Raw genomic sequence first — 57,671 nt, 5'->3', positions numbered from 1 at the left:
TAGTTCTTTTTCTGAAATATTTAATTCTTCTTTAACTCGTTGAAATAATTGGTTTTTCTTTTTTGTAGATATAATTTTGAGAGGCAGGGGAATGTTATATTGTGGATATAAATGAGCGAATTTTGTGATTACTTCAGCGATACAAAATGAATGGACTGTCCCTAAGAAAACATTTCCTCTTTCTTTGAGACCTATTTGTTTTAAACGTTTTTTAAATTCCTTAGCAGCTTCATTACTATAGGTTAAGCATGCTAGCCCTCTAGGAGGTTTAATAATTTCAGAAAGGAGTTTCATTATTTTTAAAGTTAATACTGTCGTTTTCCCACTTCCTGGTCCCGCAAGTACTACTGTATTTTCAAGTGAACTAAACGCATCATATTGTTGTTGATCTTTTCTTATTTGAGTAAGTTTTTTCTCATACATAGTCTCCATTTGATTCCATTTCCTCAACTTTCTTGCAAATATAATCAATTGCCTGCTCAATATGCTCCGGCATATGACTCAAAGTACAGTGTTGAGCTAAACGTTGAGCAAATCTACCTTTACCAATTCTGCTGTGCGAAGATTCAATCTGTCGCAGACAAGCGTAAAAGTCTCCCTTTATAAGATTTGCTGAAAAATTCTTTTTCTGCTGGTCTCCCCCTGCAGTCAAATCATCAAAAATCTTACTTATTGCATCTCTACTCACATTATCTTTATAGCATTTTTCCATGATGTCTACTTCAGCTGTATAAAAACCGACGAAGAAACCCTTCTTCCGAAATAGTTCATCCATAGCATTAACTTCCGTCGGAATTTCAGAAGATGTCAGTATATCATTCTCAACAACTAGTTTCTTTACAATTTCTAACCCTAAATAGCCAGAATCATTATCGGATTTTTGATCTAGAATATGATATTCTCTTTCTTTATTAAGTACCTCATAGTAATCCCCATCAGTTATAACTGCATATGGAATTCCCAGCTGTCCAAGTAGTTTAATATACGGTGAAAAATTAGTGGAGTTAATATTACAAACAAAAATACCTTTATAATCAAGTGTCTTTCCCAATAGATCGGAAAATACTGGAACTAAATATTCCTCTGTAATCCCTTCAACAAGCAGGACACCTTTTCCAAAATAAATCTCGCCTCGGTTAGCATCTATATATCTTGCTAAATCAGCATATTCTTCTTCACTTAACGATAGTTCAGCACTTGAAAGTGCTTTAGTGGCTCCTTTGCTTCCTCTATAAAGGTGCATAAGCGATTCCAGTGGTGTGATAGAGGCTATATGAGTTGAATGAGTTGTCATTATTACAGAATTAGTTGATCGACTAAAGACATCCTTGTAAATAGAACGTTGAATTGCTGGATGCAAATGAGCTTCGGGTTCTTCAATTGCTAGGATAGTCGCCCCTTCATCTATTGGATTGTGCATATCCATAAACTCATATAGTTTAGATTCAAGCGTGGAACTTATTTTATTCACTAATATGTAATTTCCATTTCCATCTGATTTATATGCTTTTTGTAAGATTCCCTCTTTATCTTTTCCTCTTAATCCTTGATATAAAATAGAATTTATAAAAGTAGGAATCGTTTTATCTTCAATTGCCAGTAACATTAAAGTTATATACAAAATATTAGTTAATCCCAAAGATGTATCACTTACGGTTCTACCACCGAGAAGTACTTTTAATGTAGTTAAAATTCGATTAGTATTAACTTCATTTGTACCAAGTTCAACAGAATCCGGATTAAAATCGATGAATTCTTTAAATCGATTATCTATTCTTCTGTTTAAATCTTTCAGTTCACCTAAGCTTAATACTTGATCATTCTGTGATTTTATATTTTTTGCTATTACATCTAGCTTAGCCTTTTCAATGTCATAAGCTTTAAGTAGTACACTTAAAGGCGATTTTCGTGAGTTTTTTATTTCAGCCTCCACATCTCGCAGAGCTTTAATAACTTTTATGTTAAGATATTTCCGGTCAATATGAGTGAACTCATTATCTTCATTTTCACCTTTGAAAATCTTAAAGATATATCCCTCAATGCTCCCATCTTCTCTAATTCGAGGGAAATATCGATATGTAAGCCTTAACGTATCCGGGCTTGCTTTTACAGTAGCATCACTTAGTTGACACAGTAAATTTTTATTGTGACTAAAGCTTTTAATCTCTATTACAATCTCAATAATTGCTCCTAACTCCATGGGGGATTTTAAACCATTATAAAAATCAATATCCTCTAGAAAGCGTTCTTGATCACTGAGGTTAGGATCAAGGATTAGTTGAATTGCTCTGAGAAAATTCGTTTTACCAACATTGTTTTCACCAATTAAAACCTGCTTATCTTTAAGTTGAACATCAACAAATTCAAAATTACGATAATTTTCAATTTTAACCCTGGATATATAAGGTGATTCCATGAATATTCATCTCTTTTCTGGACTGATTTTTGAAAAGTAATAAACTACCAGAAGGTATATACTTTATCAACCTCCTATTCAATTTGATCTAAAATTATAGATACAAAGACTTACTGTTCATATCCCATTCTAACATTAATCCTCATATAATGTAATTTTTCTACATATAACTAGATATCCTTTCTAAACAATCTATGTATATCCTTTTTCACAAAAGATCTTTAAATTGTATTTGATTTATTAACGCTAATAGATTCTTTTATTTGAGTAGCATATTTGAACATACAACTGCTATCGTATTTCTAAAAGTAAATAACAAACTCCACATGAGAGAGGTAGAGATTAAGATGTATTTATTTTTCTGCCTCCATTTAAAAAAGCCATCCTGATTTAATAGGACAGCTTAATGTATTTTTTCCATAATAATATTTTTATAGACATTCATTGCTGTTATCGAGAAGGTTTGATCTTTCGCTGTACAAAACCTTATATTAAACAGCAGATCACGTGTCCGGAATACATACCGCTATGGTTCGGTTCTGAAAAATAAGTAGTAGACTGGAGCTCTAACTGCTTGATCCGATACTGTTTCGTGGCCAGCAAAGCCCGGAAACACCTGGCTGCTGCTGTTCAGTCCGTCATACCAGTCTACAACTTTATTTTTTCAGTCTAATATTTTGTTTTCTTTGAAAGCAATCAGAAACGCAACAGCCTACATTCCCGAGAAATAAAATATATAGGAATTCCCGATTTTCAGATATAATAAAAATTAGAAAATGTACTATAAAATACATCAGAAAGGAGATTGGTTATGACAAAAGTAGATGAGTATACAGGTGATGGAACAATTATTGTAAGTCATGGTGAGGTATGGGCTATAGATGACAGTTGCTTACCAGATGTTATTGGAAAAATAGAACGCATTGAGTTATCAATCGAACAACCAGAAGAAATGTTAGGTATATATCGAATTGAGCATGTCATGTTATTCGGGGAAGATGATGAGCAATTATACGATGATCAAGATAAAGTGAATAATGACGAATATCACTCTGAAAAGGAAGTGGCAGAGGCGCTTGCTAACGCTTATGGAGTTTCAGAAGATATAATAGAAATTGTATAATTCCCAATTTCTTATTTACGAATTCATTTATCTAAGTATTTTCGATGTACGACTGGACCTCAAAGCAAATTCGGAAAATCCAAGCGACTAGAACGTGCGCTACCACCGCTCGATGCGGCAGCTGGCGAAGCTGGGTAGCACCATGCTACCGAGTTTCGCCAGCTTACCAGTCTATAACTTTATTTTTTCAATCCAATGCTTTGTTTCCTGAGTCTAACATTTTATTTTCCAGCTTAATACTTTGTTTGCTTCTGAGAGTAGTAAAACAGCCCATATGTGCATTGCAATAGAAACGTCAATTATTCTAACAAATACTTACCTGGTATAAGTGACTCTAATAGCGGAGCTAGATTAATTTTTCCAGTTTGATTATTATTACCTATCTTTATGGCATTTAGATTCCTAAGTGTCTCGTTTTCGTTCAACCAATAATTAATGTAATAATTTTTTTTAGTAGGTCCTTTTACATATTTCGACAATGATTCTATTGCTTTTAAATCTAGTGAATTTATTAACGTGACGTCAGCAAGCTTTTGACGGAATCTTAATGAATTTGAATTTTCGTATATTTTCCAACTTTGATCTGGTACTGTTGTCGACACAACGAGAAACTTATTCATGTCCCAGTTTTTACGATATCTGTTCTGGACATCAAACTTAAGAATTCCATAAGGAATTACAAAAATCACACAAAACCCCTTTGTTATTACCATGTCTGCAAATTCATAATCATTATTATTTTTCAAACTAAGCAATAAAACCGCACTTTGAATAGGCATTTCATTAATTACTTTTGTTAATGAGTTAATTTCTTTTTCTGAAGATTTTGAATTAGCTAATATTGACAGCTTCTTCTCTTTCAATAAAGCTGTATTACCAATACAGTATAAACTATAACTTGAACGCCCTAAAATTTCTTTCGGGTATCCTTCATCTGAAGGTGAAATTGTTAATATATTGTTTTTTTCAAGTTCGTGTAACCAATTATCATTACCTCTTGCAGCAGTCGAACTTTTAGGATTGAAAACAAAAATTTTAACTTCCAAGTCCCCCAAAAAATCTATAATCATTCCCTTTACTTTAGCCCAATCAAGTCCTCCGTGGCCACACCCTAATGCCGGCAACGTTACAGCAGAACTCCCCTTATCCGAAAGATATTCTCGTAACCAGGTCAGGCCTTTTTCAATGTACTCATACTCAGAAGGATTTTTCCAATGAATCTTTGTAGGAAAGTTAATTATTGTAACACTCGATAATAAGTCAGTTTCTACCCAGATATGAGGCTTGCCGGGAGCAACCTCTTTATGTTTACATGCGTGAACATAATCATTATACATCTTAGGATAACGATCTTTAAATGCTAAAGCCACCCCTGCACCCATAACCCCTACGCAATTCACTGTATTCACTCGAATGTTTGCTTCGTAATCGAAAAAATCACCTGTTACGAATTCTAACATTTGCACAATCTCCTTATTAAAGTCTCTCGATAAAATCAGGAATTTCAATTAACAAACCCCGATACCAACTCGGTTTAATTGATTTAACATCAGCTAAAGAAATTGCTGCTAACATAGATAGTTCATTTTCATTCAAACCTAAATCAACTATTTCTTTTTCACTTCTGTCTTTTTTAAGTATATCACCAATTAAATCATGATAACCGACCAAAAGGCAAATCAACCTAATTTGATATTTCGTTAGTTCTTCAAACTCCTCAACAAGAATTCTCTTCATCATTTTCAATGAATCAGCTGGATGATCCGGATAATTTGACTGAATACCATCCTGCCACTTCGATTTTGGACCTTTTCCAATATCATGGAAATAAGCTGCTAATTTAACTAACGCTTTGTCATCATCATCAAGGTCATTATAGTAACTAATTAGATCTAAATTTTTTACCACTTCTTTTGTATGATCACAAACTTTTTGGTTGTGCATTTCATTTGAAGTCTCTAATTGGTAAATCCCATCTAATTCATCGATAATACAAAAGTTATCCTTAATTTTATTCAGAGCATCTTCTACATCCTGAAATGCTGGAGAAGAAGGTTCATTTTCAGATCTACTTTCTATTATTGAATCCACATTATTTTCAAAAAGGAATTTTAAGAAACGTGGGCCCGTAACAAGCGTTTCGTTCTCCCTTCCTTTCATAAGAAATTTTGTGAAATACAAAAATCTACTATCAAAAGGCTGTAAACTAATTGGAGGTTTTCCCAAGCCCTTTTCCTTAAAAATTTTTTTTATGTATTCTTCCCCTATTTGATTATAAACGATAAATGAATCTATCCAATCTAATGGCACTTTCTGATAGACTAACACTTCAGCCATTCTTGCATGCAGTTCATCCGGTGTGCCCTTTTTCCATGTTGTTATATTTATTTTATCCCAGCTTAACTTGTCTAAATCATTCGGCTCACTATAGAAATTAGGTGCGGTATTTCTATTCGCTGATCCATCTGTGAAGATTACATTACTATTCTGGATCTTATCAATTGATATAGCTAGATATACAACAAGTGGCTGATCGATGTTTTTTCTATTTACTACAGAGAGAAGCATCGGATTGGTCGTAGCAAAATAGAATGGGACATAATCGTGTATTGTTCCATTGGGATGGCATGGAACAATCATATTACTTCTTCTCCCTTGAATTCTTTCATTAGCTACATTCACGTGGGTAATTCCATTTTTTTTCTTTTCATTTGTTGAAATCAATCCATTTTCGATAATAGATTCTATATTATCTAAATGTGTGAAGTGATAAAAATACTTATTAGGAAACGTTACTGGTGCCATAATACTTCTCCTCTGCTATGTAAGATGATATTGATTCATTTCTCATTATCAAACCCAAATATAAAACATTATTTTCCTATCGTCTATAATTTTTTCATACTACCCTCTAGATGTAAATATTCTCACTTAATGAGTTAGTAATTTTTCTATTATTAGACACCTGATAACTTTAATCTTCACTTCACAACTATAATATCTCTTAGGCTTTGTCTTCTTGACAAATTATGTTCATTCGCTGAAATGCTCATGAATTATTCAAAATTACCGAAGTCAAAAGTAAATACGAATTAATTGGAAAAACATTGTTAGTCCGTATTTACTATCTCGGCGTGTGGACAAAAGGGGAATAGCTTGAAGGCAGGAAATTCATCGAATAAGACCGTGGATTAACAGAACGGAAACAATAGGTAAGCACAGAAAAGAGACTAGAAGAACACGTATCCAATATGTTCTCTCGTCTCTTTATAAGTGTCGGTTCCCATTTACTTTGTAAGAAGCAACTAATTAAATTATACAGCTCATTTATCAAATAATGCAATAAAATCACTTCGACATTATTGACTAGCTAACTCCCAATGAATTAAAGAGCCCGCTAAATTCCAGCTCGTCAAATTTCTTTATTGTTGCTTCGCGTTGTAATTGCCAAATACATTGCTCCAATTCGCATTCAATTGGAACATCCAATCTAATGCGGGCAAGGTCTCTGGAAAGATGGAGCATATCCAAATCAGCCTCTATTTTGCTTCTAATCCCTTTCGAAAGCTTGTCCAGATTCTCAAGGCATCCTTCAACTGATTTGTACTCACTAATTAGCTTTAAAGCACTCTTTTCCCCAATACCTTTTACACCTGGATAATTATCTGAAGAGTCACCCATAAATGCCTTTAAATCAATAACTTGCAGTGGAGTTAGCTGCTTAGTCGCAAGCAGTGTTTCCATATCGTAAACAGTGTAATTCGATCTTCCCTTATTCATGATAACAACCTTTACCTGATCAGTGATCAGTTGAAGCATATCGTGATCTCCAGTCAAAATATATACTTCGGAATTGTCCTGTAGTTTTCTTGATAAGGTTCCAATACAATCATCTGCCTCATAACCAGTTACACCGATATTAAGTACACCCATCACTTCAACAACATCTTTAACTAGTTGAAATTGGGGATGCAGTTCAAGCGGAGCTTCCGAACGATTTTGCTTATACAAACTGTAACTCTCATTTCGGAAAGTACTTGCCCCCATGTCCCAACAGCAAATTACATGAGTAGGATTAAATTTACTTAGTGCATCAAAAAAATACAGTAGGAACCCGTAAACAGCATTAGTAGGCAATCCAGCACTTGTTTTACGAATATAACCTGAATAAGATGTGGCATAGTAGGCTCGGAAAAGAAGGGCCATTCCATCTACCAAAAGAACTCTTTTTTTGTCTTCTGTTATCATAATCTTTCAACTCCAAAATAAAGCTTTATTTTTGATTTTGAGACTGAATAATCCCAAAATAGAATGGGATTATTTCAAATACACACTACCATAATGAAAATATTAATTTTCCCATTATCAAAGGGGTATATAATTTGCGTACTTCTCCGTACGGAACGTGCCTTTACCCATATCCCAGCAGCATACTACATGTGTAGGATTAAATGTGCTCACCGCGTCGAAAAAATACTGCAGGAAGCCATACACGGCGTTCGTCGGCAGTCCTGCACTAGTCTTGCGGATATATCCGCCATAAGCCGTGGCGTAATAGGCACGGAACAGCAGAGCCATTCCGTCCACGATCATCACGCGGCCCTTCGTTTCTGCTGTCATGTGTAAATCTCTCCTAATTCTTCTTATTGGTTAGACTTGCTCCAGGCCCCTGCATACTGGTCTTCCTTGAATCCGACAGTAACCTTGGTTCCATCACTGACGATTGGACGTTTAATCAACATACCGTTGCTGGACAAAAGCTCCAGCTGCTCCTGCTCGCTGAGACCTGGCAGCTTGTCCTTAAGCCCCTGCGATTTGTAGACATCACCGCTGGTATTAAAGAACTTCTTCAGCTCCAGACCACTGTTCTTGAATAATTCACGCAGTTCCTCCACTCCCGGAGGCTGCTCCTTGATATCCTGCTGGTCCAGTTCATGACCTTGGCCCTGCAGCCATTTGACCGCATTGCGGCAAGTGCCGCATTTCGGATACTGATAGACTTTCAATTTACTCATAGTTTGCTCCTTGATTATGAATAGCGGGCAAAGTGACACTGCACTTCACCTCAGTATGAATATACAGCTCTTGTAGTTCCTTTAAATGACCATTCTACTTGCCCCATGGTTTAAAATGCTACTCCGCCGCATCCTCAAGCTTTCCCTGCTTCAGCTCAATCTCCAAAGCTGCCATGTCCGGTGGCAGCGGCGCTTCAAAGACCAGGTTCTCCGGCCGCACCGGATGCCGCAGCGAGAGTCTCACTGCATGCAGCGCCTGACGCGGCATAGCAGCATCAAGCGCTGCAATCCCTGCCAGTTGCGCTTCCTGGTCAGGTGTCGGCGCGGTCTCGCTGTAAAGCGGGTGCCGGTACATACCGTCACCGATCAGCGGACAGCCGATAGAGGTCATGTGCACACGAATTTGATGCGTGCGCCCGGTCTCCAGCTTCAGCTCTACTCTTGAGCCTCCGCCATAGACTTCCATGACCTTATAACGGGTCAGGGAAGGATAGCCATCCGGCGTCACAATGCGCCGGTGAGGCTCCGCCGGATCACGATCGATCGGTCCATCGATATCGCCTTCCGGCGCTGGCGGACAGCCATGTACGAAGGCCGTGTACCGCTTGTCCACCGTTCCGGCGATCATCTGCTCAGAGATATGCTGGTGCGCAAACGGGTTCTTGGCGATAACTAGAACGCCCGAGGTCTCCTGGTCCAGCCGATGTACTGGCCGGAAGCGGTAGCGCTCCCCTTTTTCCGCCCAGTAATGAACAATACCATTGGCCAGGGTGTCCGTGTAATGACCATGGGTCGGATGCACGATGATCCCTGCCGCTTTATTGACCACAAGCAGATGCTCATCTTCATACAGCGACTCGAAGGGAATCGGCTGAGGCAAAATATCCTCAGAGATTTCTGTCTCCATGCGGATTTCAACGGTATCGCCAGCTCGAACTTTCACGCTGATATAGACACGTTCCCCGTTGACCATAATGCCCTGCTCCGTCATTTTCAGCCGGGACAGCAGCTTGCGTGATACTTCCATCCGCTTCTGCAGGATGGTCTTGAGCAGATAGCCGTCCTCCTCGGGCGGGACGATATAAATGATAGGTGAATAATAGCTGCTCATCTTATTTTCGAAACACCTTTTTACTGCGTACATATTCCACGTCAGCAATCCCTGCCCTTGTATTGGCGGTGCGGGCCAGTGCGAAGAAGTAATCCGACAATCGGTTCAGGTATATAACCGCTTCCGGGTTCACCTCGTGGCTTCGGGCAAGCGTCACAGACCGCCGCTCGGCACGGCGACAGACGGTACGGCACACATGCAGCACGGAGGACACCTGGCTTCCTCCTGGAAGGATAAACCGTTCCAGCTCTGGATTCTCAGCTTGCAGGCTGTCAATCCAGCCCTCCAGCCGCTCCGCCATTTCACTTTTCACCTTATATTTGTTCTCGCTGAGCTTCACAAATGCCAGATCCGAGCCGCAGTCGAACAACTCGTGCTGGATCTCCAGCAGTTGTTCCCGCACATCTGCAAACTTCTCATCCTCCATCAAACTGCGTGCCTGTCCCACAAAACAGTTCAGCTCATCGATGGTTCCATAAGCTTCAACCCGGACATCATCTTTGGCCACCCGACCTCCGATGACCGAGGTCTCCCCTTTATCGCCGGTGCGTGTATAAATCCCCATATCGCGCACTCCCCTCTACTTTTCACAAATGCTTGAATCGAATTTATTCCATCATGGCTTTAATCGCCGCAATACTCTGTTCCAAGCTGTCCGCAGAAACCGCGATCGTCAAAAATGCATCATCCGGTGCAAACCCCGCATCCTTGAACATCTTCAACTTCGACAATGGAATCGCGAACAAGTGCTTCTCCTGAACAATATCCTTGGTTCCTTCCTTTACAACCCCGCCTTCAAAGACGCCTTCCGGGTAATCGTCCGGATTAAAATATTCATCCAGCGGGCGGTTGGCTCCGCTTTTCCCATAGTTAAGTACATCTTCCTTAGACAGGATTACAATATCATTCATAGCAGCCGCATATTCAACCATCAGTTTCTGGATATTATAGATCGGCGCTGTGCTGAACTCCACCTTAGCTCCCTCGCCCAGCTTGTCCTTCAGTTGACTCTCAAAGCCCTTGACAAACTCGGTATCGGGATTCACTCCGTTCAACATCATGAAGATATTTACCGTATCCTTCGTGTTATTCCCACCGCAGCCTGCAATCAACGTCATCATTACCAGCAGTACAGCGGCAATGCTGCCTTTCCACTTTCCCTTCAATCCGCTTCCCCCTTAGTCCTAAAAATCACATAATAACAGTTTAAACGGTCTTGCGTAAAGAAGGCAAATATATAGAAATCGACTATATTGATTGTACCGTTATTCGCGGATAAAATCCGGGGAGCTTATACTTTCGCAAAATATAGAGAGACACGCCGTGAAAACACAAAATAAGCAATAAGCATGATCTATAGATCCGCTTATTGCTTATTTTCAAACCTTCAGTGATGAAGCTCTACCTTTACACCATTCCTCCGTTGACACGCAGTGTCTGGCCGGTCACCCAGCGTGATGCATCACTGGCAAGGAACACAACCGCCCCTGCGATATCTTCCGGCTCTCCCAGACGTCCGAAGGCATTCATTTTGGTGATACCTTCAATTTGTTCCTCGGATTTGCCGACAGTGAACAGCTCAGTGTTGACCGGTCCTGGTGCAACGGCGTTAATCGTGACTCCCATAGGTCCCAGTTCTTTAGCCAGTTGACGGGTAAACTGCTCTACAGCACCCTTGCTGCCTGCATAAACACTGTACGTTGGGAACATTACCCCAGCGACAGAAGTGGAGAAATTGATGATCCGGCCGCCCTGACCCATGTGTTTGACAGCTTGCTGGATAGCAAAGAAGGTTCCTTTTACATTGATGCCGAACTGCTTGTCAAAATCCTCCTCAGTGACTGCCGCAAGCGGTTTGGTCATCATTACACCGGCGTTGTTCACCAGAATATCCAAGGCTCCAAATATTTTCACCGTTTCTTCAAACAGCTTCTCCAACTGGGCTACACTGCTGACATCTGCCTGTATTGCTATGGCTTCGCCGCCGTTTTGCTTAATAGCCGAGACAACCTCTTCTGCTTTGGCTGGGCTACTGCTGTAATTCACTACAACCTTTGCTCCGTTTCGAGCCAGTTCCTCTGCAATTGCACGGCCGATACCTCTCGATGATCCTGTTACAACTGCCACTTTACCAGAAAGATTGTTTCCCATGTTAATAACCTCCAAGTGATTTGATTAAATAGTACAAGTAGTATTAAGCCAACTAAAACTTACCAGCCAATAGATAGATTTAATCAACAGATACAGCAGCTTCTAACAAACCGCCGAGTCCGATCCGCTCCAAAAATTCAATCCGCAGTTTCTCCGAAAGCTCCGTTACTTCAGCGGCACCGTCACCGACAAAGTCGATAACCGATCGTACAGGACGCTGGCCAGCGGGCAGACTGACAATACGGGCCACTTCATCCGCTACAGCTTGTGGATCAGCGTCATCAGGTGTAAGTGCGCTTAGTCTGTCGCCAACCTCTTCAAGCAGCCTGTTAATTCTTGCGTAAGCTGCTGAAGTCTCTCCATCAGCTGGAGGGGTAGCATTCGGAAAATGCGCAGTTCCTTTCGTAAAGGCACCGGGTACTACGAAGGAAGTCTCGATCCCGAAAGAAGCGACTTCATATGCCATCGTCTGGGCCAGTGAATCCATAGCCGCTTTGGCAGCTACATAAGGCCCAAGGAACGGCGGGAAACCGCCGCGAACGGTAGTGCTGCTGATCCAAAGCAGCAGGCCAGATTCCTGTGCTCTCATATATGGCAGAGCCGCCCGGTTCACCCGCTGTGTCCCGAGAACATTGGTGTCATATACCTTAGCCATTTCTTCCGGGGAAAAAGCTTCAGTCACACCAACTACTAGATGACCGGCGTTATGCATGACTACATCCAAAAAGCCCTGCTCTTTCACAATAACCTGCACCGCACGATCTGCCGATTCCTGAGAGAGAACATCCAGTTCCAGAGCCTTGAGGCTTAATCCATTCTCCGCTGCATAATCATGCAGTTCCTTGGCCCGGGGGGCGTTCCGTCCTTCAACATCGCGCATGCTGGCGTATACGATATGTCCTGCTGTCGCCAAAGTGCGGGCGGACAAGTTGCCTATTCCGGTAGAAGCACCTGTGACGAGAACAACTGATTTGCGAGTGTGATTCATGTTTTCTCTCCTTAAAATGGATTGATTACTAGTCCGATTTTCATAATGTCGGCACGTTTCTCACCTGCTATGCATCTTCTAAAGATTCTGTTGAAGTGGGCGCCCAATAGAATTCTGTGCTGCATCCGCCCGGTGAATTGATTATATAATAACAAATATCAATAATCAACTGACAAATTTATATTTTTGTCATTTTACTTTTTTTTATTTTCAATTGAAAAAAGGGAAGCTCTTCTGAATAGAATTTCATCAGAAGAGCTTCCCTTTAATTTTGTTACACATTACCTTTAGCCCATTGAGTTAAGAGGCTTTAATCCCTTCAACCAGCAACCCCCATACGGAGTCAAAATCCTGGCCGAGCGTGATCTCGGACCATTCGTAGGCATGGGCGGGATGATTAAAATGAGCCATCGCAAGAAACAGCGCTCTCGCCATCCCTTCAGGCTGTCCCGGCTTCAGCTCTCCCTGCTTGATCCCCTGCTCAACAATTTGAGCAATTTGGGAGATCAAGCAGTCCACATGTTCCGAGATCACATCCGCGGTCTCCAAGGTAACCGCCGTATACATCGCGAACATCTCCGGATCGTCTACAGCGTAAGCCAGCTTGCTCTGTGACAGGACCAGAAACCATTGCCGCAGACGCTGGGCCGTGCTTCCGCCCTTTTCCTCTGCTATTGCCTGCAACGGATCAGAGATTTGATGCAACCACCGCTCCGTTACCGCAGCCCGTAAAGCGGCTTTACTAGGAAAATGGCGGTAGATCGTTCCATGGCTGACCTTAAGTACGCGGGCAACATCCACTACCGAGCTTTTATCAGGACCAAACCGACGCAGCACGCTCTCCGCTGCATCCAGAATCATTTCTTTGGTTAACATCTGTTCATTTTTCATACGAATACCTTAGCACAACAATTATAGGGTATCAATATTGTTATATTGTCATTCATAACCTTACAACTTTTATTAGTGGCTAAGAGTAACACCTAAAATACTCTGCGGGCCGTCACAAAACGCTTCATCCACTTGCTGTCCAGCGTTTCATAATGAACGCCCTGTTCCTTCGAATAGGTGTGCAGAATCCGGTTGTTCCCGGCATAAATGGCGACATGCCCGATATTGAGTCCTCGCGCACTGAAGAACAACAAATCCCCTTTGCGCAGTTCTCCGATGCTTACTTCCTTGCCCTCTTTGGCTTGATTGTAGGAGACACGCGCCAGATCAATTGACAGAACCTCCTTAAACACCCGGCCGACAAAAGAAGAACAGTCGAATGTACGTGTCTGATCCGGAGATGCGCCGAATTCATAAGGTGTTCCCAAAAACTTCTCGCCATAAGCTAGCAACGCATTTCCTTGCAGATCCGCGAGGGAAGCACTGGTGTAGTCGCTAAAGCCCGGTTTTGCAGAAATGTAACCTGTCTGATTGTCCTGTGTGCGTACTTTCAGCCATAATGCATTACTCTCCTCAAGCACCTGAACCTTCGCTCCGGCCGGCAGCAATTCAATGACGCTAGAGCTTGTACCCGAATCCGGCACGGTACGCAGGTTGACGCCATTCAAAATCTTGGTATTGAACTCACTGGCTGAATTAATACGAATTTCATGACTGACCGGATCCCATTTCACTTGGTTGCCCAGCGCTTCGCTAAAATAACGCAACGGCATCATCGTATTCCCAGCAACGATCTGACCCGGCACGCTCAGCGTTACCGGCTTACCATTCGTATAAGCAGCCCCGTCCCCAATCCGGTAAGTCAACACGGTCTCTCCCTTGCTCGCTGTCACCAATTTAGCTTGATTGTCCCAGGAGAGCTTGGCTCCCTGCTCCTCAAACAGTTTGCGCATCGGCACAAGGACCGTATCATTCACAAATAGTGGCTGAACACCAAATTGAAGGGGCCGACCATCCAAATAGATGGCAGTTTCTTGATTGACAGGTGCGGAATCGGCATGTGCCGGAGCTGAGTACAGCAGCGGTGCCAGTAGCAGAAGCAGTGCCGCTTGTCTAGTTCTCTTCATGTTGTCTTCACCTCGGCTGATTGATAGATTCAAGTGTATGTACTCAGGTAGGTTCCAGAAGTTTTGTGCCAATTGTTTCCATGCATGTGCAAAATATCAGGTAATACACCCAAGATAAGCCTCTTTATCAGCATAAAAAAGAGGGCCCAAATGGGCCCTCCGAGCTGCGTCCCGGACAATTAGCTTCTACGGGGACGTACCTTCATATATTCATTTATCTTTAGATCCAGCATACTGCTGATTTCAATGACATTGTCCGAGGTGAACGATTTCTCCTGCAAAAAAAGCTGCTCCATCTTGGTGCGTAATATCCGAATTTCATCTTCCAAAGAGAGCCTGCGTACAGAAGCATCGCCCTTAGAGGAGCGTTTCCCGCTTCCAGAAAAACATTCCCCGCCATAGGAAGGTAAGTAATAATCGGCACTGAGCACAATCATACCTCCTAAAAAATCTTGTTGAGCGTCTGCTAAAAAATAGCATCGAAACAACCGGCTAGAAAGCATCCGCTTTGTTCCCAGAGCAACGTTGACCTCCAACTGTCATCAAAGGCAATAATTACTCTCTCAAAGTAAAATTATACCATGACATTGAGAGATTTACTAGACTCTTTTCATAAATTTTACTTCTTATTCCGTTCTTTCCCTTTCGAGTTTGGCAACAAATGCACCGATTCGCTCAACAGCTTCATTAATCTGAGCTACCGAGGTTGCATAGGAACAACGCAAATAACCCTCGCCGCCCAGGCCGAACACATTGCCCGGAACCGCAGCGACCTTATTCTCACGCAGTAGCCGCTGGGCGAATTCATCAGAGCTCAGACCGGTATGACGGATGCTTGGAAAAGCATAAAACGCTCCCTGCGGCTCATGACATTCTAGTCCAGCATCCCGCAGGCCCTTAACAATCAAGCGCCGCCGCTGGTTGTAGGAATCGATCATCCGATCTTTCTCCTCCAGCCCATTGGTCAAAGCCTCTAGCGCTGCAACCTGCCCCATGGAAGGCGCACACATCACCGTATACTGGTGAATCTTCAGCATGGCGGAGATAATCTCCGGGTGGCCGCAGGCATAGCCCATACGCCAGCCCGTCATCGCAAAGGCCTTGGAGAAGCCGCTAACGAGAATCGTGCGGTCTTTCATACCGGGCATTGAAGGGAAGCTTACATGGTTGCTACCGTAGGTCAGTTCCGCATAGATTTCATCAGAAATCACGATGAGATCATGCTTTTCCACGACTCTGGCAATAGGCTCCCAATCCTCGCGGGTCATAATCCCACCTGTCGGATTGCTCGGATAGCAAAGGATCAGCACTTTCGAGCGCGGCGTGATCTTCGCTTCCAGTCCTTCCGCGGTCAGCTTGAAGTTATTCTCGCCAAAGGTTTCAATGCCAACAGGGATACCCCCACCGATGGCTGTTATAGGAGAGTATGAAATATAACATGGCTCCGGGATCAGAATCTCGTCGCCTGGTGAGATTAGAGCACGCAGAGCAAGGTCAATCGCCTCGCTTCCCCCTACTGTGGCAATGATTTCGTCAGCCGGATCGTAATCTACAGCAAAACGGTCATGCAGGTAGTTGGCAATTCCTTCCCGCAATTCGGGCATACCTGCATTGGAGGTATAGCCGGTAAAGCCTTTCTCCAATGAATATACGCAAGCTTCCCGGACATGCCAAGGCGTCTTGAAATCAGGTTCACCGACCCCCAGCGAGATGATGTCCTTGCTTCCAGCGGCCAGATCAAAAAATTTGCGGATACCTGATGGCTGAATCTCCCGGACCAATGGAGCCAGATAAGAGTTCATTGACTTGCCGGTATCTCCGTTAGATTGGGTATTGTTCGTGATCATATGGCGTTCTTCCTTTACGGAGAGATCATCAGACGGTTGTCTTCTTCATGCTCTTCGAAGATGATCCCGTCCTGTTTGTATTTTTTGAGCGTAAAGTTGGTTTTGGTAGAGAGCACAGAATCAATCGGCGACAGCTTCTCGGATACGAAATTTGCGACTTCACGCAGATTGCGGCCTTCCACTTCCACCAGCAGATCATATGCGCCGGACATCAGATAGACGGACTTCACTTGCGGGTACAGGTAGATTCGCTCGGCGATGCCTTCGAAACCGCGGCCGCGCTCAGGCGTAATTTGTACCTCAATCAGTGCCGTTACCCGCTCGTCATCCACCTTATCCCAATTGACGACCGTTGAATATTTCACGATAACATTGTCTTGTTCCATCTGCTCAATCACAGTCTTTACATCGGCTTCTTCCGCCCCAAGTAGCGTCGCCATCAACGCTGTGGAGCTTCGCGCATCCTCTTTGAGCAGTTCCAGCACTTTCCTCTTCAATTCATCCATTTCCTTCATGCCTTCCCTCCGAAATACCTTCGCAGAAGATGTAGCGCGGTAAAGCGCCACTTTGCGAAATGAGTTTAATAATACTAATATGACACGAAAGTGCCTTCTCTGCAAACAAAATAGGCCCGCTTAAGCGGCCTGTTTTCACAGACTGGTCAAGGGACCATGCGGCATTATGCTTTATTGGGCACCGACCAAGACCTCGATATCCAGCTGGGCGAAGGCATCCAGCCATTCCCTGGAGCAGCCGGAATCCGTAAGCACCATAGCTATGCCTTCAATCGGCGCAATCTGGGCGAAGGTGGTGACACCGAATTTGGTATGATCAGCGACAAGGATCGCTTCCTCTGTTCGCTGAATCATTTTGCGAGAGATTAATGCTTCGTCCAGATGATAATCAGTAATCCCGTCTGCCAGCGAGACGCCACCCGCCGAGATAAAGGCCTTGTTGACCTTAAACTGATCCAGCAGTTCATGGGCAATCACACCTGTTGCGGCCTGATATAAGGGATTCACCTCTCCGCCGGTAAAAACCAGCTTGCCCTGAAATCCTTCAAGCGCACAGCTCAAAATCGGCGCCGAATTGGTAATAACCGTGACCTGAGTCCGATTCTTCAGGGCGCGCATGATCTCAAGTGTCGTCGTTCCGTTATCGAGAATAACTGTCTCTCCATCCCGGACCAGCGATGCTGCCAGTTGGCCGATCGCCTGCTTCTCGCTCAGCTGCATCTGGGAGCGCCTCAGAAAGGTCGGCTCCGTCATTTCGGAACGCATCCGTACAGCGCCTCCGTAGACCTTGCGTAGTCTGCCTTCTTTCTCCAGTCGGTCCAAATCCCGTCTAATCGTCTCTGTTGTGACATTGAACAGTTCGGCCAAGGCATGAACCTGTATCTTCCCCTCCATTTCAAGCTGGGAAAGAATTGTTTCCTTTCGTTCCTCGTACGTTAGGGACATTCTGCTTCTTCCTCCTGAATCGTGTCTGGCCATATGATTTCATTTAAAGTGGTTTTATGTGTTTTGTTGTTGTTTTACTGCCGTGAACAGTTCAAAGTGTAAAATTCTATGCCACACTTGTCAACCTAAAGGAACTATAATATAAGTGCAAACCCTTTGTAAAATGAGGTTTGACAAATTGTAAACCGAGACCTAAAATCAACATGAAACCAAACAAAAGCACATAAATCAACATTGGTAACTGAATGGAACAGACAGAGAGGGGATGAAAAGGATGAGCACCCGCTTATCTTTTCGACAGGACGGAACATTTAAAATCGTACAATTCACAGATCTTCATTGGATGGACGGCAGAGCGGAGGATCGTCAGACCCGTGACCTAATGGAAGGCGTACTAGAGGCGGAGCAGCCGGATCTCGTCGTGTTTACAGGAGATGTCATCTATACGGGGCCAGTCTCCCCAGGAAAGCCGGAATGCGAGAACCCGAAGCAAGCCTTCCGTGATGCAGTTGCTGTCGTGGAAGCCCGGAATATCCCTTGGGCCTTTGTCCTTGGCAATCATGATACAGAGAGCCGGATTACCCCTGAAGAGCTGATGCAAGTAGCGCTGGAACACCCGCATGCCTTGGCTCAAGCGGGACCGGTGGAAATCGCAGGAATGGGCAATTATTCGCTAACCATTAATGGACGTAATGGTGAATCCGCAGCGGTACTCTATTTCCTTGACTCCGGCAGCTATTCGGAACTTGCGCATGTTCCCGGATATAATTGGGTCAAGCCTAGCCAAATCAACTGGCTGACAGCAGAATCTGCAAGGCTTAACCCGCAAAACGGGCAGGATAAACTGCCTGCCCTTGCCTTTTTCCATATCCCTGTGCCGGAATATCAGGAGGTCTGGGACACTCAGGTCTGCTACGGGAATAAGTTCGAGCGCGTGTGTAGCGCACCTGTAAATTCGGGCTTGTTCGCGGCCCTGCTGGAGATGGGTGATGTGCTGGGCACCTTCTGCGGTCACGACCATATCAACGACTACAGCGGAAGCCTGCACGGAATTAAGCTGATCTATGGCCGGGCCAGCGGCTTCAATACTTATGGCCGGGAAGGCTTTATGCGCGGGGCCCGGGTCATCAGACTATCTGAAGGCACCAAGACCTTCGACACCTGGCTGCGCTTGGAAGACGGATCCTTCATTGAACATCAGCCTCCGCATGAACCCGATCCGGCTTCTGAGCACTAAGTAGCAGGGAGCGAAACCATTCATGCTGCTGCCTATACTCCTAGTTATCGCCTCCGGCATGGCGCATGCCATCTGGAGTCTCTTCACCAAGAAAAGCCGCAGCAAAAGTGTCTTTTTATGGTCTATTATGATGGTATCCACTTTGTTGCTCTTGCCTGTACTGATCATTGAATTATGGCGCAATCCGCTTTCAGCCAGCGCTTATGGCCTGCTGCTGTTGTCTGTCGTTCTCCAGGGTCTTTACGCCTGGCTTTTGTCCAGAACCTATGAGCTAGGCGACCTCTCTCAGATTTATCCGATCATGAGAGGCACAAGCACTCTGCTTGTTCCCATCATCGGGATTCTCGTATTAGGCGAATCGCTATCGCCAGTGGGTTGGGCAGGCATTCTCTGTATGCTGGCCGGGTTTATCGTTCTAGGTTCATCAGGCGGAGTCAGAAACCATCCTGGCGCTACTGTGCTCACTCAGGCAAAGCCTGTGCTGATGGCGCTCAGTGTCGGTTTATGCACCACCTGTTATGTATTCGTCGATAAGCTGAATCTTCAGCATCTGTCGCCGCTTGCTCTGCTGGAAGTGACCAATATCGGCTTCGTCCTAGGATTAACTCCGGCAGTGCTGGCTTCACCACGCATTCGGGCGGAATGGCAGGCCAATCGTAATACTTTGCTGCTTGGGGCCATTTTGAATCCTGGCTCCTACCTGTTGTTTCTGTTCGCTATGCAGCAAGCACCCATTGCTCATATTAGCCCTCTGCGGGAGATTGGAACGGTATTTGCCGCGCTTCTCGGAATCATGCTACTGAAAGAGCAGCAAGGGCTGAAGCGTATTGCCAGCTCTGTAGTCATTTTCTGCGGAATTGTGCTGCTTGGCGTCTTTGGATAATGTTTGTTCTTATTTCGTTATAAAATGTAAAAAAGGTTGACTCCTATTTTTCAGGGGTCAACCTTTTTTTGTAAGCGAGCTATAACTGACAGACAATCATGTCTATCTGCTTCGCTTGCTTCAATGCCGAGTTACATATAGTAAGAATTATTTGAGTTGGACTGTTGATGAGTCACGTTGAGATTATGGCTATAATCGCCAACTTCCCCTGTTTTTTGCTGCACGAACTGCTGACATTTTTGCTGCGTCTGCTGTGCGGTCTGAATTTGCTTGTCCACATCATGACGCAAGGCCTTGGAAGGAGCCGTATACATGTTCATTTGCGACATATGGGTATACAAATCCCCTTGAAGACGCAGCGTATCCATCGTCAAGTTGTTGAAGGCTTGACGGACAGATGGACAGGCAGATTCTGTTGCGGCTGTGGTATATTCACGTACGGTCCGTTTCAGATCGGCCAGCACCGTGTTCATTAGGTCCTCATCCGCCATAAATGATCCGTTTTGTGCGTTCACTAAGATAACCTCCTTAAAGTTTGGAACCTCTGTTATTGCGGTTGCGTTGGGGCATATTGCTGGTGCTGCTGCAGCATTTGTGTCAACATCCCCATATGCTGGGTGTGGCTTTGGATATGCTGAATGCAGATTTGGCGGACAGCTTGATTCTGTGTGGACCCGGCTGTAGCCGCTAATTGCTTGATTAGCAAATCCTCATTAGAAATGGAGTCGGCGATGTATTCCAGCTCTTTACCGCTGAGTGCCTGCATTTGTGTAGATTGCATGCGATGTTTTCCCTCCTTATAGATGATTCAAACCACTTTTAGTATGCGTCTGCGCCGGGCACATTATGTGCCAAAAAGCGCAAGGTAACACAGCTAAAATATGCATGAGCCCACCATTTCCTGCGAATACTTTTGAAACCGGAAGATACGAAAGGGAGATCAACGATGAAACTAATCAGCGGGCAAACGCCCTGGAGTAATACATTGCAAAATCCACCTGCTTACCCGGCGTTACAAGGAGATGCCCATTGTGAATGTCTCATCGTAGGTGCCGGTATGGGCGGAGCCATGACTTCATACCAGCTGTCTGTGAATGGGGCGAATGTGATTTTGATCGACAAACGATCCGTAGCAGGCGGAAGCTCACACGCCAACACCGGGTTATTGCAGATCTCCAACGACAAGTCATTGACTGCCTGTATCAACACATTTGGTGAGGAGCAGGGCGTGCTGTTCTATAAGCTTTGTCAGAAGGCCCTCGGCAACATTCTTGACCTTCCTGACAAGCTGGAGATGGACCCACAGATCATTCCCCGCTCCAGCCTGCTGTATGCCAGTAAACCAGAGGATGTGCCTGCACTGCGCGAAGAACACCGGAATCTGACCGCACACGGCTTTCATTCGGAATTTTGGGAGCAGGACCAGATTGCTTCGCTATACTCTTTTACCAAACCAGCAGCCCTATACTCCCGGGGAGACGCGGAGACCAATCCCTTCCGAACGGTGCATAGCCTGATCCATCAGGCCGCCAAGAATGGGGTTCGTGTATATGAGCAGACCAAAGCGCAGCATTATGAATTCAAGGAAGACGGCGTCATCTGCCACACTCGGCATGGCCGAATTTTTGCGAAAAATGTTATTTTTGCGATGGGCTATGAGACACAAGAAATGAAGAAGGACCGAGGCGCCGAGTTGATTAATACATATGCTATCATGACCCGGCCCCTGAAGGAGCTTCCCAAATGGTATGAGCAAAGCCTGCTCTGGGAAACGGCTCGTCCCTACCTTTACTTCAGGACCACCCCGGAGGGACGCATCATTGCTGGCGGTAAGGATGAGCCTCTGACAGATGATAAGCAACGCGAGGTAAGAGTTCTCTCCCAGAGTAAAAAACTACTGGAGGAGCTTGAAGCGCTGTTCCCGGAAATTCGCGGCATAGAAGTTGAATACACCTGGGGGGCCGTATTCGGGTCGACGCGTGACGGGCTGCCCTATATCGGCCCGCACCCGGATTATCCACACAGTTACTTTATTGAAGGATACGGCGGTAATGGCACTGCCTACAGCAATATTGCAGCAGAGCTGCTAACGGATATACTTGGCGGAAAGCACAGGCCGGAACTGGAACTGTTCTCGCTGACCCGTTCATCCAGACCCTCGCCCCACAGCGTTTCATGACATATAACAACAAACGCCTGGACTGTAGTCAGCCCAAGCGTTTGTTTATTTTCCGATAAGCAAGATGAATGGATTGATGCTTAGTTCGCTTTTACAAATTCAGCAGATTTGATACCCGCCTGGCGGCCGAAAATAATGATCTCCGCCACCGAGTTCCCGCCGATCCGGTTTTGACCATGCAGACCTCCTGTCACCTCACCTGCGGCAAACAGACCTGTAATCGGATTACCCTCTTTATTTAAAACTTCTGTGTTGGTGTTGATTTTTACGCCACCCATGGTGTAATGAATCCCCGGACCGATTTTGATTGCCATGTAAGGAGCGTTGGATAAGTCGTTATCCATTCCAGTCTTTCTGCCGAATTCAGCATCCTCTTTATTTTTCACATAGCTGTTCCAGGTGTCCAGTGTTTTCTGCAGTTGATCCCCGGGCACACCCATTGCTTGCGCTAATCCCTCGATCGAATCGGCTTGGATCACGAAGCCCATCTTCTCATATTGTTCGATGGCTTTAACACGGGATTTCACACCGGAATCAAAGACCAGAAAAGCCGCGTTTTCAGGAAGTTGATTGATTGCAGCGGTAACTTTATCACGAGTACCCAAATCATTCGTGAATCGTTTACCTTCACTAGATACGAGGATGGCACCTTCTCCGCGGACGGCTTCCCCAATGAGATAGGATTTTTCTTGCTGCACTGTCGGGTGAACTTGGATTTGATCCATATCGACGGTGACGCCACCAAGCTTCTCTATCATCTTAATGCCGTCGCCGGTGCTGCCGATTTGATTGGTCGTTACATATCCTTCCAGATCGGGTCTGACTTCGGAGATCAATTCCTTGTTGGAGCCAAAACCGCCGGTTGTCACAACGACAGCCGCTGCTGTAATGCTCTTCTCGTCAGTCTGGTTGAAGATGACTTTGACACCATTGACCTTGCCGTCTTTTTCGGTAATTTCTTTGACATCAGCGTTCACAAAAAGCGGGATACCTTGCTCTTGAACATTGTTCACTAGACCTTTTACAAGGTATTGTCCTACGGCGGAGCCATCTTCAGGACGATGCGTACGCTTCTCATTCATACCGCCTGTAATGGTGATATTGCTTAATTTAATCCCGATGGAGTCGAGCCAGTCGATAGCACTTGCGGATTGGTCAACGAAGAAACGTAGCATCTCTTTATCGTTCGTATCATGACCACCCTTTAAGCTCTCTTCATAAAATAGATCATTGCTGTCGGTGATGCCTTGTTCCTTTTGGAATTTCGTTTCGGAAGCGTTCATTCCCGAAGAAGACTTGGTTGTATTTCCGCCGGCCACCGGCATTTTTTCAAAAATAACAGGGTTCATTCCTTTGGCTTTAGCTTCAAGCGCGGCAGACATTCCAGCGCCACCTGCACCGACAATAATGATATCGTACTTATCCTTCAGTTGATCGAGCGGTGTATAGCTTGCTTCCGATGCCCCTGAAACAGCTTCTATTTTTGCTTCCTTTGTCGCTTCCTTGTTATCCTGATTTTTGCTCCCGGTGCTGCTGTTATTGACGGTCTTGCTGTTATTGCCACTATTGCCGCATCCTGCGATCACGAGCATAACAGAGAGAATGAGAATAAGAGCAGCTACTGACTTCTTTTTCATTTTAAAACTTGCCCCCTTGTGCTTTTTTTCACAAATTAATCATAACGGAAAAAGGGCTGTTCAGGATAGTTTACGTAATTAAAGAAATCGTTTCGTCATTAAAGTAACATGAATGCCCTGTTATAGTTTATACTATATAGGTAGCAGGGAGACTTTTATCACTGTTCAGGTATTCACATTAAATGTAGTATGTTGGATATCAGAATAACAGCGCCGCTACACAAACATAACTTCATAATCACAAGCTATGATTGCTATGGATCACACTATAGCAGGAGCAGCTTCTGGAGAGACCGCAGGAAATCTGCGGCGCCGAAGGGTTCACAATCTCAGGCAAAAGGACAGAAGAGTACTGAATATGTATTTGTCATGCTGATTATCATTAGCAGGGCAAAGATTATTTAATATTCTTAGGACCTAGAGATTGGATGACATCCAATCTCTTTTTTATTGGCATTATATTGATTAAGGGGGACAAAAGTATGGCACAAACAGAATTAAAGAGAGAGTTAGCTAACCGGCATGTTCAGCTCATCGCCATTGGCGGCACTATTGGGACAGGACTATTCCTGGGATCGGGCAAAGCGATTCAACAGGCAGGCCCTTCCATCATGATCACGTATTTAATCGTGGGAATTGCTGTGTTTTTTGTGATGAGAGCACTGGGAGAACTTCTATTGTCTAAGGCTGGCTATCAATCGTTTACGGATATTGCCGAAGATTATCTCGGCCCTCGAGCAGCCTTTATCACGGGTTGGACCTATTGGTTCTGCTGGATCATGACGGCCATGGCTGATGTTATCGCCGTTGGCATCTACGTGAACTATTGGTTTGATATCCCGCAATGGGTGCCGGCCATCATCTGTCTGATCATTTTATTAGCACTCAATCTATTAACAGTAAAAAATTTCGGGGAATTGGAGTTTTGGTTTGCTTTAATCAAAGTAATCACGATTCTCGCCTTGATCGGCATCGGTGTCATTTTGCTAATCATCGGATTCAAGACGGATTCAGGATCGGTAACTATCCGAAATCTGTGGGAGCATGGTGGATTTTTTCCAAACGGCGCCTCAGGTTTTTTATTTTCTTTTCAAATGGTTGTATTCGCTTATGTAGGCGTGGAATTAGTTGGTGTTTCGGCAGCGGAAACATCCAATCCAGAGAAAAACATTCCATCTGCTATTAATAAAATCCCTTTGCGGATATTATTTTTCTACGTTGGCGCGTTATTCGTCCTTCTGTGCATTAACCCATGGACTGAACTTAGTCCGGCAGAAAGTCCATTCGTGAAAACCTTTAGTTTAGTAGGAATACCAATCGCTGCGGGGATTATTAATTTCGTCGTATTAACCTCAGCCGCTTCCGCCTGCAACAGCGGGATGTTCTCGACAAGCCGAATTCTTTATAATTTGAGCAGGAAGAACCAGTCATCACCTCATTTTGCCAAGCTGAATAAAAATCATGTGCCAGGGAACTCGTTATTTGTTTCGACGTTAGTTATATCTGTTGGCACCCTATTAAGCAAAATTATTCCGGGCCAAGCTTTTGGAATCGTCACTACCATTAGTGCCATTTGTTTTATATGGGTTTGGGGTGTTGTTCTTGTATGCCATATCAAATACAAGAAGACTCGGCCGAACTTACAGGCTAAATCCAAGTTCAAAGCACCGTTCACACCGGCTATTAATTATGCTGTCCTGGCGTTATTTGCCGTAATCCTCATCATCATGCTTATTGCAGAAGAGACACGACCGGCTTTATTGTTTACCCCGTTATGGTTTATCTTACTATTTATTCTGTATTCAATGCGTAGCAATAAGGGCAGCAATAACCATGATATCGATATGATCAATCCAAAAGGCTGATTACACGTGACGTTCTATATTATTAACTTAAAGAAACCCAGGTCGTTATGACCTGGGTTTCTCATCATTTTAGGCTTTACAGCCTCTTCTCAAACGCCTTGTCTGCTCATATAGTAGGCATTTCACCTATGCCCCTCTGATAACCTTGTACATATACACAGGGCGCCCTATCGCACCATAGCTGATCTCCATGGACAACGCTCCGGTCTCCGTCAGATACATCAAATACTTGCGCACCGATATTCTGGAAATAGGCGCTCTTGTAGAAATGTCGTCTGTAGAGAAGGAATCTTGTGATAGCCCGTTGATAATCTCCCAAATGTTATCCAAGGTACTCTCGCTGAGACCTTTGGGAAGCGCAGGAGCAGAAGCCACAGCGACAGGAGAATTCTCTATCTCCCCTCGGTGCCGAACCAGCTTATCCAGTTGCTCCTGATTAAGATTTTCCCTATGCCTCATCAGCAGGTTGTTCTCCCGGTACGTAGTTAGGGCCGCCTGAAAGCGGGCAAACTCAAAGGGCTTGATCAAATAATCCACTGCACCATGCTGCAAGGCATTGCGGATACTGACATTATCGCTTGCTGCCGATATAACAATCACATCCACCGTGCTTCCCTGTTCACGTAAAGAGGATAACAGTTGAAGCCCGTTACACTTTGGCATATAGATATCCAGAAGAATCAAATCCACCTGTTGGCTTGCCAGCAGCAATTTGGCTTCTTCAACAGAAGCAGCACAACCGGTGTACCTGAACCCGTCCATCTGCTCCAGATAATGTCGATTAAATTTAGCTACCATCGGATCATCTTCTACGATTATTACGTTAATCATCTAGACTCATCACCTCTAGTCAAATACGGCACATTTACCACAAAAACCGTTCCTGGCCCATGACCGGGAAGCAATTGCAAATGCCCGTTCAGTTTATTCACACTTCGCCGGACCAGATGGAGGCCCATCCCCCGGTTCTCTCCTTTTGTGGAGAAGCCCTGCGTATAGATACTCTCTTGCAGCGATTTCGGTATGCCGGGACCGTTGTCCTTGACTGTACAGCTCAAACGGCCGTCATCATAGTGAAAAGCGAGCCGTATTTCCTTGTCCTCAGATGTCGTATCACTCAGCGCATCCATCGCGTTATCCAGCAAGTTGCCGGCAATCGTGATCAGCTCATGGGTTAGCTCCGCTTGGGCTGACTCCGGCAGATAGCTGTCTTCTTCCAGCACAAGATTAATACCGTCCTCGCGAGCCCTGCTCAATTTGCCTAACAGAAATCCAGCCATAACCGGATCTTTAATTGCTCTTGTGATGGAACCAATCTCACTCTGATAATTGCTTACTGTTCCGGAAATATACTGCTGCAGTTCATCATACATCCCCATATGGGTCATGCCCAAAATAACATGCAGCTTGTTCATATATTCGTGCGCACCTGCCCGTAGCGCATCTGCGTATACAGATACCCCGGATAACTGCGCTGCTAGCTGGGTAATTTCCGTCATATCTCTGAAAGTGACGATCGCTCCAACAATCTCGCCCCCTACGCGGATTGGCAAACTGTTAGCCAGTAGCGAAATCCCGTTGAGGTCAATTTCTTCATCCAGCTTCACATCGCCTGATTTCAAAACCTTATCCAGGCGCAGAGCTGGCCAATAATCTTCTATGTATGATTCCAAAGCCTTTCCTGTAATTCCAGCAGCCGTCAACAGCCGTTCCGCTTCCACATTAATCAACGTGATTCGCGCCTTTGCATCTATAGCAATAATGCCCTCACGCGCCGATTGCAGCATGGCACTGCGCTCTTCCAGTAGTCTTGAAATTTCGGATGGCTCCATCCCGAACATCATTTTCTTAATCCTTTTTCCCAGTACAATGGCGCCCATAGTGCCAAGCAGAGCCCCCGATAACAGGATCAAGACGATGGTCCACTCGTTTTTCTTTATAATATCATGCACCCGTTTCATGGAAAAGCCGACAACAACAACTCCAACCTGATGCCCTTTGTCGTTATATACCGGTACGAATGCACGTAGGGATTTGCCCATTGTTCCCCATCCCACCGAAATGCTATCATCACCCTGCAGCGCCAATTCCTGTCCTCCGCCAACAAATGGCTTACCAATAAGCGCTGGATCGGGATGCGAGTAGCGGATACTATTCATGTCTAACACCACTACGAATAGACTATCATTGCGACGAGCGATTTTGCCCGTATAGGCTTGAATTTCCTTGCTGACACCCTCCTCCAGACCTTTGGACACCAGCGGTGCCAGGGCAACTGTGTGGGCAATGCTTAGAGCCTTGCCCTCCAATGCTTTTCGAGTCTGGGGTAAAATATGATTAATGAAAATAATATACAGTACAAGCAGTACCGAAAACACGACTGTGGACACCATGATGGCAATCGTCGTGACCATGCTGTTAATCCGTTTTCTTTTGACCAATGTAGGCCTCTCCCATAACAATAAAATAAAGCAGTTTAGACCGGATGGCTGTCCTCTTGTCGGGATAAAGAACGCCTAAGGATCAGCCAGCTTCCTAGCGGTGCCGCACCAAGCAACAGCAGCAGCACTGTTATCGTACGTGGCGATCGGTTAACAGACAACACTGCAATGAAAATCAGGATACCCAGTAGCCTGCCACTCATCAAGCTTAACTCCCGCAGCACGACAAGCTCCACCCGATTGCTCACGCTCTCTTCAGACTCTCCAATCAGATCAAAGCTCGTTGAAGTCATAGGCAACATATACAGTGGAATAAACAGTGAAGTGCCGATCCCCATAATCAGCAAAGTTCCGTAGTTAACCTGCCAGAGCAGCGGGGTAATCACTCCAACCAAAAGCGCCCCACCAATCAGCATGCCGGCAGACCGGTATGCTGGCTTGAACAACTTGCCTGCGATCCAGTAACTGACAAGGGATACCGCCGATGTCACCAACGCAAATTGCCCGAGCTTACTCTCTTCCTTAGCCGCAACAAAGACCAGCAGACCAATTAGAAACGAGAATACCCCTTCCCTCAATCCCTGAAAAAAAAGGCCTGCAGCCACCCTTCGCCACTGCCCCGAACCCTTTAGCTGCCGCCATGGCTCCAGCCAGCCATAATTCGCCTCACTCTTACGCTTCTTGAGAAAGAAGCTGAGCACTGCCGCTGCCCCATAGATACCCAGCGAGATCATAAATACGATCCGATAGCCGCGTTCTCCAGATAGCGACGAGATCAGCCACCCTGACAGCCAAGGTCCAATGATGCCTGTCAACGAGCCCAGCAGTCCCATCCAGCCGTTCCAGAAATCACGACTCGCAGCATCCGTAATCTCGAAATAGACGATATTAAAGGCTAACCAGAATAATCCAATAGCTACACCCAGGAGCAGGCCCAGCGGCCAGATATACTGGATCGCATTCCCGCCAATACCCAGTACGATCAGATAAAACAGGCCCGAAACGGCAATCCCCAGCCTAAGAGCACTCATCTTGTTACGCTCCTTGACCCATTTGCCTGCGAGCCAAAAACTAAGGCCCAGCGCAATCTGCTGGGCCACGGTGAACCAGCCGATCATTATGTAATCCTGACGGCTTTTCCATAAATAAACGTTAAGAAAGGTACCCGACAACGCCCCCGCTAGCAGAAACAAACCGTTCACTCCCAGCAGCAGCGAAGCCTGAACCTTCGTTGATGCAGCTTTCATGATTTTCCCCCTGCCTATAGCCATGATTCTGAATATCATGCCCATACAGGCTGGAATTGATCAATTTACTCACTGCCGATGCTCAAATTACGAACAAGCTGTACCCGGTCCTTCTGCGCCAGATTGTGCTGAATATGGAAGCAAGACGGGCATACGAATACGTTCAACGAGAACGGTGCTTTCAGCACAGGTCCACCAAGAACAGCCGGGGTTGAAGGATCAAACTCTGTCACTTCCTGTGTTCCAGCCAGTAGCAGCAATTCATGGCACTGTGGGCATTCCGGTGCTTCTTCTTGCTGCGACAGAATAGCCGAGCTGTTCTGCTCATACTTCTTAAGATCGTAATCGTCCCGGAATTGTTCCAGCGTGTTGAAGATAGGCACTACGCCGTCCTTCTCGCTATCATCCCACAGGTCGTCATCATTAATAGACTCCTCGTCCGTGTCTTCCTTCACTTCCAGTTCGTCCTCCAGATCGTCACTGGTGACATTCACTGTCCGGTAGCCTTTCAGCTCATTGTTGCAGTGCGGGCAATACTCCTCGGGTCCAAATTCTTCATCCCACACAATTTCGGTATCACACCAAGGGCATACAGTCGTTTCCATCTTTAAGTTCTCCTTCTTAACATGCTTGATATTTAATTAATCGTCAAATATATGATGCCACCGATCAAAAAAGCAACGGCGCAACCAAACAGGACCCGGGTTAGAATCTTCATGGTTTCCTCCTACATGATGGAAGCTCCAATAACATACGATAAGGATACCGAGATCAGCAGCGCTGTCAAACCCACGGCCCGATTGTCTGCGGCAATCTCCTCATCAATAGAAAATACAGGCGTCAAGAACTCAAAGAGGAAATAGGCCAACAACAGCAATAAAAAGCCTACAACTGACCATTTCATCGTCTCGTAAATTGAAGCCCCGGCCTGGATGCTGAAGCGGAGGATGTTGCAAATTCCGAAGATTTTGCCCCCGGTTGCCATGGCCGCCGCTACATTTCCTTTGCGAATTTCTTCCCAGCAGTTATACTTCGTCACCATTTCAAAAAAGGAGAGGAATACGACCAGCCCCAAGATTGCTACGGTGAAGTAGCCAAGCAGCGACCCCAGCGGATGCCTCAGCAAAAGATCAACATTTTCCTGCATGCTCACCCTTCTCTCCTCAACATGCTTCCTTCGCTATTGCAGCTCGGCTACCGTCACGCCTGCCCCGCCTTCGTTATAGTTACCTAGACGATAGCTCTTAACATTTCGGTGCTTGCGTAGGTAATCATGAATGCCTGATCGCAATACCCCGGTTCCCTTGCCGTGAATAATCGCAATTTGACCCAGATTGCCGAGGAACGCCTCGTCGATGAAGCGATCCGTCTCCAGCAGCGCTTCCTCCAGATTGGCTCCGCGCAGATCCAGCTCCCTGCGGATATTCTCGTCGCGCGTACGCTTCACAGTCGTTGCCTGGCGTAGCGGCGCAGGATTGCCCGATTTCTGGGCAGAGACTAGCTCCAGATCATCCAGTTGCACCTTCATTTTCATAATGCCAAGCTGTACTACCGCTTCCTTGGTCCCGCTCATTTCCACGACATGACCTTTCTGATTCAGGCTGTAGACCCGAACCTCGTCTCCAGGTCCAATCTGTCGCGGCGGCTTGACCGCTGTACGGGAAGCCGCCTTCTTGCGCGGCGCAGGCTCCGCTTCATCCAGACGGCGCCTAGCTTCGATCAGCTTATGCTCCTTAACCGAAGCCCCTTCCTCCAGCGCCAGCTTGCGCAGATCACTAATGATCTGTTCGGCTTCCTTGCGCGCTTTATCCAGAATGTCACTGGCTTCCTTCTCGGCCTTCTCCAGACGCTTGTCGCGCTGGCTCTCCAGCTTCTCCAGTTCCTGCTTCTGTTTACTGCGGAACTCTTCGGCTTCACGGCGGATATGCTCCGCTTTCTCCCGCTCGTTCTCCGCACCAAGACGGTTCTCTTCAAGGGAAGCAATCATGTGCTCCACCCGCAGATCCTCTTCTTTAACCTCGCCGCGCGCATGCTCCAGAATAGCGTTCGGCAAGCCGAGGCGTTCAGCAATGGCAAACGCGTTGCTTCGTCCGGGCACACCGACCAGCAACCGATATGTCGGGCTAAGGCTCTGCACATCAAACTCCATGCTGGCGTTGATAACCCCTTTGCGCTCGTAAGCGTAGGCCTTCAGCTCGCTGTAGTGAGTAGTCGCCACCATCCGGCATTCTGTCCGGTGGATGTTCTCCAGGATCGCAATAGCCAGCGCCGATCCTTCCGCCGGGTCTGTACCCGCGCCGACTTCATCCAGAAGGATGAGGCTCTTCGGAGTCATTTTGCGCAGAATGGAAATAATATTGGTCATATGGCTGGAGAAGGTACTGAGACTCTGCTCAATGCTCTGCTCATCGCCAATGTCAGCATAGATCGCGTCAAACACACACATCTGGCTGCCTTCCTCGGCCGGAATAAACAAACCCGACATGGACATTAGGCTCAGCAGCCCAATGGTCTTCAAGGTCACCGTCTTACCACCGGTATTGGGTCCGGTAACGATAATCGTACTGTATTGGTTCCCGAGTTCCACATCCAGCGGCACTACATGCTCTGCCGGAATCAGTGGATGACGTCCCTTGCGCAGTTTGAGGTATCCCCGGTCATTCATGCGCGGCTGGGAAGCCTTCATATCACGGGCCAGACGAGCCTTCGCGAAAATGAAATCCAGTTCGCCCACAATATCAACATCATAAGTCATCTCTTCCGCAATGTCGCCAACCTGTGCCGTCAACCGATGCAGAATAATCTCTACTTCCCGTTCCTCACGAAGACGCGTCTCCCGAAGCTTGTTGTTCATCGCCACAATGGATTCAGGCTCAATGAACAGGGTCGCACCGGAACCGGATTGGTCATGCACAATACCACCAAAGTGGGCGCGGTATTCCGCTTTGACCGGGATCACGAATCGGTCGCCACGGATTGTGACAAGCTGATCCTGCAGCATTTTAGATACCGAGGAGGAACGGATCATCGAGTCCAGCTTCTCGCGGATTCTGGCCTCTCCCCCGCGCAGCTCACGGCGAATATTCGCCAGCTCAGGGCTGGCGGAATCCATCACCTCGGCATTCTCGTCAATACACGCGCGGATAGCATCCTCAACATGCTTCTGCTCGGACAAGAGATCACTGAGGGCAAATAGAGATTCGACAGCCTCATCCTCATGCATAGCAGCCAAAAAACGCTTGATTCTGCGTGCCCCGCCAATGGTGAAGCCTACGGAGAGCAGTTCATGCGTTCCAAGCAATCCACCAATAGACGCCCGCTTCAGCGCCGCCTTGATGTCGGTAATTCCGCCAAACGATGGAATGCCCTTCAGGCGGTCCACGTTAGCAGCCTCATCGGTAGCCTTCAGCAGCAGCTTAACACCTTCAAAATCACCAGAAGGTCTTAGCTGTTCCGCGGTTTCACGCCCCATCGAGGTTTGCGTATATTGCATTAATTTATTTAAAATCTTGCGATATTCAAGCGTATGCAAAATTTTGTCGTCCAATTACAGTCACAACTCCCTTCATATATGAATCCATTATACCGAATATGGGCGAATTTCGCTATTTGGGTATCGTTTCCCAACATAACAATTCCGTATCCGGGTCATAATAACAACTGCACATATCCTCAGCTTGGGCCAAAGGAGGTTAAACCAGTGAGATTTTTAGGTCATGTAGTCCGTTTTGTTGTATCAGCGATTGTGCTGCTCATTGTCGGCTGGATCGTTCCCCAATTCCACGTCGGCGGCTTCTGGAGCGCTTTGGTGCTGGCACTTGTGATCGCCCTGCTTGGTTGGGTGGTCGAAGGAATTTTCGGCGGAAAAGCGACACCATTTGGTCGCGGTATTGTCGGTTTTCTCGTCAGTGCGCTAGTCATCTGGATCGCACAGTTTGTAGTCAGCGGAGTTAGTGTTTCCATTCTCGGTGCGATTCTGGCAGCTCTGGTCATCGGTATTATCGACCTATTCCTGCCGGTATCTACACCATTTGAAGCTGCGAAATAACGATCACTTTAGGCGCGAAGACAGCCCCCCTTGTTCCGGTTATCCGGTTTAAGGGGGGCTGTTCATTTTCATCCAATCGACAGGTTGAAATTTTCTTGTGGTTCGACAGAAGCGGTGACGACCCTGTTCTTGCCAGATCTTTTCGCCTGATATAACGCTTCATCTGTCTTGCGGAATAGCTGTTCCTTGCCATCGCCAAGCTGATAACGGCATAAACCGATACTAACCGTGACAGGACGGCCTCCAGCATAAGGATGCTCCATCCGTTCAATGGTCATCCGTAGCTCTTCAGCAGCGTTGTAGGCCTCGGGACAGTCCAGGTCTGTAAAAATCACTGCAAACTCTTCCCCGCCATAACGCGCCGCAAAATCATTAAGCCCAATCATCCCGCCCACTTTAGCCGCGACTTCCTTCAGCACCAGATCACCGACCCAGTGCCCATAAGTGTCGTTGACCTGCTTGAAGTTGTCAATGTCAAACAACGCTAGTTGCAGCTTAAGGCCATTGCTCTCGCACTGTTCCAGCAAGGAATCGAGATATTCATGAAAGGTCTTGTGATTGTACAGTCCCGTCAACGCATCAATCTTCAACAGTTTGTCCGAAATAGCCCGTTCCACTAGTAACCCCTGTTCCGATTTCGTCAGTTGCTCCAAGTATTCTCCGGTTTCCTTCGACCTCACAATCACAGCCCGTGCCATAAGCATAACGAGTAAAAAAACAAACTCCACAGCCATAAATTCGAGCAGCGGCTTCTTCAGGTACACTCGTTCCAGGCCGAAGTATACCGCAGCGTAAAAGAATATGCTAAAAAGGCCCAATGTGTACAGAAGCTTGCGATCAAAATAGATTAACGAAATCATGATCGGCAGCATCAGCGCCATCTGGGCGCCGTCCACAAAAGGCTCTATTACAAAATAAAATAAATAAGAAATGATAAAACCGCAGCCAACGATGGCTTGCTTGTGATACTGCAAAGTGGAACGCAGCCAAATCTCCGCAGCAGCCACCGACAAAACGATTAGGATATTAGAAGCAATGAATAAATAGCCGCTTTCCGTCCCTGGGCTGCTTTTCAGTCTAAGTTGATCCGCGCACAGCACAAAGAGAACTTGGGCGATCAGCATGAAAGCCAACACAATCCAATACCCATTCAATATTCTACGATGCCAGGCCTCTGCGTTCAGCGAATCGGTTACAACGATCATGTGGATCCCCTACTTCTAGCCCATGATATAATAGGTTACATTATAATAAATTTAAATTGTTTTTGCATCATATTTTTGCATTCTTCGACAATGACATTGCGAAAAATGTCGAATTTTATAGACTTGATATCCCCCTCTGTTCACCAACTTTTCACAACTTTATGGAGCGCTTCCTAAATTTATAAGTTATGATGTCTACAGAATTGTCACATTTAATCGTTCCATAGGTGAGGGGGAGCATAATGAAGTCTAAAATTGCACTTTTTCTGTCATTGTTCTGTATTCTGATTCTCGCCGCCTGCGCCAATAGCGGGAGCAACGCGGGGAGCAGCACTAACGCTGTAAAGGAACCTGAAATTCAAGCAGAGACCGAACTCGTCATCAAGGCCAAGAATTATAGCTTCGACCAAGAGGAGTACCATCTGAAGAAGGGCGTACCCGTCAAGATCATTTTTGAAAATGAAAGCGGTAATCACGGCATTCTCGTTCCCGAATTAAATCTGCAACTAAGCGGCAAAAAAAATAACAAGGTCATCGTTCCGGAAGAAACCGGAACCTTCCAAATGACCTGCTCCATCATGTGCGGCGCCGGCCACACTGGCATGGTCGCAAATGTAATCGTCGAGGAGTGAGAACTGGGAGTGGGGTTTAGCGACAGCATGCAGGAGATAGCGGCTAGGTTAGTGTGAAGGACTTAGTGGATGACAATCACGCTACATACCGTTTGACGTTTGCCTCTGGTATTTGAACAATACCCATTTTAGGGGGCAGCGTCTAGCGCTTCGGTTTAGCTTCCATTTCCAGACGTCTGCATCTCACGTTCGGCTGTAGCATCTATTTGTCTTCAATTAGCACGCATCTTATGGAATTAGCGGGAATTTATCCTGTTATTTTCTCAAATCAACCGAAATTGCTTTCCTTAACTGGAAAAACTCCTGTTATTTCGCTCCTTGGACTGCTCATTTGCTCCAACATGCGATATTAACGGGAGTTTTTCCAGTTATTCGACGCCGAACCGCTAGGGACAGTGCTGCTAAAGTCAAGAGTTGAGCTAATTACTTCAGATTAGTCGCTTCAGCTATTTACTTCAGTCTGTTACTCCAATCAGCTACTTCATTCAGTTACTCTACTCAATTACTCTACTCAATTACTCCACTCAGTTACTCCACCCAGTTACTTCGATCAGTTACTTCGATCAGTTACTTCGATCAGTTACTTCAGCAATCCAGCATAGTTAGTTACTTTAACAGACAATCCAACCTATTTCCCCTGAGCATCTTTCTGCGAGAGGATAACCTCCTTCAGCTTCTCGGTCCCGAATCCTCCCGGATGAATAGCATTGGCTTCCGCATAAAAGATCATCCGCAGCGAGGTGCCATCCTGAAGATGCACGCGCAAAAAAATCTGCCGCTCATTCTTTGTACGGCTTGTTACAGCATAGATTTCCTTGAAATCAGATGCTTTTAATCTCAAAAGCTCTTCTTCAAAGACCTTTGCCGCCTCAGGATCAAAGTACCGAATTAGGCTGCCATCAATCCCACTCTCAATACTGACTTTACTAATCCTTCCCCCAATATCGAGTAAATCGCCGACAGTGCGTGCTTGGGAATTGTCGCTCACTTCATAGATGTAATGGTTAGCCACAACCCGGTACTCGGGCCGGTATCCTTTCAGCTCATAAATCTCGGTGCCAACTGGGAGAAAAGCTGCATCTCCGTTCACCGTGATGTGGTCAGAACAAGCATTATCGTTCAGCATGTAGGCTACCTCCCCTACCTTTTTACCGACCTGATCAGCTTTAACTTCTTGTGTACCTTCATAATTCCGCTGGTATTTGATGTCGTTGATCATCAGGACATCTACCCACTCTACAATTTCGTAAGGACATTTTCGGTTTTGTTTGTTGTTTGGTTTATCGTCCCTATTCGGTTCGGATGTTGCATCTGGCCCCGCTTTATCAGTTCCCTCCACGGTTTTCGATACGGTAGCACCAGTTGATGTAGGAACACTTCCTCTCTCCACATCCACACAGCCTGAAATCATCAGAATAAGTATGACTGGTAGTAGCAAAAAATTACGCTTTAGTTTCATAAATATCACCTCGATCTCCAGACGATTTCAAGCTGGACAAAGTTGCAGAAACTGGAAGGTGAACTCATTGTTCTCCCTAAAAAAAGCCGACCCCAAACGCGTATGCGTCGGGACCGGCTTTTCTACCTTCATCCGTTATTCAACTGTCCTGCTCGATCAGTTGAATCCATTCATTATATTCAATCTGCAGCTTGGAATATTCCGCCTGCAGGCTGCGATGTTCCTGATTCAGTTTGTCCAATTCGTCCTGCTTAATCTCGGACTGAATCTGGAGCAAGCGAAGTTGGCCTTGCGCCAGTTCATAATGCTCCCCAACCTCGTTCAGCTGCTCCAGTACCTTGCTGCGTTCCTGATGTGCGGCTTCCCGCTTCGCTTCAGCCTCTGTAGCCTCCTGCTGCCAGATCTCGATCTCCTCGCGCAGCTTGGCTTCTGCCTCGGCCCACTGCTGCTGACGTGCTGCCAGCTCATCATACCTGTGCTTCCATGATTCCCCATAGTCCCGGGCTTCCTTCAGCACATCCTGCTGCTCGGCTGCCGCTGCCGCCGCTTCGCGCCCGGCCTCGGACATCTCTTCGAGGCGAACCGCCATTTCCTCACGCTCTTCCTCCAGCAGACGGAATCGCTCCTGCAGACGCTCCCCATTCTGAAGAACTTCATCGTACTGTGAGATCATGTCTTCATAACGGGCTTGAAGTCCTAACAGCTCCTTACGCACTTGCTCACCTTCACTAATCTGCACCTCGTTCAGCAGCTCTACTTCCTCACGCCGGAGAACTTCTTCATGCAGCTTGTTCGCCAAGTTGTTCAACTGGCCTCGCAGGTTCTCGATTTCGTGGTTCAGTCCCTGAGCCCTGTCTTCCGTCTCCAGGAGACTCGTTTCCAGCTCATTGATTTCTTCCACTCGCTTGTCAGCAAGCTCTCTATAAGAAGCCGCCTCACTCGCAGCACGGTCAAGTTCTTGCTGTACCTGGCTCAGATTGTCACCAGCTTCGCCAAGGGAGATCCGCAGGCCCGAAACCTCCTGCACCGAAAGATCATAACGCTCGCGCAACTCTTCCAGCTCCGAATCTAGCACCTCGCCAAGTTCCGTTGTCGAGCGCAGCTCTTCTTGGACACGGACTAAGCTATTCTTAGTTTCATCCAGAGCATCCCGCAGCACTGTTACTTCATTCTGTGACGTAGTATAACGCTGACGCACTTCTTCCAATTCAGCATCTAACATCTCGCCGAGATCTGTTGAAGACTGAAGTTCCTTCTGAATTTGGATCAGACTGCCCTTGGCTTCTTGCAGAGATTCGCGGAGCACCGCGACCTCATCTTGCGATGCTACATGACGCTGACGCAACTCCTCCAGCTCACCATCCAAAGCTTCGCCAACCTCGTTGGCTGTGCGTAATTCTTCCCGAACCGCACTCAGATTGCTCTCAGATTCCTCAAGAGAACCTTGCAGCGTCTTAACTTCCTCTTGTGAAGCAGCATACTGCTGACGCAACTCTTCCAGTTCACCATCCAACAGCTCACCTAGCTCCGAGGAAGAGCGTAGTTCTTCCTGCACACTGCTCAGGTTACCCTGGGCTTCTTGCAGAGATTCGCGGAGCCCCGCAACTTCCGCTTGTGAAGCGACATGGCGCTGGCGCAGCTCGTCAAGCTCACCATCTAATGCTTCGCCTAGCGCATTGGCTGTACGTAACTCTTCCTGCACCGCGCTCAGTTTGTTCTCTGCTTCCTTAAGAGAACTACGTAGCAACGTATCTTCCTCTTGTGAAGCAGCATACTGCTGACGCAGAACTTCCAGCTCACCATCCAACAGCTCACCTAGCTCCGAGGAAGAGCGTAGTTCTTCCTGCACACTGCTCAGGTTACCCTGGGCTTCTTGTAGAGATTCGCGGAGCCCCGCAACCTCCGCTTGCGAAGCAACATGGTGCTGACGCAACTCTTTCAGCTCAGCATCCAATGCTTCGCCAAGCTCATTGGCTGTGCGCAATTCTTCCTGAACAGTGCTCAGATTGTTCTCTGCTTCCTCGAGAGAACCACGCAGCTCCTTCACTTCTTCTTGTGAATCAGCATGGCGCTGGCGCAGCTCTTTCACTTCCTCTTGCGAAGCAGCTTGATGCTGGCGCAGCTCTTGCAGCTCAGTGTCTAACATCTCGCCCAGTTCGTTAGCTGTGCGCAGTTCTTCCTGCACACGGCCCTGAATATTCTTGGCCTCCGCCAGAGCTTCACCAAGCTCATTGGCTGTGCGCAATTCTTCCTGAACAGTGCTCAGATTGCTCTCTGCTTCCTCTAGTGAACCACGCAGCTCCTTCACTTCTTCTTGTGAATCAGCTTGGCGCTGGCGCAGTTCTGTCACTTCCTCTTGCGAGGCGTCATATCTCTGACGCAGTTCTCCCAGCTCAGCATCCAACATCTCGCCCAGTTCGTTAGCTGTTCGCAGTTCTTCCTGCACGTGGCCCTGGCTGCTCTTAGCCTCTTCCAGAGCTTCACTCAGCACCGTAACCTCCGCTTGCGAAGCAACATGGTGCTGGCGCAGCTCTTTCACTTCTTCCTGTGCATCAGCATGACGCTGGCGCAGTTCACTCAGTTCAGCATCCAATGCTTCGCCAAGCTCATTGGCTGTGCGCAATTCTTCCTGAACAGTGCTCAGATTGCTCTCTGCTTTCTCGAGAGAACCAAGCAGCCCCTTCACTTCTTCTTGTGAATCAGCATGGCGCTGGCGCAGCTCTTTCACTTCCTCTTGCGAGGCGTCATATCGCTGACGCAACTCTCCCAGCTCAGTATCCAACATCTCGCCCAGTTCGTTAGCTGTGCGCAGTTCTGCCTGAACAGCACTTAAGCCGCTCGCTGCTTCCTCAAAGGAACCGCGCAGTTCCACAGCCTCATTCTGCGAAGAATCATAACGCTGACGAGCTTCTTCCAGTTCGCTGCTGAGCGTTTCGCCAAGTTCCGTGGCTGCCTGAAGCTCTCCGCTGAGCTGTTCCTCTCGCTTGACAATAACTTCGTATTGTTCCAGCAAAGTAAGACGCGCTTCGCGTTCGCTCTTGACGCCCGCTTCTGCAGCTCGCAGTCTGGACTGGAGCTGCCCAGTACCGCCGCGTAGCTCGGCCAGCTGCTTCTCCAGTTCCTGCACATTCTGCTTGTGCCTGTGTTCCTGCGATCCCTGCGTCTGGCGCAGCTCCTTGTTCTTAGCCTGTTCCTTATCTAGCTCAACTTTTGTATCCTCAAGCTGCTTGCCCAGGGTCGACTTGGCTTCTTCAATCGCTTGTTCAAGCCGGGTCTTCGTATCCTCCAGCTCTTTGCCAAGAGATTCACGAGTTGCCGCAAGCTCTTGCTCTGCAGCAGCCAGCGCCTCCCCTTTCTCCTTCACCAGGGCCTCTTGGATGGACTCCAGTTCGAGAAGATGTGCAGTCTTCAGGTCTTCAAGCTCCGCCAGACGGGCAGCCTCTGCCTCGGCCAACTCCTGATGGCGACTCTCTCGCTGGGACGTCTGCTCCTGCTCGTAACCAGACTTCAGCTCCTTAAGTTCCTGCTCACGGGACTGAAGTTCCTCAGTCAGCTTGCGACGAGCGTCTTCTGCAGCCTGCTCCGCTTCCAGTAACTGCTGGAGATGCTGGGCCTGCTTCTGCTCCTGCGCTTCCAAATGCCGCTTGCGTTCTTCCTCTGCAGCAGCGATCAGCCGCTTCGCCTCTTCCTTCGCTGCTGCATCCAGACGTTCATGTTCCTCTTGCCGTTCCCGCTGCACCTCCAGCAGGCGCGATACCTCCACCCGTAGTTCGCTGCGTTCCCCAGTCAGCATATTAACTTCGTTCTTAATATCCTGTACCTGAAGTGCCTGTTCGGCCATATGTACAGCAGCAAGCACAGCAATGCGCGGTGTATCCAATCGATTATGGGATTTAGAGATTGCACGCATGTGTTCATCCACATAGTGTGCAACCTGTTTCATATATTCAGTGCTGCTTCCTACAAGTTTATAAGAAGTTCCGTATATCTCCACGGCGACACGTGTCCGGTCCATAGCCACAATTGTGCCCTCCTTTATATATGTGCGGATTCTAAGCTGGTTTCCTCTGCTTCCATTGTATCTGTATAGTTAAACATTTGGCAAAATGCTGCTCGAATCAGTAGATTGAACCGGGATTCCGCATGTTTGCCGCATGAAAAAAAGCCGCGGCGAATCTCGGGTTCTAAATGGATTCGCTGCGGCTTTACACAATTCCTGCTACTTTCTCAATTCTGCGCCAAAAGTTTGCTGAAGCTCGGTTAGTACCTTATCATGCACTTCTGCAACCTCTTCATCCGTCAAGGTGTGTTCATTATGACGGTACAAGAGAGAAATAGCCACGCTCTTCTTTCCACTCTCCAGCTTGCCGCCGGTATAGAGATCAAATACCTGTACGTTCTGTAGCAGACTTCCTCCGTTCTCACGAATGGAATCCAGCAATTGACCGGCTGGTACAGCTGTGTCCACAACCACCGCGATATCCCGCTCCATCCCTGGGAATCTTGGCAGCTCATGATATTGCAGCTTGTTCCGTGCCGCTTCATACAGCGGCTGCAGCGAAACTTCAGCGACATAAGTATCGGTCAGATCAAGCTTCCGCTGCAGTTCAGGATGAATCTGGCCCAGCGTTCCGATTTTGACAGTACCTTCCGTACCTTTCAGCAGGATGGAAGCAGAGCGTCCCGGATGGTAGCCTTCCGGCGCATCCCCTTCATATACCACTCGGCCAGTAAGACCCAAGTGGTCGAAGACTGTCTCCAGCGCACCCTTCAGATCGAAGAAGTCGACTGGCTGCACTGGCACGTTCCATTGTTTAGCAGCACGGGTTCCGCTCAGCAGCAGGCCAAGCATCGGCAGCTCATGCGGCTGACGAGTCAGTGTTTCTTCCTCCGTGAAGAACACATTTCCGATCTCGAACAGTGCCAGATCGCTTTGGCGACGATTCGTATTATAACCAGCAATATCAAGCAATTGCGGCAGCAGGCTCGTGCGCAGCACACTGCGCTCTTCGCTCATCGGCATTGCCAGCTTCACGGCCAGACCCTCACCTGTCAATGCAGGGAACAGCTTGCTTTGTTCCGGCTGAATGAAGGAGTAGCCAAGCACCTCCTGATATCCGCCATGCGACAGCAGGCGGCGGACTTCACGGCGGATCGCTTGCGATCTTGTCAAGGTTCCAGGAGTCGTAGGGCCTTCAATCGGCGTTGTAGGGATATTATCGTATCCGTAAAGACGAGCGATTTCTTCAATAAGATCCACATCATAGTTGATGTCACCGCGTCTTGTTGGCACTTGCACCTCAATAAGTCCTTGTGCGGCATCCCCGCATTTGAAATGCAGACGTCCGAACAGTGTTTTGACTTCCAGCAGGGACAAGTCAGTGCCAAGGTAGCGGTTCAGCTTATCCAGCGACAGCGTGATAACCTTCTCCTCCACAACGTCAGTTCCTGCTTGAATGATACCTTCATGCACTGTACCACCTGCATACTTCGCAATAAGCGCTGCTGCACGATTAAGAGCCGGAATCACTCTATTCGGGTCCACTTCCTTCTCAAAACGCAGCGAGGCTTCGGAACGAAGACCTAGCTGGCGCGAAGTTTTGCGAACCGTACCACCGTCAAACTTGGCCGATTCCAGCACGATATTCACGGTGCTATCGGTAACCTCTGTCTCCAAACCGCCCATCACTCCGGCCAGCGCCACAGCTTTTGCCGCGTCAGTAATTACCAGCATATGCGGCTCCAGCTTCCGCTCCTGTCCGTCCAGCGTAGTCAGCACTTCGTCTTCATCCGCAAGACGCACACCAAGGACGCCTCCATCGATGGTATCCGCATCAAAAGCATGCAGCGGCTGTCCGTATTCAAGCATCACGTAGTTCGTGATATCCACGATGTTGTTGATAGGACGTACACCTGCCGCCATCAGACGGTTCTGAATCCATAGCGGAGAAGCCGCCGGCTTAACACCAGTAATATAACGTGCCGAATAATGACTGCACAGCTCTTCATTGAGGATTCGGACGGAAATGTCATTCGCAGCGGAACCTCCCGCCTCTACAATATCCTTCTCTGGCTGTGGAAGCTTCAGCTCACGGCCAAGAATCGCACTCACCTCGTAGGCAGCACCAATCATGCTAAGACAGTCGGAACGGTTCGGCGTCAGGTCGAATTCCAGCACCTCGTCGTTCAGATCCAGCACCTTGGTAATGTCCAGACCAATTTCTGTGGATTCCGGCAGCACAAGAATACCTTCCTGCAATTCCTTAGGCAGTAGCTTGTCGTTCAGACCTAGCTCTTTGGCCGAACAGATCATCCCTTGGGACAACACGCCGCGCAGCTTCGCTTTCTTGATTACGAGACCCGGCAACTTGGCTCCTACAAGAGCAACTGGAACCTTCTGACCGACATCGACGTTCTTCGCGCCGCAGACGATTTGCAGATCTTCGCCCTGTCCGGCGTCCACGATGCAGACATTCAACTTGTCAGCATCAGGATGCTTTTCTTTGGATTTAACATAGCCGGTAACAATGCCGGTAATGCCTTTATTACGATTTTCCACACCGTCGATCTCAATGCCTGCAGCCGTAATCTTCTCAGCCAGCTCATCGGCGGTTACTCCATCTAGCGATATATAATCACTCAACCATGACGTTGATACTTTCATTTCGGCTCACTTCCTCTTAATTCAATGTATTTATCCCGTACAAAAGACATTGCCAGCCATCTGACAAATGCCTAGAGTCCCTTGAACTGCTTCACAAAGCTCATGTCATTGTTGTAGAAGTGACGGATATCATCGATACCGTACTTAAGCATAGCAATCCGCTCTACACCCATACCGAACGCGAAACCGCTGAATTCCTCAGGGTCATAGCCACCCATACGCAGCACATTTGGATGCACCATTCCTGCACCAAGGATTTCCAGCCATCCGCTTTGCTTACACAGACGGCAGCCTTCGCCGCCGCATTTGAAGCAGCTCACGTCTACCTCAACGCTTGGCTCTGTGAAGGGGAAGAAGCTTGGACGAAGGCGAATGCCTGTGCTCGGTCCGAACATTTCCTGCACGAATTGTTGCAGCGTGCCCTTCAGGTCGCTCATCCGGATATTCCGTCCGATCACCAGACCTTCAATCTGATGGAACTGGAAGGAGTGGGTCGCATCGTCATCATCGCGGCGGAATACTTTACCTGGACAGATGATTTTGACCGGAGCTTCTCCCTTCATGGCTTGCATCGTACGGATCTGTACCGGAGAAGTCTGGGTGCGCATAAGCAGGTCTTCCGTCAGGTAGAAGGAGTCCTGCATATCACGTGCCGGATGGTTCTTCGGCAGGTTGAGCGCCTCAAAGTTATAATAATCGGTCTCCACTTCAGGACCTTCAGCCACACGATAGCCCATGCCGATGAAAATATCCTCAATCTCCTGCACCACTCTGCTGAGCGGATGAATGCCGCCCTGCTGCAAACGACGACCTGGCAGGGTAACATCCACTTTCTCCGCTTGCAGACGGTTTTGCGTCTCCTGCTGCTGGAAAGCATCCTGCTTCGTTCCAATAATCTCTTCAATCGCACCCCGAACGAGGTTGGCGACTTGCCCGATAACCGGACGTTCCTCAGCGCTCAAGCTGCCCATGCCGCGCAGCACCTCTGTCAGTTCACCTTTTTTCCCCAGGTATTTCACGCGCAAGTCATTAAGTACCTGCGGGTCCGAGACCTCCTGCAGCTTCGCCAGCGCCTCAGCCTTCAATGCTTCCAACTTTTCTTTCATGGCCGTGTACAGCCCCCTTCAATCATTGTGTAGTCAGCCAAGCCAACAAAAAAAGGCCTTTCCTCCCGGTAAGGGACGAAAAGACCGTGGTACCACCCTTGTTAGACAGCATAGCCTGTTTGCTTCAAGAGTATAATCAACCCTCACCACAGACATTAGCCCTGTCTCACTTTATGCAGAAGTAACGGTCTGCGGCCGGTATCCCCTACCCATTTCCAGAGAACCTAAGCCTCTTAGATAATTTCAGGGAACTGCTCCGGAGTGAACTTCAGCAGCTCTGCACTCTTAGAAACGCTCTCAATCACCGGCGTCTCCTCCCTGTAAGTCAGGCACTGCGTACTCTTCTCCATCACTGCATTTGGCAGTTCTTTCAAATGTTCATGAATCTTTCCCTATGAAAAGATATGTCACTTTATTATATGCAAATTCATTGGCATTGGCAAGCCGGACAAATTTGGGCAAATCTTTATCTTCCTTTAAGCTGGCTTTAAGGTTCAAGGCCGGTTTTGGCAGCAATTTTCAGCTAGCATTCAGCCACATTTGATATTTTCTACGGCAGCAGGTCATGATCCAGAAATTTAACGATTAAACGGAGGACAACGATGAAGAAGAAGAAAGTAGCACTACTGTCCATTGGGGCAGCGGCTGTCGTAACAGCTGGATTGCTGGTATATGCCTATCTGCCTGACAAAAGCAGTGCTTTGGCAGAAGTCCCCCTCAATACGGCTACTGTAACGAAAGGCGACATTGTGGTAAGTGTTACCGGTGCAGGATCTGTCACGGCTCCCCGTACAGGCAAAGTCAAGACCAAGGATTCCGGCAAAGTTTTGAAGGTATTGGTCAAGGAAGGCGATGTCGTCAAGAAGGGACAAACTCTGATTACGTTCGAAGGAGCAGATCTCAGTGATAATCTCCGGCAGGAAAAAAACAACCTTGCCAACCTCCAGCTTGACCTCGAAGACAAGCGAGAACAATATCACAAGCTGGCTGATAGCGGTGCTCCAGAGGATCAAGTAAAAAGCTCCAAACGTTCGCTTGATAAAGCAAAGACAGATGTCGAGAACCAGCAATACAAAGTTGCCTCTGTGGAGGAATCTATGGTGCCACCTGCTCCACTGACTGCAACGATTGACGGAACCGTTACAGCGGTAAATATTGCGAACGGCGAAAAAGCCATGGATGGATCGGAACTGATCGACATTACCGATTATGCCAACCTCAGCGCTGTCGTTCAGGTTGATGAGTTGGACATTCCTTCGGTCGAGCTCGGCATGCCAGCCACCATTAAGCTGGATGCCTTGCCCGATAAGAAGTATCAGGGAAAAGTGACCGCTATTGCTAATGAAGGCACCAGCTCGGGCGGCGTGTCGCTGTTCGATGTCACGGTAGATTTGACAGACTCCAAGGGTGCACGTGCAGGAATGTCAGCGGAAGTGTCTATCACGACCGCGGAGAAAAAGGATGTTCTAACCGTACCGATTGAAGCAGTCCGGGATAGAAACGGTACCTACATGATCGCCGTACCAGCAACCTCCGGAGAGGTAGGTACCGGGGAGGGTACCGGATTCGCAGGTGCTGGACAGGCTCCAGGTAGTGCAGGCGGCGCAGCTCCCGGAACAGACGGTAGCAGTGCCAGTTCGGGCAGTACCCCTTCAGCAGGGAATCGTGGCGGCTTTGGGGGTACAGGCAGTGGAACCGGGGTTTACGGTGGCGGTGCCCGCGGAACTCGCGAGGGTATGGGGCAAGCCGGAAAAGCAGGAACCGGCACTAGAACTGGAGCCGGTACAACACCCGCCCAGCGAATGATCACTGTTGAAGTAGGCCTTCATGACGAGAGTCGCATGGAAATTACCAGCGGCCTTAAAGAAGGGGATCAAGTCGTTATTCCAACCGTCATTTCTTCCGGTAATGGAGCAGCAGCGCAACAGGTCCAAGGCGGCGGTGCCTTCGGTGGTTTCGGCGGCTTTGGCGGCGGTGCGGCCGGAGGCTTCGGTGCAGGCGGAAGAGGCAGCGGTGGCTTTGGTGGTGGTTCTGGCGGAGCCGGGGCTGGTACAGGCAGTGGCTTTAGCGGTGGGGGCTCTGGCGGAGCCAGGACTGGTACAGGCAGTGGCGGTACAGGAACTCGGGGTGGAGGTCAATGAGTACATCAGGCACGCTAATCGAGGTTAGTGACATGAGCCATGGCTATACCATGGCTGGTGAGAGGATGACGGTCCTGAAGAACCTGTCGTTCACGATAGACTTCGGGGAGTTCGTAGCAATTATCGGTCCTTCCGGTTCCGGCAAGTCCACGCTTATGAACATGCTCGGCTGCCTGGACGTTTCGGATACAGGCAGCTATCTTCTGGACGGACAGGAGATCCGCAAGCTGTCCGATAACAAGCTGGCAGCCATTCGCAACGAGAAGATTGGCTTTATTTTTCAGAGCTTCAATCTGCTTCCGAAGCTCTCAGCTGTGGAGAATGTGGAGCTTCCACTCGTTTACCGGGGACTTTCGCACCGGCAACGGCGGCAGCTTGCCGAGGAAGCCTTGACCAAGGTAGGGCTCGGTGACCGCATGCACCACCGTCCAGCTGAACTGTCCGGCGGACAGCAGCAGCGGGTGGCCATTGCGCGGGCGATGGCAGGCTCCCCGCCTATCCTGCTTGCCGACGAGCCCACCGGGGCGCTTGACACCCGGACCGGTAAGGAAGTGATGGGAATGATCAGACAACTGAACGAGCAGGGCCATACGATTATTCTGATTACGCATGATTTGGAGATCGCCGAACAGGCCAACCGCATCATACGCATACAGGATGGCAATCTCGTGGAAGATCGGAGGAAGGCGTAGGTGAAGTTATTTCAAAGCATGAGAATGGCATTAAAAAGCATCTACAGCAGCAAGGTCCGCTCTTTGCTAACCATGCTGGGGATTATTATCGGCGTCTCTTCCGTCATTATTCTCGTATCCGTTGGGCAAGGAACCACCTCACAGATTACCGAGCAGTTGAACGGGTTAGGGACCAACCAATTAACTGTCAACATCACCGGACGCGGAGCAACCACCTCCCTTACCTATGATGAAGCGCTGGCACTGGGCGATATACCAGGTATCAAGGAGGTCGCGCCGGTAATCAGCGGCAATGTGACGGCCAAGCATAATACGGATAATGTCAGTGTCTCTGTGGAAGGGATTACGCCCTCCTATGAGGATGTGAAGGATTTTCACGTCCAATCTGGACGTTTTCTGCTGGATATTGATACCCAGTATCGGCAAAAGGTAGCCCTGATCGGCTCCAGTACAGCGAATGATTTGTTCGGTACAGATAACCCGGTCGGACAGACTGTCCAATTAAATGGCATCAGCTATAAAATTGTTGGCTTGCTGGAGACCAAGGGCAGCAGCCTAGGTGGCTCCAATGACGATAAGATCCTGATTCCGATCTCTACAGCAGAACGTCAGTTACAAAGCAAAGGCGTACGTTCCATTACAATTGCTACCACTTCGGCAGATACTGTAGCTACGGTTAAAACCCGACTTGAAGGCCTTCTAGCTGCCAAATTCAGCAATGCTACCAATGCCTACACCGTATTTGATTCTCAGCAAATGCTCGATACAGTTAATTCCACAACCAATACGCTGTCGATGGCACTTGCTGGTATTGCCGGAATCTCGCTACTGGTTGGCGGTATCGGCATCATGAACATTATGATCGTATCCGTTAACGAAAGAACACGAGAGATCGGGGTCCGCAAAGCGATCGGAGCCAAAAAGCTTGATATCCTGGCCCAGTTCATGATCGAATCCGTTGTCCTTAGTGGCCTCGGCGGGATCATCGGTGTCGGAATTGGTGTCGGGGGCAGCTGGCTGCTCGGTACCTATTCCCCTCTGTCGGTATCCATCGCTTGGAACATGGTGCTGGCATCGTTCCTCTTTTCCCTGTTGATCGGTGTGGTCTTCGGAATGATGCCTGCGAATAAGGCTGCAAGACTGCGGCCGATTCATGCTCTTCGTATTGACTAAGCAAATGCAAAAGTCTAAAGACTAAGGACTGGTTAAGTCAACTGTCACCTTCCATGAAGATGGGTGGGTGGCAGTTTTTTTGCGATTAGATGGACAATCCTCTACACCATTTGGTTATAAAACGATGTACTAGGTCTCAGGAACCGGAATATGAATAAGGCAATATGAATTTTAGAGCAGATGAAACAATCCTCCTTGCTGCTTCCCGCAAACATTACATAATAGATAAACCTATATGTGAGATATGTAAATTCTGGTATAGTAAAGAAAACTACCATTTGTACTGGTTAATATGATGAAACTAAAACCGCCGCTGCGAATATGTTTGAGCATATAATGGAATTCATCACATTTCACAACCAACAGCCGTGTTAATTATGCGCGTACTCAATTTGTCCTATGCGGGGAGTGAATGAAATTGGCTGATATGTACGAAGTTAGCATAAGAAGAAAACTAATTTTATTATTCTCCTCTATCTCTGTGCTTCTGATCGGCATCAGCATCGCTTCACTGGTCTATTTAAATAGCACCATCAACAAGCTATCCGGTTTCCTGGACAGCAGTCTGTACCATAGCTCCGAACAAATCCCGAGCACTGACCGTGATCTCCATCAGGCAGCGCTCAACCCTGCCGAACAGATGCGTCAAGAATTCCAAATAAAGAAAATCATACTTTTTGCACTGTTCACACTTCTGCTATCCGGACTCTTATTAATCATTGTTTATCTGGGCCGCAAAATCCTTACCCTCCAAAATGAAAAACTCGAGGAACAGAACCTCTATCAGTTAATCGGTGAGAAAATGTCTGACTTCATTATTCTGACCGATCCGAATGGCCTGATCCTCTACGCTTCCCCTTCCCATTCAGTCATTCTGGGCTATGTTCCACAAAAAGGCGCCCCCCTGTCCAATTATATCCGTGAGCCGGAGATCGCCTGGGCCAAGTTGAAAAGCGTTGTTCAGGGCACGCCTCGGACTTCCGAGCTACGCATGCGTGGGTCCGAGGGGCATTGGGTATGGCTGGAGACCAAAGTCACGCCCGTGCAGGGTAGTGGTGCTTTTCCAGCGCAATTCATGCTAGTATCCCGGGAAATCACCCAGCGGAAGCAATACGAAGAACGACTGCACAAGTTAGCCTTCTATGATCATCTGACCTCCATCCCAAATCGAGCCCATTTCATCATGTACATGGAAAAGCTGATCTCGCAGCCGCCGGAACGCAGGCAGGAGGTTGCCCTCGCAATGCTCGACTGCGACCGGTTCAAGCAGCTTAATGACACATTGGGACATCTTGCTGGTGACGAGTTCCTGCAACTACTCTCGGGGGAGCTGCAGCAGACGGTCAAAGGCGTAGGCCAGGCCTTCCGAATCGGCGGAGATGAATTCGCAGTGGTACTACATCGCTTCAACAACCCTGAGAGACTTGAGGAAACGTTGAAGCGGATACTTCAACTGTTCAGCAAATCATGGTCTTTACAGAATAGTCCCGGCTTCCACACTTCAGCCAGCATCGGCGTAGCGCTCTATCCGCAGCATGGCAACACGGTCAATGAACTGCTGCATGCCGCCGATGTTGCGATGTACTACTCCAAGAACTGCGGCGGTAATCAGTCCAACATCTACAAACAGAATATGGAAGAAGAATATGCCGAGCAGAAGAATGGCTGAGGTGGCAGCAGCTTACTTCTGTCCAACATGTAAAAGGCTGTTCCCCGGACCATTATTACGATAGGTCCGGGGAAACAGCCTTTTTTGCTTAACTTTCCCCTGTTAAATCATCAATTGCAAATGTTCAACGGTCGCCTCACCGTTCCCTTGTTCACGCTCCAGAATCAGCACCCGGATAACAGCTTCCCCTGGGGGACAGTCAATAAAGCGATCGCCTTCTCCGTCTTTCTCTTCCCAGTCATTCAGACGCAGAATGTAGCCGATAGATTCCACTTCCGGCATCACTTCTATGCGGGCTACCGCGCGTCCATCCTCTAGATTCCGAAAATCACACTGACCGTCTTGAATGCCGGTATCCCATACCCACAAGTTCCAGCCCCGGTAATCGCCATCCGGTCGCTCATAATGCACCTCGACTGTCTTGGACCGGGGAGCAGGTTCTCCATACACATCGTATAGCACCATCATGGACAGCCCTTCAATCTCCACCTCGCCGCCTTCAATCAGCCGGAAAGCATCTTGACCGGCAGAAGAGTGATCCACCACTACATTCCAGCGTTCAGCGACATTTGGAAGACCGAGGGTTACAGCCCCTGGATTGGCGTTAAAAATAACAACAATATTCCGCCACGAGTCGCCCCCCGCATGATTCTTGAGTATATAGGATACAATTCCGCTGTCACAGCGTAGAATTTCCAGACAGCGTTCAATCTCCTCACGTCCGTGAAGACGGAAGGCCGGATGGGACCGCCGTAAGGCAATCAAGCCTTTATAATATTGAAATACAGGTTTGAATACCTGCTTGTTACCCCAACGAATCCCATTGATCGCATCGCTGCTCCGGTAGCTGTTATGGTCGCCATATTTGCTGCGCAACAATTCATCTCCGGCATGGAGGAACGGTATACCCTGTGAAGTCAGCACAATCCCATTGGCCAAAAGAGAACGGCGAACCGTTTCATTCTTCAAAATGTCCCCTTTGTCCACGGTAACATAGGGATCTGCCAAGGCGACAGCAGCCTCTACACTGCCTCCATTCTTCAGCCTACCGTTCTCCAGTTCCGGCAGAGCGGCATTTTCGCGCAAACCTTGAACCGTCAATATTTTATCCCACAAGTTCAGGTTGTCGTGCGCTGTAGTATAGTTCACTGTTTCCACTGGCGAGTCGGCAAAATCATAAATCGCCCCCTGGATACCTGACGCAATCTCGCCTTCCTTACCACATTCTCCGGTGGCAAACCCCTTGCCCCAGCCGTCACTGTCCCCTTTGATGGCCGAACGGAAGTTGTCGTTGAACACGGCGTAGCCTTTGCCCCGCTGCGCACCCTTCAGTGTCTTGTCCGGCAGCGGAGAATCTCCGCCTGTCCATGGCTCGCCGTACAAGAGCAGCTCAGGATTAATCTCCAGCCGCAGCTCCTCGGCAATCTCCCGCATCGTTACACGGTCCATCAGTCCCATAAGATCAAACCGGAAGCCGTCGATATGATATTCTGTTGCCCAGTAGGCCAGAGAGTCTTTAATATATTTGCGCACCATCGGACGCTCCGTAGCAACTTCATTTCCTACACCTGAACCATTCGATAATTGACCATACACATCACGGCGGTAGAAATAATCCGGTGCCAGGCCATCAAAGGGTCCTTTTTCCACCGAAAATGTATGATTGTAGACTACATCCATGATCACAGAGATCCCGTGACGGTGCAGCGCCTGCACCAGTTCCTTGAGTTCAAGGATACGGGCTACCGGATCAGAAGGATTGGTACTATAAGAACCTTCCGGTACATTATAATTCTGTGGGTCATAACCCCAGTTATAGTCGGTAAAATGCGGTTCTGCCGCATTGGGGCCATCCTGCTTCAGTTCGTCAACTGTCTGATAATCGAACACTGGCAACAAATGCACATGAGTGATGCCCAGCTCAACCAGGTGGTCAATGCCGATGGCATTACCGTCAGCATCAGTCAGCCCATTCTCAGTGAAGGCTTTGAAAAGGCCCTTATATTTCATGCCCGAGCTACTATGCGAGGAAAAATCACGCACATGCAGCTCATAGATAACAGCATCCGCAGGGTGAGCCAGCGTCGGCGAGATATCGCTGTTCCAGTTCAGGGGATCAGTATCTCTCAGGTCCACAATGGCTGTCCGCGTACCATTGGCCGATACGGCCACTGCATACGGGTCCACAGCCTCCCGGATGGTTCCATCCGAGAAAACAGCCCGATACATGTAATACTTCCCTTTGACATCACCGTGAACCGTGGCTTGCCATACGCCCGTATTGTGACGCTGCATCTGAATGATCTTACCATTGTCCTTGATGCCGCTTCCAGCTTCCAGAAGATTATTATTGCCACCGGTCTCATACAACACCAGGGATACGGCAAATGCCGTAGGGGCCCAGACTTTAAATAGGCTGCTCCCAGGTGTATACGTCAGACCCAAATCCTTGCCCTCGTAAAGTTCCACCGCAGATTCTGCATTTATATAATTGCTGTTCATTCGTAATCACCATCCTGAGTCACTCCCTGTCCATATAGCGAGGAGCTTATAAGTCCATATATTTCCATTAGACGCCATCTTAATACTTGCACTGCTCTGCAAGACATCTATAAGAAATCTGGTATTGCTTCTGCTCATGACTCGTTGGCCCCTACATATTACTATAATATGTAACCGTAAGTTCACATGTCTGGGTGTATCACTACTTCCTACCTACTACTATACTATCGACGTACACCTCTGTGCACTTAAGTTGTCTAGAAAGTATAACGTCCGCCGGATGGCTGATACCAGAAGTAATTTCATAACGCGGGCGGAGCACCTAAATCAATAAAAAAACCGGCCCCAAAGGGCCGGTAAAAGAAGTCGGAAAAGTGAGTAAAACGGGAACTCCTTAGCGAATCTTACTTGTTGATACTTTGCACCAGTGCAGCCACTTCTTCAGCGGTACTTAGTTGCAGCGCTTGAGTAGCTAATTCCTTCATGTCGGCTGCGGACAGCTTGGAAATCTGGCTGCGCGCCGGCAGGATAGAGGTTGCACTCATACTGAATTCATCAAGACCAAGACCTAGCAGCAGTGGAATCGCTGTGCTGTCGCCAGCCATTTCGCCACACATGCCGGTCCACTTGCCTTCGGCGTGGGCAGCATCGATAACGATTTTGACCAGGCGCAGAATGGCCGGGTTGTACGGTTGATACAGGTAGGATACTTGCTCATTCATCCGATCAGCAGCCATTGTGTATTGGATCAAATCGTTCGTTCCAATACTGAAGAAGTCCACTTCCTTAGCGAACTGGTCAGCCAGCACCGCTGTGGATGGGATCTCCACCATAATGCCGAGCTGGATGTTCTCAGAAACTTCCTTGCCATCAGCAACCAGCTTAGCTTTCTCTTCCAGCAGCAGATCGCGGGCTGCACGGAATTCACCGAGCGTAGCAATCATCGGGAACATAATGCGCAGATCGCCGTGTACGCTTGCTCTCAGGAGCGCGCGGAGCTGTGTGCGGAAGATATCTTGACGGTCCAGACAAAGACGGATCGCACGGTAGCCGAGGAATGGATTCATTTCCTTCGGAAGATCCAGATACGGCAGTTCCTTGTCACCGCCGATGTCCAGGGTACGCACAACAACCGGCTTGCCTTTCATGTTCTCCAGCACTGTGCGATACGCATTGTACTGAACCTCTTCGGAAGGCAGTTTGTCACGGCCCATGTAGAGGAATTCCGTACGGTAAAGGCCTACGCCCTCCCCGCCGTTGTCGATAACTCCGTTCACATCGTTCGGAGTTCCAATGTTCGCAGCCAGTTCAACATGCTTGCCGTCCGCCGAAACGGTCGGCTCATCACGAAGCTTTTTCCATTCTGCAATTTGCAGATTGTAAGCTTCCTGCTTCTTCTTATATTCAGCAACTTCGTCGTCAGTTGGGTTAATAATAACATCCCCGTTAAGTCCGTCCACGATCACAAGATCGCCAGCCTTCACCTGGGAAAGAACATTCTTGGTTCCCACTACCGCCGGAATCTCCAGCGAGCGGGCCATGATCGCTGAGTGAGAGGTGCGTCCACCAATGTTGGTGGTGAAGCCTTTGACATACTGACGATTTAGTTGCGCCGTATCCGAAGGCGTCAAATCTTCAGCAATGACAATGGTCTCTTCGCTGATCTCAGCTGGGCTGATATAGTGAATACCCAGCAAATGGTTCAGCACACGCTTGGTTACATCTCGCATGTCGGCAGCGCGTTCCTGCAGGTACGCACTCTTCATGTTCTCGAACATTTCAATAAATTGTGCGGCAACCACGTTCAATGCATAATCCGCATTGACCAGTTCCTCACGAATTTTATCAATAACAGGGCTTATCAGCTCTGGGTCTTCAAGAATCAGCAGATGTGATTCGAAAATCTCCGCTTTCTTCTCGCCCAGTTCAGCCAAAGTGCGTTCCTTGATGGCCGTAAGCTCGGCTTTGGACTTCTCCAGTGCATCATTCAGCTTGGCAACTTCCGCTTCAGTATCGGTGATGACAGCCTTAGTAATGGAGTAATCCGGGTGTTCCAGGATAAACGCACGGGCTACTGCAATCCCTGCTGAAGCCGCGATTCCTGAAATCTTACTCATGAACTTCTCCCAGCCCTTCTTTAACCATGATTTCTTGAAGTGCGTTCAAAGCCTCTGCTTCTTCGCTACCTTCTGTAATCAGGGTCAAGGTGTCGCCAGCTTCAAGACCAAGGGACAATACACCCAGGATCGATTTCAGGGTTACTTTCTTGCCTTTAGCTTCCGCAAAAGCTTCAGTACCTTTGAATTTTGTAGCTGTATTCACCAGCGCTGTTGCCGGACGAGCGTGAATTCCATCTTCGTCAATAATTCTGAATGTTGTTTGCATAATATCCAACTCGCTTTCTAGGTATAAGTTAATTTATGGTGAAAGACCTTGCACTCCCTTTAAATTATAAAGGAAGTGCTAGGCCATTGCACATTACTGTATGGTAATAATATCCTTGTCGCCAATAGATACCTTGCCTGGTTTCTTGAGCGTAACCGAGGAACCTTCAGGCAGATTGGAGAAAATAACCGGTGAAATAACGGAAGGTGCATGAGCCTTCACATACTCCAGATCCACTTCCATAATCGGCTGTCCGGCCGCCACAAGATCTCCTTCTTCTACAAGAATAGTGAAGCCCTGTCCTTTCAGCTTGACGGTATTCACACCGATATGAACAAGAACCTCCTTGCCTCCATCGGACATGATGCCGATGGCATGCTTGCTCGGGAATACGTTGAATACTTTACCGTAAACCGGTGAAGCGATTTTACCGTCATCTGACAGGAAGGCGAAGCCATCACCTGTCATTTTTTGCGAGAACACGGCATCTGGCACCTGCGTAATATCTAGCAGCTCCCCGTTTACTGGAGACACAATATCCTCTGGGATAATGCCCTCGCCCTCTTCACCGACTTGCTCCTCAATCACTGGCTGCGGCGCAGCTGTGACCGGAGAAGGTGTTCTGCCGTTAATGACATCCTGAATCTGTGACTTGATTGTATCGGAACGAGTGCCGAAGATTGCTTGCACGTTGTTACCGACCTCCAGCACACCAGAGGCGCCCAGCTTCTTCAGCCGGTTCTTATCGACCCCACCTTTATCCTTGACCTCGACCCGTAAGCGGGTGATGCAGGCATCCAGATGGGTGATATTCTCTTTGCCGCCCAGGGCGGCCAAAATATTGCGTGGGAGATCATCTCCGCTAGTAGACACGCTGGCCGTATTGACCTCAGCGCTCTCTTCACTCTTGTCTTCACGACCCGGTGTCTTGAGATTGAACTTGCGGATAACGAACCGGAAGCCGAAGTAGTAAATCACTGCGAGAACCAGTCCTACCGGAATCACCAGCCACCAATGTGTACGGTTCGGAATAATTCCGAACAGCACATAGTCGATAAAACCGCCGGAGAACGTCATCCCGATCTTCACATTCAGAAGATGCATGGTCATAAAGGAAAGTCCTGCGAATACGGCGTGTACCGCGAACAATAGCGGAGCTACGAACAGGAATGAGAATTCCAGCGGTTCGGTAATCCCCGTCAGGAACGAAGTCAGCGCGGCAGAGATCATTAAGCTGCCGACAACTTTCTTGTTCTCTGGTCTTGCTTCATGGTAGATCGCCAGCGCCGCAGCCGGAAGTCCGAACATCATAAACGGATATTTACCTGTAGTAAAAGTACCCGCTGTGAACGGCACACCATCGCGAAGCTGCTGCATGAAGATGCGCTGATCGCCGCGAATCAGGTCGCCAGCTTTATCCACATAGCTGCCAAACTCATACCAGAACGGCGAATAGAAGATATGGTGCAAGCCAAACGGAATGAGCGAACGCTCGATCAAACCGAAAATAAAGGCGGCTAGTGTCTTGTTAGTATCGATCATACTTTGCGATACATAGTTCAAACCGTGCTGAATCGGTGGCCATATTAGCGTCAAGACAAGGCCAAGGATCAGCGACGTCACCGCAGTCATGATTGGAACGAAACGCTTACCCGCGAAAAATCCGAGGTAGGATGGCAGCTCGATTTTGAAAAACCTCGTGTACATTGATGCAGCTAGAATCCCGACGAGAATACCGCCAAAGACCCCGGTTTGCAGTGTTGGAATCCCTAACACATTAGCATAGGCAAAGTTGCCCTGTTTGAGTACGTAATCATTAACGCCTACTACCGTACCCATCGTAATGTTCATAACGAGATAACCAATGATCGCTGCAAGTCCCGCCACGCCTTCACCGCCAGCCAAACCAATGGCTACACCGACTGCGAATAGCAGCGACAGATTGTTAAAGACTACTTGCCCCGAGTTCATCAATACGTTAGCGATGGCTTGCACTACGCTATTCTCCAGCGCAGGCACGTATTGAAGGAAGTCAGGGTTCACCAGCATATTGCCGATCCCAAGAAGGAGGCCAGCCGCAGGCAAGATCGCCACTGGAAGCATCAGCGCTTTGCCGACTCTTTGCAGGACGCCAAATAGCTTTTTGAACATTGTGGTCACTTCCTTAGTATCTTAATGTCCATTCAACAGAAGCCAACAAAGTCAAAAAAGGCATGAGCAATACAGCATACAGGTTGTAGTCTAACCCTAAAGTTAGATTACCCCAACAAGGGGTTAAACAACCAAAATACTGTAAATCACTCATGCCTGATCGAATCAGTTACACGTTGGATATTCTGTTTTGTTACTTAACTGAGAACAGTTTAGCACCGTTTAT

Annotated in this window: 46 protein-coding genes, 1 pseudogene, 1 riboswitch and 1 other annotated feature (1 of these 49 only partly in view); of the genes and pseudogenes, 11 read left to right on the top strand and 36 right to left on the bottom strand. The window is 47.7% G+C overall.

Features of this window, described 5'->3' with window-relative positions; translation table 11 throughout:
- Both ACFORK_RS25630 and ACFORK_RS25625 read right to left on the bottom strand, forming a co-directional pair.
- Positions 1-432, bottom strand: the 5' end (the start) of a protein-coding gene (locus ACFORK_RS25630; RefSeq protein WP_379204448.1) for an ATP-dependent helicase. Its footprint begins 1,377 nt before the window's first position; the window shows 432 of its 1,809 coding nt (coding positions 1-432); its start codon is at positions 430-432; the stop codon falls past the left edge of the window.
- The gene (locus ACFORK_RS25625) at positions 416-2,416 is read right to left on the bottom strand and encodes an ATP-dependent nuclease (protein ID WP_379204446.1); all 2,001 of its coding nucleotides are present in this window, start codon (positions 2,414-2,416) and stop codon (positions 416-418) included. Before ACFORK_RS25625 ends, ACFORK_RS25630 begins: the two co-directional genes overlap by 17 nt.
- Positions 2,417-3,227: 811 nt before the next feature.
- Here ACFORK_RS25625 and ACFORK_RS25620 point away from each other — a divergent pair.
- Positions 3,228-3,539, top strand: coding sequence for a hypothetical protein (locus ACFORK_RS25620; protein ID WP_379204444.1), 312 nt, complete (start codon positions 3,228-3,230; stop codon positions 3,537-3,539).
- A gap of 299 nt (positions 3,540-3,838) precedes the next feature.
- Here the strand turns inward: ACFORK_RS25620 and ACFORK_RS25615 are convergent, their stop codons facing one another.
- The 16 genes and pseudogenes from ACFORK_RS25615 to ACFORK_RS25540 all read right to left on the bottom strand — a co-directional run bounded on the left by ACFORK_RS25615 (position 3,839) and on the right by ACFORK_RS25540 (position 18,129).
- Positions 3,839-4,999: a macro domain-containing protein gene (locus tag ACFORK_RS25615; RefSeq protein WP_379204442.1), complete on the bottom strand. Its 1,161-nt coding sequence runs from the start codon at positions 4,997-4,999 to the stop codon at positions 3,839-3,841.
- Between the two features lie 16 nt (positions 5,000-5,015).
- Positions 5,016-6,344 carry a type II toxin-antitoxin system toxin DNA ADP-ribosyl transferase DarT gene (gene darT / locus ACFORK_RS25610; RefSeq protein ID WP_379204439.1) on the bottom strand — a complete coding sequence of 443 codons (1,329 nt, stop codon included), beginning with the start codon at positions 6,342-6,344 and terminating at the stop codon, positions 5,016-5,018.
- A 561-nt stretch (positions 6,345-6,905) separates the two neighbouring features.
- Positions 6,906-7,787 (bottom strand): 5'-3' exonuclease, encoded by an 882-nt coding sequence (locus tag ACFORK_RS25605; protein WP_379204437.1) that lies wholly within the window; start codon positions 7,785-7,787, stop codon positions 6,906-6,908.
- Between the two features lie 129 nt (positions 7,788-7,916).
- Positions 7,917-8,159: pseudogene (locus ACFORK_RS25600) on the bottom strand (5'-3' exonuclease); the annotation flags it as partial.
- A gap of 23 nt (positions 8,160-8,182) precedes the next feature.
- Positions 8,183-8,554, bottom strand: a complete 372-nt coding sequence (locus ACFORK_RS25595; protein WP_379204435.1) for an arsenate reductase family protein — start codon at positions 8,552-8,554, stop codon at positions 8,183-8,185.
- Between the two features lie 118 nt (positions 8,555-8,672).
- The gene (locus ACFORK_RS25590) at positions 8,673-9,665 is read right to left on the bottom strand and encodes an RluA family pseudouridine synthase (RefSeq protein WP_379204432.1); all 993 of its coding nucleotides are present in this window, start codon (positions 9,663-9,665) and stop codon (positions 8,673-8,675) included.
- A 1-nt stretch (position 9,666) separates the two neighbouring features.
- Positions 9,667-10,230, bottom strand: coding sequence for a cob(I)yrinic acid a,c-diamide adenosyltransferase (locus ACFORK_RS25585; RefSeq protein WP_379204430.1), 564 nt, complete (start codon positions 10,228-10,230; stop codon positions 9,667-9,669).
- 43 nt (positions 10,231-10,273) lie between these two features.
- Positions 10,274-10,831 carry a hypothetical protein gene (locus tag ACFORK_RS25580; RefSeq protein WP_379204428.1) on the bottom strand — a complete coding sequence of 186 codons (558 nt, stop codon included), beginning with the start codon at positions 10,829-10,831 and terminating at the stop codon, positions 10,274-10,276.
- A gap of 241 nt (positions 10,832-11,072) precedes the next feature.
- Entirely contained in the window at positions 11,073-11,816 is a 744-nt protein-coding gene (locus tag ACFORK_RS25575) for an SDR family oxidoreductase (RefSeq protein ID WP_379204426.1), read from the bottom strand.
- Positions 11,817-11,895: 79 nt separating this feature from the next.
- Positions 11,896-12,804: an SDR family oxidoreductase gene (locus ACFORK_RS25570; RefSeq protein WP_379204424.1), complete on the bottom strand. Its 909-nt coding sequence runs from the start codon at positions 12,802-12,804 to the stop codon at positions 11,896-11,898.
- A gap of 300 nt (positions 12,805-13,104) precedes the next feature.
- Complete coding sequence (locus tag ACFORK_RS25565; RefSeq protein WP_379204421.1) at positions 13,105-13,680, bottom strand: TetR/AcrR family transcriptional regulator; 576 nt, start codon at positions 13,678-13,680, stop codon at positions 13,105-13,107.
- Between the two features lie 107 nt (positions 13,681-13,787).
- Positions 13,788-14,822 carry a C40 family peptidase gene (locus ACFORK_RS25560; protein WP_379204419.1) on the bottom strand — a complete coding sequence of 345 codons (1,035 nt, stop codon included), beginning with the start codon at positions 14,820-14,822 and terminating at the stop codon, positions 13,788-13,790.
- A 179-nt stretch (positions 14,823-15,001) separates the two neighbouring features.
- Entirely contained in the window at positions 15,002-15,259 is a 258-nt protein-coding gene (locus ACFORK_RS25555; protein ID WP_379204478.1) for an aspartyl-phosphate phosphatase Spo0E family protein, read from the bottom strand.
- Positions 15,260-15,448: 189 nt separating this feature from the next.
- Entirely contained in the window at positions 15,449-16,669 is a 1,221-nt protein-coding gene (locus ACFORK_RS25550) for an aminotransferase class I/II-fold pyridoxal phosphate-dependent enzyme (RefSeq protein ID WP_379204417.1), read from the bottom strand.
- Between the two features lie 14 nt (positions 16,670-16,683).
- Positions 16,684-17,184 (bottom strand): Lrp/AsnC family transcriptional regulator, encoded by a 501-nt coding sequence (locus ACFORK_RS25545; protein WP_175374130.1) that lies wholly within the window; start codon positions 17,182-17,184, stop codon positions 16,684-16,686.
- Positions 17,185-17,355: 171 nt separating this feature from the next.
- Complete coding sequence (locus tag ACFORK_RS25540; RefSeq protein ID WP_379204414.1) at positions 17,356-18,129, bottom strand: DeoR/GlpR family DNA-binding transcription regulator; 774 nt, start codon at positions 18,127-18,129, stop codon at positions 17,356-17,358.
- A 274-nt stretch (positions 18,130-18,403) separates the two neighbouring features.
- Between ACFORK_RS25540 and ACFORK_RS25535 the strand changes: the two genes are divergently transcribed.
- Both ACFORK_RS25535 and ACFORK_RS25530 read left to right on the top strand, forming a co-directional pair.
- Complete coding sequence (locus ACFORK_RS25535; RefSeq protein WP_379204412.1) at positions 18,404-19,366, top strand: metallophosphoesterase family protein; 963 nt, start codon at positions 18,404-18,406, stop codon at positions 19,364-19,366.
- Between the two features lie 22 nt (positions 19,367-19,388).
- Complete coding sequence (locus ACFORK_RS25530; protein WP_379204410.1) at positions 19,389-20,249, top strand: EamA family transporter; 861 nt, start codon at positions 19,389-19,391, stop codon at positions 20,247-20,249.
- Between the two features lie 131 nt (positions 20,250-20,380).
- Here the strand turns inward: ACFORK_RS25530 and ACFORK_RS25525 are convergent, their stop codons facing one another.
- Positions 20,381-20,740: a spore coat protein gene (locus ACFORK_RS25525; protein WP_379204476.1), complete on the bottom strand. Its 360-nt coding sequence runs from the start codon at positions 20,738-20,740 to the stop codon at positions 20,381-20,383.
- Between the two features lie 56 nt (positions 20,741-20,796).
- The gene (locus ACFORK_RS25520) at positions 20,797-21,030 is read right to left on the bottom strand and encodes a hypothetical protein (RefSeq protein WP_175374126.1); all 234 of its coding nucleotides are present in this window, start codon (positions 21,028-21,030) and stop codon (positions 20,797-20,799) included.
- A gap of 165 nt (positions 21,031-21,195) precedes the next feature.
- Between ACFORK_RS25520 and ACFORK_RS25515 the strand changes: the two genes are divergently transcribed.
- The gene (locus ACFORK_RS25515; RefSeq protein ID WP_379204407.1) at positions 21,196-22,428 is read left to right on the top strand and encodes an NAD(P)/FAD-dependent oxidoreductase; all 1,233 of its coding nucleotides are present in this window, start codon (positions 21,196-21,198) and stop codon (positions 22,426-22,428) included.
- Between the two features lie 80 nt (positions 22,429-22,508).
- On the opposite strand, the gene ACFORK_RS25510 is transcribed toward ACFORK_RS25515, so the two are convergent.
- Positions 22,509-24,065 carry a flavocytochrome c gene (locus tag ACFORK_RS25510; RefSeq protein ID WP_379204405.1) on the bottom strand — a complete coding sequence of 519 codons (1,557 nt, stop codon included), beginning with the start codon at positions 24,063-24,065 and terminating at the stop codon, positions 22,509-22,511.
- Between the two features lie 274 nt (positions 24,066-24,339).
- Positions 24,340-24,420, top strand: a riboswitch (glycine riboswitch).
- 127 nt (positions 24,421-24,547) lie between these two features.
- On the opposite strand from ACFORK_RS25510, the gene ACFORK_RS25505 reads away from it, so the two are divergent.
- Positions 24,548-25,930 carry an amino acid permease gene (locus ACFORK_RS25505; protein WP_379204403.1) on the top strand — a complete coding sequence of 461 codons (1,383 nt, stop codon included), beginning with the start codon at positions 24,548-24,550 and terminating at the stop codon, positions 25,928-25,930.
- A gap of 126 nt (positions 25,931-26,056) precedes the next feature.
- Here the strand turns inward: ACFORK_RS25505 and ACFORK_RS25500 are convergent, their stop codons facing one another.
- The 6 genes from ACFORK_RS25500 to ACFORK_RS25475 all read right to left on the bottom strand — a co-directional run bounded on the left by ACFORK_RS25500 (position 26,057) and on the right by ACFORK_RS25475 (position 33,165).
- Positions 26,057-26,761, bottom strand: coding sequence for a response regulator (locus ACFORK_RS25500; protein WP_379204401.1), 705 nt, complete (start codon positions 26,759-26,761; stop codon positions 26,057-26,059).
- Positions 26,758-28,371, bottom strand: a complete 1,614-nt coding sequence (gene dcuS, locus ACFORK_RS25495; protein ID WP_379204399.1) for a DcuS/MalK family sensor histidine kinase — start codon at positions 28,369-28,371, stop codon at positions 26,758-26,760. The genes ACFORK_RS25500 and dcuS overlap by 4 nt, the downstream gene beginning before the upstream one ends.
- Positions 28,372-28,406: 35 nt before the next feature.
- Positions 28,407-29,618 carry an MFS transporter gene (locus tag ACFORK_RS25490; RefSeq protein ID WP_379204397.1) on the bottom strand — a complete coding sequence of 404 codons (1,212 nt, stop codon included), beginning with the start codon at positions 29,616-29,618 and terminating at the stop codon, positions 28,407-28,409.
- Between the two features lie 65 nt (positions 29,619-29,683).
- Entirely contained in the window at positions 29,684-30,223 is a 540-nt protein-coding gene (locus tag ACFORK_RS25485) for a hypothetical protein (protein ID WP_379204395.1), read from the bottom strand.
- Positions 30,224-30,345: 122 nt separating this feature from the next.
- Positions 30,346-30,765: a DUF350 domain-containing protein gene (locus ACFORK_RS25480; protein WP_066373746.1), complete on the bottom strand. Its 420-nt coding sequence runs from the start codon at positions 30,763-30,765 to the stop codon at positions 30,346-30,348.
- Between the two features lie 33 nt (positions 30,766-30,798).
- A complete protein-coding gene (locus ACFORK_RS25475) occupies positions 30,799-33,165 on the bottom strand; it encodes an endonuclease MutS2 (RefSeq protein WP_379204392.1) in 2,367 nt (788 codons plus the stop codon).
- A gap of 153 nt (positions 33,166-33,318) precedes the next feature.
- On the opposite strand from ACFORK_RS25475, the gene ACFORK_RS25470 reads away from it, so the two are divergent.
- Positions 33,319-33,666: a phage holin family protein gene (locus tag ACFORK_RS25470; RefSeq protein ID WP_379204390.1), complete on the top strand. Its 348-nt coding sequence runs from the start codon at positions 33,319-33,321 to the stop codon at positions 33,664-33,666.
- 68 nt (positions 33,667-33,734) lie between these two features.
- Here the strand turns inward: ACFORK_RS25470 and ACFORK_RS25465 are convergent, their stop codons facing one another.
- A complete protein-coding gene (locus ACFORK_RS25465; RefSeq protein WP_379204387.1) occupies positions 33,735-34,871 on the bottom strand; it encodes a GGDEF domain-containing protein in 1,137 nt (378 codons plus the stop codon).
- A gap of 242 nt (positions 34,872-35,113) precedes the next feature.
- On the opposite strand from ACFORK_RS25465, the gene ACFORK_RS25460 reads away from it, so the two are divergent.
- Positions 35,114-35,503, top strand: a complete 390-nt coding sequence (locus ACFORK_RS25460; protein WP_379204385.1) for a cupredoxin domain-containing protein — start codon at positions 35,114-35,116, stop codon at positions 35,501-35,503.
- Positions 35,504-36,131: 628 nt separating this feature from the next.
- Here the strand turns inward: ACFORK_RS25460 and ACFORK_RS25455 are convergent.
- From ACFORK_RS25455 to pheS, 4 genes are all read right to left on the bottom strand, one after another.
- Positions 36,132-36,962, bottom strand: coding sequence for a hypothetical protein (locus tag ACFORK_RS25455; protein WP_379204383.1), 831 nt, complete (start codon positions 36,960-36,962; stop codon positions 36,132-36,134).
- A gap of 139 nt (positions 36,963-37,101) precedes the next feature.
- Positions 37,102-40,983, bottom strand: a complete 3,882-nt coding sequence (locus ACFORK_RS25450; RefSeq protein ID WP_379204381.1) for a cell division protein ZapA — start codon at positions 40,981-40,983, stop codon at positions 37,102-37,104.
- A gap of 198 nt (positions 40,984-41,181) precedes the next feature.
- Positions 41,182-43,626 (bottom strand): phenylalanine--tRNA ligase subunit beta, encoded by a 2,445-nt coding sequence (pheT, locus tag ACFORK_RS25445; protein ID WP_379204378.1) that lies wholly within the window; start codon positions 43,624-43,626, stop codon positions 41,182-41,184.
- Positions 43,627-43,697: 71 nt separating this feature from the next.
- On the bottom strand, positions 43,698-44,732 hold the full coding sequence (pheS, locus tag ACFORK_RS25440) for a phenylalanine--tRNA ligase subunit alpha (protein ID WP_379204376.1): 1,035 nt from the start codon (positions 44,730-44,732) through the stop codon (positions 43,698-43,700).
- Positions 44,733-44,800: 68 nt separating this feature from the next.
- Positions 44,801-45,094: a binding site (T-box leader), on the bottom strand.
- 240 nt (positions 45,095-45,334) lie between these two features.
- Between pheS and ACFORK_RS25430 the strand changes: the two genes are divergently transcribed.
- The 4 genes from ACFORK_RS25430 to ACFORK_RS25415 all read left to right on the top strand — a co-directional run bounded on the left by ACFORK_RS25430 (position 45,335) and on the right by ACFORK_RS25415 (position 50,407).
- Positions 45,335-46,873: an efflux RND transporter periplasmic adaptor subunit gene (locus ACFORK_RS25430; protein WP_379204372.1), complete on the top strand. Its 1,539-nt coding sequence runs from the start codon at positions 45,335-45,337 to the stop codon at positions 46,871-46,873.
- Positions 46,870-47,565 carry an ABC transporter ATP-binding protein gene (locus tag ACFORK_RS25425; RefSeq protein WP_066373705.1) on the top strand — a complete coding sequence of 232 codons (696 nt, stop codon included), beginning with the start codon at positions 46,870-46,872 and terminating at the stop codon, positions 47,563-47,565. Before ACFORK_RS25430 ends, ACFORK_RS25425 begins: the two co-directional genes overlap by 4 nt.
- Positions 47,566-48,738, top strand: coding sequence for an ABC transporter permease (locus ACFORK_RS25420; protein WP_379204369.1), 1,173 nt, complete (start codon positions 47,566-47,568; stop codon positions 48,736-48,738).
- Positions 48,739-49,165: 427 nt separating this feature from the next.
- On the top strand, positions 49,166-50,407 hold the full coding sequence (locus ACFORK_RS25415) for a diguanylate cyclase domain-containing protein (protein WP_379204474.1): 1,242 nt from the start codon (positions 49,166-49,168) through the stop codon (positions 50,405-50,407).
- A 102-nt stretch (positions 50,408-50,509) separates the two neighbouring features.
- Here the strand turns inward: ACFORK_RS25415 and pulA are convergent, their stop codons facing one another.
- From pulA to ptsG, 4 genes are all read right to left on the bottom strand, one after another.
- Complete coding sequence (pulA, locus tag ACFORK_RS25410) at positions 50,510-52,909, bottom strand: type I pullulanase (protein WP_379204367.1); 2,400 nt, start codon at positions 52,907-52,909, stop codon at positions 50,510-50,512.
- 404 nt (positions 52,910-53,313) lie between these two features.
- Positions 53,314-55,026, bottom strand: a complete 1,713-nt coding sequence (gene ptsP / locus ACFORK_RS25405; RefSeq protein WP_379204365.1) for a phosphoenolpyruvate--protein phosphotransferase — start codon at positions 55,024-55,026, stop codon at positions 53,314-53,316.
- Entirely contained in the window at positions 55,019-55,294 is a 276-nt protein-coding gene (locus ACFORK_RS25400) for an HPr family phosphocarrier protein (RefSeq protein ID WP_175374104.1), read from the bottom strand. The genes ptsP and ACFORK_RS25400 overlap by 8 nt, the downstream gene beginning before the upstream one ends.
- Positions 55,295-55,387: 93 nt before the next feature.
- Positions 55,388-57,445, bottom strand: a complete 2,058-nt coding sequence (ptsG, locus tag ACFORK_RS25395; RefSeq protein ID WP_379204362.1) for a glucose-specific PTS transporter subunit IIBC — start codon at positions 57,443-57,445, stop codon at positions 55,388-55,390.
- Positions 57,446-57,671 lie beyond the last annotated feature (226 nt).

This window comes from Paenibacillus sp. GCM10012306, from assembly GCF_042649265.1.
GTDB lineage: Bacteria > Bacillota > Bacilli > Paenibacillales > Paenibacillaceae > Paenibacillus_AQ.
This window is presented reverse-complemented; position numbering and strand designations above follow the sequence as displayed.

Bases quoted from the DNA above. Each gene is read 5' to 3' on its own strand.
- ACFORK_RS25565 (WP_379204421.1), bottom strand. From the start codon at position 13,680: ATGTTAACCAAAGAAATGATTCTGGATGCAGCGGAGAGCGTGCTGCGT.
- ptsP (WP_379204365.1), bottom strand. From the start codon at position 55,026: ATGAGTAAGATTTCAGGAATCGCGGCTTCAGCAGGGATTGCAGTAGCC.
- ACFORK_RS25550 (WP_379204417.1), bottom strand. From the start codon at position 16,669: ATGATCACGAACAATACCCAATCTAACGGAGATACCGGCAAGTCAATG.
- ACFORK_RS25530 (WP_379204410.1), top strand. From the start codon at position 19,389: ATGCTGCTGCCTATACTCCTAGTTATCGCCTCCGGCATGGCGCATGCC.
- ACFORK_RS25625 (WP_379204446.1), bottom strand. From the start codon at position 2,416: ATGGAATCACCTTATATATCCAGGGTTAAAATTGAAAATTATCGTAAT.
- ACFORK_RS25465 (WP_379204387.1), bottom strand. From the start codon at position 34,871: ATGATCGTTGTAACCGATTCGCTGAACGCAGAGGCCTGGCATCGTAGA.
- ptsG (WP_379204362.1), bottom strand. From the start codon at position 57,445: ATGTTCAAAAAGCTATTTGGCGTCCTGCAAAGAGTCGGCAAAGCGCTG.
- ACFORK_RS25575 (WP_379204426.1), bottom strand. From the start codon at position 11,816: ATGGGAAACAATCTTTCTGGTAAAGTGGCAGTTGTAACAGGATCATCG.
- ACFORK_RS25545 (WP_175374130.1), bottom strand. From the start codon at position 17,184: ATGAAGGAAATGGATGAATTGAAGAGGAAAGTGCTGGAACTGCTCAAA.
- ACFORK_RS25525 (WP_379204476.1), bottom strand. From the start codon at position 20,740: ATGGCGGATGAGGACCTAATGAACACGGTGCTGGCCGATCTGAAACGG.
- ACFORK_RS25425 (WP_066373705.1), top strand. From the start codon at position 46,870: ATGAGTACATCAGGCACGCTAATCGAGGTTAGTGACATGAGCCATGGC.
- ACFORK_RS25520 (WP_175374126.1), bottom strand. From the start codon at position 21,030: ATGCAATCTACACAAATGCAGGCACTCAGCGGTAAAGAGCTGGAATAC.
- ACFORK_RS25460 (WP_379204385.1), top strand. From the start codon at position 35,114: ATGAAGTCTAAAATTGCACTTTTTCTGTCATTGTTCTGTATTCTGATT.
- ACFORK_RS25605 (WP_379204437.1), bottom strand. From the start codon at position 7,787: ATGATAACAGAAGACAAAAAAAGAGTTCTTTTGGTAGATGGAATGGCC.
- ACFORK_RS25490 (WP_379204397.1), bottom strand. From the start codon at position 29,618: ATGAAAGCTGCATCAACGAAGGTTCAGGCTTCGCTGCTGCTGGGAGTG.
- ACFORK_RS25515 (WP_379204407.1), top strand. From the start codon at position 21,196: ATGAAACTAATCAGCGGGCAAACGCCCTGGAGTAATACATTGCAAAAT.
- ACFORK_RS25535 (WP_379204412.1), top strand. From the start codon at position 18,404: ATGAGCACCCGCTTATCTTTTCGACAGGACGGAACATTTAAAATCGTA.
- pulA (WP_379204367.1), bottom strand. From the start codon at position 52,909: ATGAACAGCAATTATATAAATGCAGAATCTGCGGTGGAACTTTACGAG.
- ACFORK_RS25430 (WP_379204372.1), top strand. From the start codon at position 45,335: ATGAAGAAGAAGAAAGTAGCACTACTGTCCATTGGGGCAGCGGCTGTC.
- ACFORK_RS25485 (WP_379204395.1), bottom strand. From the start codon at position 30,223: ATGGAAACGACTGTATGCCCTTGGTGTGATACCGAAATTGTGTGGGAT.
- ACFORK_RS25400 (WP_175374104.1), bottom strand. From the start codon at position 55,294: ATGCAAACAACATTCAGAATTATTGACGAAGATGGAATTCACGCTCGT.
- ACFORK_RS25560 (WP_379204419.1), bottom strand. From the start codon at position 14,822: ATGAAGAGAACTAGACAAGCGGCACTGCTTCTGCTACTGGCACCGCTG.
- ACFORK_RS25585 (WP_379204430.1), bottom strand. From the start codon at position 10,230: ATGGGGATTTATACACGCACCGGCGATAAAGGGGAGACCTCGGTCATC.
- ACFORK_RS25615 (WP_379204442.1), bottom strand. From the start codon at position 4,999: ATGTTAGAATTCGTAACAGGTGATTTTTTCGATTACGAAGCAAACATT.
- ACFORK_RS25510 (WP_379204405.1), bottom strand. From the start codon at position 24,065: ATGAAAAAGAAGTCAGTAGCTGCTCTTATTCTCATTCTCTCTGTTATG.
- ACFORK_RS25505 (WP_379204403.1), top strand. From the start codon at position 24,548: ATGGCACAAACAGAATTAAAGAGAGAGTTAGCTAACCGGCATGTTCAG.
- pheS (WP_379204376.1), bottom strand. From the start codon at position 44,732: ATGAAAGAAAAGTTGGAAGCATTGAAGGCTGAGGCGCTGGCGAAGCTG.
- ACFORK_RS25595 (WP_379204435.1), bottom strand. From the start codon at position 8,554: ATGAGTAAATTGAAAGTCTATCAGTATCCGAAATGCGGCACTTGCCGC.
- ACFORK_RS25570 (WP_379204424.1), bottom strand. From the start codon at position 12,804: ATGAATCACACTCGCAAATCAGTTGTTCTCGTCACAGGTGCTTCTACC.
- ACFORK_RS25415 (WP_379204474.1), top strand. From the start codon at position 49,166: ATGTACGAAGTTAGCATAAGAAGAAAACTAATTTTATTATTCTCCTCT.
- pheT (WP_379204378.1), bottom strand. From the start codon at position 43,626: ATGAAAGTATCAACGTCATGGTTGAGTGATTATATATCGCTAGATGGA.
- ACFORK_RS25455 (WP_379204383.1), bottom strand. From the start codon at position 36,962: ATGAAACTAAAGCGTAATTTTTTGCTACTACCAGTCATACTTATTCTG.
- ACFORK_RS25500 (WP_379204401.1), bottom strand. From the start codon at position 26,761: ATGATTAACGTAATAATCGTAGAAGATGATCCGATGGTAGCTAAATTT.
- ACFORK_RS25540 (WP_379204414.1), bottom strand. From the start codon at position 18,129: ATGTCCCTAACGTACGAGGAACGAAAGGAAACAATTCTTTCCCAGCTT.
- ACFORK_RS25555 (WP_379204478.1), bottom strand. From the start codon at position 15,259: ATGATTGTGCTCAGTGCCGATTATTACTTACCTTCCTATGGCGGGGAA.
- ACFORK_RS25480 (WP_066373746.1), bottom strand. From the start codon at position 30,765: ATGCAGGAAAATGTTGATCTTTTGCTGAGGCATCCGCTGGGGTCGCTG.
- darT (WP_379204439.1), bottom strand. From the start codon at position 6,344: ATGGCACCAGTAACGTTTCCTAATAAGTATTTTTATCACTTCACACAT.
- ACFORK_RS25620 (WP_379204444.1), top strand. From the start codon at position 3,228: ATGACAAAAGTAGATGAGTATACAGGTGATGGAACAATTATTGTAAGT.
- ACFORK_RS25590 (WP_379204432.1), bottom strand. From the start codon at position 9,665: ATGAGCAGCTATTATTCACCTATCATTTATATCGTCCCGCCCGAGGAG.